Origin of the sequence: Nibrella saemangeumensis, from assembly GCF_039541915.1 — a bacterium.
GTDB classification, from domain to species: Bacteria; Bacteroidota; Bacteroidia; order Cytophagales; family Spirosomataceae; genus Nibrella; species Nibrella saemangeumensis.
In genome coordinates, this window is the sequence record NZ_BAABHD010000001.1 from 1 (window position 1) to 57,671 (window position 57,671).

51 protein-coding genes (1 of these 51 running past the window's edge) are annotated in these 57,671 nt (G+C 51.5%); 17 read left to right on the forward strand and 34 right to left on the reverse strand.

Translation table 11 applies throughout. The features are described 5' to 3' along the window. The 4 genes from ABD949_RS00005 to ABD949_RS00020 form a co-directional block, all read right to left on the reverse strand. Positions 1-264 (reverse strand): transposase (locus ABD949_RS00005; RefSeq protein WP_345239388.1); only part of this gene is annotated, 264 nt, incomplete at its 3' end. A 459-nt stretch (positions 265-723) separates the two neighbouring features. Further along, positions 724-948, reverse strand: coding sequence for a hypothetical protein (locus tag ABD949_RS00010; protein ID WP_345239390.1), 225 nt, complete (start codon positions 946-948; stop codon positions 724-726). Between the two features lie 100 nt (positions 949-1,048). Continuing rightward, entirely contained in the window at positions 1,049-1,834 is a 786-nt protein-coding gene (locus ABD949_RS00015) for an HNH endonuclease (RefSeq protein ID WP_345239392.1), read from the reverse strand. A gap of 114 nt (positions 1,835-1,948) precedes the next feature. Further along, positions 1,949-2,779: a CvfB family protein gene (locus ABD949_RS00020; RefSeq protein ID WP_345239393.1), complete on the reverse strand. Its 831-nt coding sequence runs from the start codon at positions 2,777-2,779 to the stop codon at positions 1,949-1,951. A 175-nt stretch (positions 2,780-2,954) separates the two neighbouring features. Here ABD949_RS00020 and ABD949_RS00025 point away from each other — a divergent pair, with 175 nt between their 5' ends. Then, on the forward strand, positions 2,955-4,160 hold the full coding sequence (locus tag ABD949_RS00025) for a hypothetical protein (protein ID WP_345239395.1): 1,206 nt from the start codon (positions 2,955-2,957) through the stop codon (positions 4,158-4,160). A 1-nt stretch (position 4,161) separates the two neighbouring features. Here ABD949_RS00025 and ABD949_RS00030 read toward each other — a convergent pair whose 3' ends face one another. Both ABD949_RS00030 and asnS read right to left on the reverse strand, forming a co-directional pair. Continuing rightward, positions 4,162-5,247 (reverse strand): complex I subunit 1/NuoH family protein, encoded by a 1,086-nt coding sequence (locus tag ABD949_RS00030; RefSeq protein ID WP_345239397.1) that lies wholly within the window; start codon positions 5,245-5,247, stop codon positions 4,162-4,164. A gap of 105 nt (positions 5,248-5,352) precedes the next feature. Then, positions 5,353-6,807, reverse strand: a complete 1,455-nt coding sequence (gene asnS / locus ABD949_RS00035; protein WP_345239399.1) for an asparagine--tRNA ligase — start codon at positions 6,805-6,807, stop codon at positions 5,353-5,355. Between the two features lie 144 nt (positions 6,808-6,951). On the opposite strand from asnS, the gene ABD949_RS00040 reads away from it, so the two are divergent. From ABD949_RS00040 to ABD949_RS00050, 3 genes are all read left to right on the forward strand, one after another. Continuing rightward, on the forward strand, positions 6,952-7,608 hold the full coding sequence (locus ABD949_RS00040) for an outer membrane beta-barrel protein (protein ID WP_345239401.1): 657 nt from the start codon (positions 6,952-6,954) through the stop codon (positions 7,606-7,608). A 374-nt stretch (positions 7,609-7,982) separates the two neighbouring features. Continuing rightward, complete coding sequence (locus ABD949_RS00045; RefSeq protein WP_345239402.1) at positions 7,983-10,436, forward strand: outer membrane beta-barrel protein; 2,454 nt, start codon at positions 7,983-7,985, stop codon at positions 10,434-10,436. Between the two features lie 240 nt (positions 10,437-10,676). Further along, positions 10,677-13,124, forward strand: a complete 2,448-nt coding sequence (locus tag ABD949_RS00050; protein WP_345239403.1) for an outer membrane beta-barrel protein — start codon at positions 10,677-10,679, stop codon at positions 13,122-13,124. A gap of 209 nt (positions 13,125-13,333) precedes the next feature. Here ABD949_RS00050 and ABD949_RS00055 read toward each other — a convergent pair whose 3' ends face one another. Beyond that, on the reverse strand, positions 13,334-14,521 hold the full coding sequence (locus ABD949_RS00055) for a phosphoglycerate kinase (RefSeq protein ID WP_345239404.1): 1,188 nt from the start codon (positions 14,519-14,521) through the stop codon (positions 13,334-13,336). 64 nt (positions 14,522-14,585) lie between these two features. Beyond that, positions 14,586-15,905: an acetylxylan esterase gene (locus ABD949_RS00060; RefSeq protein WP_345239406.1), complete on the reverse strand. Its 1,320-nt coding sequence runs from the start codon at positions 15,903-15,905 to the stop codon at positions 14,586-14,588. A gap of 480 nt (positions 15,906-16,385) precedes the next feature. On the opposite strand from ABD949_RS00060, the gene ABD949_RS00065 reads away from it, so the two are divergent. Beyond that, the gene (locus ABD949_RS00065) at positions 16,386-17,528 is read left to right on the forward strand and encodes a redoxin domain-containing protein (RefSeq protein WP_345239408.1); all 1,143 of its coding nucleotides are present in this window, start codon (positions 16,386-16,388) and stop codon (positions 17,526-17,528) included. On the opposite strand, the gene ABD949_RS00070 is transcribed toward ABD949_RS00065, so the two are convergent. Together ABD949_RS00070 and ABD949_RS00075 are read right to left on the reverse strand one after the other, a co-directional pair. Further along, entirely contained in the window at positions 17,525-18,718 is a 1,194-nt protein-coding gene (locus tag ABD949_RS00070; protein WP_345239411.1) for a hypothetical protein, read from the reverse strand. The two genes, ABD949_RS00065 and ABD949_RS00070, sit on opposite strands and share 4 nt — an antisense overlap. Further along, complete coding sequence (locus ABD949_RS00075) at positions 18,715-19,707, reverse strand: DUF2157 domain-containing protein (protein WP_345239413.1); 993 nt, start codon at positions 19,705-19,707, stop codon at positions 18,715-18,717. The genes ABD949_RS00070 and ABD949_RS00075 overlap by 4 nt, the downstream gene beginning before the upstream one ends. Before the next feature lie 147 nt (positions 19,708-19,854). On the opposite strand from ABD949_RS00075, the gene ABD949_RS00080 reads away from it, so the two are divergent. Continuing rightward, entirely contained in the window at positions 19,855-21,543 is a 1,689-nt protein-coding gene (locus ABD949_RS00080; RefSeq protein WP_345239415.1) for a VRR-NUC domain-containing protein, read from the forward strand. 6 nt (positions 21,544-21,549) lie between these two features. Here ABD949_RS00080 and ABD949_RS00085 read toward each other — a convergent pair whose 3' ends face one another. Continuing rightward, a complete protein-coding gene (locus tag ABD949_RS00085) occupies positions 21,550-22,287 on the reverse strand; it encodes a class I SAM-dependent methyltransferase (RefSeq protein WP_345239417.1) in 738 nt (245 codons plus the stop codon). 210 nt (positions 22,288-22,497) lie between these two features. On the opposite strand from ABD949_RS00085, the gene ABD949_RS00090 reads away from it, so the two are divergent. Then, positions 22,498-22,872, forward strand: coding sequence for a c-type cytochrome (locus tag ABD949_RS00090; RefSeq protein WP_345239419.1), 375 nt, complete (start codon positions 22,498-22,500; stop codon positions 22,870-22,872). Positions 22,873-23,023: 151 nt separating this feature from the next. Here ABD949_RS00090 and rlmB read toward each other — a convergent pair whose 3' ends face one another. The 4 genes from rlmB to ABD949_RS00110 form a co-directional block, all read right to left on the reverse strand. Continuing rightward, the gene (gene rlmB, locus ABD949_RS00095) at positions 23,024-23,818 is read right to left on the reverse strand and encodes a 23S rRNA (guanosine(2251)-2'-O)-methyltransferase RlmB (protein WP_425576710.1); all 795 of its coding nucleotides are present in this window, start codon (positions 23,816-23,818) and stop codon (positions 23,024-23,026) included. Continuing rightward, positions 23,791-25,080, reverse strand: coding sequence for a GWxTD domain-containing protein (locus ABD949_RS00100; protein WP_345239421.1), 1,290 nt, complete (start codon positions 25,078-25,080; stop codon positions 23,791-23,793). Before ABD949_RS00100 ends, rlmB begins: the two co-directional genes overlap by 28 nt. 201 nt (positions 25,081-25,281) lie before the next feature. Beyond that, a complete protein-coding gene (locus tag ABD949_RS00105; protein ID WP_345239423.1) occupies positions 25,282-26,025 on the reverse strand; it encodes a GLPGLI family protein in 744 nt (247 codons plus the stop codon). Between the two features lie 22 nt (positions 26,026-26,047). Continuing rightward, entirely contained in the window at positions 26,048-28,885 is a 2,838-nt protein-coding gene (locus tag ABD949_RS00110; RefSeq protein ID WP_345239425.1) for an outer membrane beta-barrel protein, read from the reverse strand. 328 nt (positions 28,886-29,213) lie between these two features. On the opposite strand from ABD949_RS00110, the gene ABD949_RS00115 reads away from it, so the two are divergent. After that, on the forward strand, positions 29,214-29,981 hold the full coding sequence (locus ABD949_RS00115; RefSeq protein WP_345239427.1) for a class I SAM-dependent methyltransferase: 768 nt from the start codon (positions 29,214-29,216) through the stop codon (positions 29,979-29,981). A gap of 23 nt (positions 29,982-30,004) precedes the next feature. On the opposite strand, the gene ABD949_RS00120 is transcribed toward ABD949_RS00115, so the two are convergent. Next, complete coding sequence (locus tag ABD949_RS00120; RefSeq protein ID WP_345239429.1) at positions 30,005-30,898, reverse strand: SDR family oxidoreductase; 894 nt, start codon at positions 30,896-30,898, stop codon at positions 30,005-30,007. 360 nt (positions 30,899-31,258) lie between these two features. Between ABD949_RS00120 and ABD949_RS00125 the strand changes: the two genes are divergently transcribed. After that, positions 31,259-32,107 carry a hypothetical protein gene (locus tag ABD949_RS00125; RefSeq protein WP_345239431.1) on the forward strand — a complete coding sequence of 283 codons (849 nt, stop codon included), beginning with the start codon at positions 31,259-31,261 and terminating at the stop codon, positions 32,105-32,107. An 81-nt stretch (positions 32,108-32,188) separates the two neighbouring features. Here the strand turns inward: ABD949_RS00125 and ABD949_RS00130 are convergent, their stop codons facing one another. Continuing rightward, positions 32,189-33,025 carry a crotonase/enoyl-CoA hydratase family protein gene (locus tag ABD949_RS00130; RefSeq protein WP_345239433.1) on the reverse strand — a complete coding sequence of 279 codons (837 nt, stop codon included), beginning with the start codon at positions 33,023-33,025 and terminating at the stop codon, positions 32,189-32,191. 113 nt (positions 33,026-33,138) lie between these two features. Here ABD949_RS00130 and ABD949_RS00135 point away from each other — a divergent pair, with 113 nt between their 5' ends. Continuing rightward, a complete protein-coding gene (locus ABD949_RS00135) occupies positions 33,139-34,257 on the forward strand; it encodes a trans-sulfuration enzyme family protein (RefSeq protein ID WP_345239435.1) in 1,119 nt (372 codons plus the stop codon). Between the two features lie 28 nt (positions 34,258-34,285). On the opposite strand, the gene ABD949_RS00140 is transcribed toward ABD949_RS00135, so the two are convergent. From ABD949_RS00140 to zwf, 4 genes are all read right to left on the reverse strand, one after another. Then, the gene (locus ABD949_RS00140; protein ID WP_345239437.1) at positions 34,286-35,146 is read right to left on the reverse strand and encodes an SDR family oxidoreductase; all 861 of its coding nucleotides are present in this window, start codon (positions 35,144-35,146) and stop codon (positions 34,286-34,288) included. An 84-nt stretch (positions 35,147-35,230) separates the two neighbouring features. Further along, positions 35,231-36,112: an SDR family NAD(P)-dependent oxidoreductase gene (locus ABD949_RS00145; protein WP_345239439.1), complete on the reverse strand. Its 882-nt coding sequence runs from the start codon at positions 36,110-36,112 to the stop codon at positions 35,231-35,233. A gap of 187 nt (positions 36,113-36,299) precedes the next feature. After that, positions 36,300-37,019: a 6-phosphogluconolactonase gene (gene pgl / locus ABD949_RS00150; RefSeq protein ID WP_345239441.1), complete on the reverse strand. Its 720-nt coding sequence runs from the start codon at positions 37,017-37,019 to the stop codon at positions 36,300-36,302. 38 nt (positions 37,020-37,057) lie between these two features. Next, positions 37,058-38,563, reverse strand: a complete 1,506-nt coding sequence (gene zwf / locus ABD949_RS00155) for a glucose-6-phosphate dehydrogenase (RefSeq protein WP_345239443.1) — start codon at positions 38,561-38,563, stop codon at positions 37,058-37,060. Between the two features lie 157 nt (positions 38,564-38,720). Here zwf and rpiB point away from each other — a divergent pair, with 157 nt between their 5' ends. Next, on the forward strand, positions 38,721-39,149 hold the full coding sequence (gene rpiB / locus ABD949_RS00160; protein ID WP_345239445.1) for a ribose 5-phosphate isomerase B: 429 nt from the start codon (positions 38,721-38,723) through the stop codon (positions 39,147-39,149). A gap of 36 nt (positions 39,150-39,185) precedes the next feature. Here rpiB and ABD949_RS00165 read toward each other — a convergent pair whose 3' ends face one another. Further along, positions 39,186-40,340, reverse strand: coding sequence for a cysteine desulfurase family protein (locus ABD949_RS00165; protein ID WP_345239447.1), 1,155 nt, complete (start codon positions 40,338-40,340; stop codon positions 39,186-39,188). 114 nt (positions 40,341-40,454) lie between these two features. Here ABD949_RS00165 and ABD949_RS00170 point away from each other — a divergent pair, with 114 nt between their 5' ends. Beyond that, a complete protein-coding gene (locus ABD949_RS00170) occupies positions 40,455-41,006 on the forward strand; it encodes a GNAT family N-acetyltransferase (RefSeq protein WP_345239449.1) in 552 nt (183 codons plus the stop codon). A 6-nt stretch (positions 41,007-41,012) separates the two neighbouring features. On the opposite strand, the gene ABD949_RS00175 is transcribed toward ABD949_RS00170, so the two are convergent. The 3 genes from ABD949_RS00175 to ABD949_RS00185 all read right to left on the reverse strand — a co-directional run bounded on the left by ABD949_RS00175 (position 41,013) and on the right by ABD949_RS00185 (position 45,146). Next, positions 41,013-41,531, reverse strand: a complete 519-nt coding sequence (locus ABD949_RS00175) for a TlpA family protein disulfide reductase (RefSeq protein WP_345239451.1) — start codon at positions 41,529-41,531, stop codon at positions 41,013-41,015. Then, on the reverse strand, positions 41,500-41,775 hold the full coding sequence (locus ABD949_RS00180; protein ID WP_345239453.1) for a hypothetical protein: 276 nt from the start codon (positions 41,773-41,775) through the stop codon (positions 41,500-41,502). The genes ABD949_RS00175 and ABD949_RS00180 overlap by 32 nt, the downstream gene beginning before the upstream one ends. A 131-nt stretch (positions 41,776-41,906) precedes the next feature. Further along, the gene (locus tag ABD949_RS00185; protein WP_345239455.1) at positions 41,907-45,146 is read right to left on the reverse strand and encodes a S41 family peptidase; all 3,240 of its coding nucleotides are present in this window, start codon (positions 45,144-45,146) and stop codon (positions 41,907-41,909) included. Between the two features lie 127 nt (positions 45,147-45,273). On the opposite strand from ABD949_RS00185, the gene ABD949_RS00190 reads away from it, so the two are divergent. Continuing rightward, positions 45,274-46,119: a DUF2490 domain-containing protein gene (locus ABD949_RS00190; protein ID WP_345239457.1), complete on the forward strand. Its 846-nt coding sequence runs from the start codon at positions 45,274-45,276 to the stop codon at positions 46,117-46,119. A gap of 100 nt (positions 46,120-46,219) precedes the next feature. Here ABD949_RS00190 and ABD949_RS00195 read toward each other — a convergent pair whose 3' ends face one another. The 4 genes from ABD949_RS00195 to ABD949_RS00210 form a co-directional block, all read right to left on the reverse strand. Beyond that, positions 46,220-47,632: a tetratricopeptide repeat protein gene (locus ABD949_RS00195; protein ID WP_345239459.1), complete on the reverse strand. Its 1,413-nt coding sequence runs from the start codon at positions 47,630-47,632 to the stop codon at positions 46,220-46,222. A 120-nt stretch (positions 47,633-47,752) separates the two neighbouring features. Then, the gene (locus ABD949_RS00200) at positions 47,753-48,766 is read right to left on the reverse strand and encodes an NAD-dependent epimerase/dehydratase family protein (protein ID WP_345239461.1); all 1,014 of its coding nucleotides are present in this window, start codon (positions 48,764-48,766) and stop codon (positions 47,753-47,755) included. Beyond that, positions 48,747-49,247 (reverse strand): hypothetical protein, encoded by a 501-nt coding sequence (locus tag ABD949_RS00205; RefSeq protein ID WP_345239463.1) that lies wholly within the window; start codon positions 49,245-49,247, stop codon positions 48,747-48,749. The genes ABD949_RS00200 and ABD949_RS00205 overlap by 20 nt, the downstream gene beginning before the upstream one ends. After that, the gene (locus ABD949_RS00210) at positions 49,240-50,346 is read right to left on the reverse strand and encodes an AAA family ATPase (protein WP_345239465.1); all 1,107 of its coding nucleotides are present in this window, start codon (positions 50,344-50,346) and stop codon (positions 49,240-49,242) included. Before ABD949_RS00210 ends, ABD949_RS00205 begins: the two co-directional genes overlap by 8 nt. Positions 50,347-50,396: 50 nt before the next feature. On the opposite strand from ABD949_RS00210, the gene metG reads away from it, so the two are divergent. Beyond that, on the forward strand, positions 50,397-52,460 hold the full coding sequence (gene metG, locus ABD949_RS00215) for a methionine--tRNA ligase (RefSeq protein ID WP_345239468.1): 2,064 nt from the start codon (positions 50,397-50,399) through the stop codon (positions 52,458-52,460). Positions 52,461-52,596: 136 nt separating this feature from the next. Further along, on the forward strand, positions 52,597-53,040 hold the full coding sequence (locus ABD949_RS00220) for a peptidylprolyl isomerase (RefSeq protein WP_345239470.1): 444 nt from the start codon (positions 52,597-52,599) through the stop codon (positions 53,038-53,040). Positions 53,041-53,270: 230 nt separating this feature from the next. On the opposite strand, the gene ABD949_RS00225 is transcribed toward ABD949_RS00220, so the two are convergent. The 3 genes from ABD949_RS00225 to ABD949_RS00235 all read right to left on the reverse strand — a co-directional run bounded on the left by ABD949_RS00225 (position 53,271) and on the right by ABD949_RS00235 (position 55,471). Further along, complete coding sequence (locus ABD949_RS00225; RefSeq protein WP_345239472.1) at positions 53,271-53,705, reverse strand: hypothetical protein; 435 nt, start codon at positions 53,703-53,705, stop codon at positions 53,271-53,273. Positions 53,706-53,945: 240 nt separating this feature from the next. Beyond that, the gene (gene pth, locus ABD949_RS00230) at positions 53,946-54,512 is read right to left on the reverse strand and encodes an aminoacyl-tRNA hydrolase (protein WP_345239474.1); all 567 of its coding nucleotides are present in this window, start codon (positions 54,510-54,512) and stop codon (positions 53,946-53,948) included. 92 nt (positions 54,513-54,604) lie between these two features. Further along, positions 54,605-55,471: an AraC family transcriptional regulator gene (locus ABD949_RS00235; RefSeq protein ID WP_345239476.1), complete on the reverse strand. Its 867-nt coding sequence runs from the start codon at positions 55,469-55,471 to the stop codon at positions 54,605-54,607. Positions 55,472-55,841: 370 nt separating this feature from the next. On the opposite strand from ABD949_RS00235, the gene ABD949_RS00240 reads away from it, so the two are divergent. Then, positions 55,842-56,396 carry an RNA polymerase sigma factor gene (locus ABD949_RS00240; RefSeq protein ID WP_345239478.1) on the forward strand — a complete coding sequence of 185 codons (555 nt, stop codon included), beginning with the start codon at positions 55,842-55,844 and terminating at the stop codon, positions 56,394-56,396. A 286-nt stretch (positions 56,397-56,682) separates the two neighbouring features. On the opposite strand, the gene ABD949_RS00245 is transcribed toward ABD949_RS00240, so the two are convergent. Next, a complete protein-coding gene (locus tag ABD949_RS00245; RefSeq protein ID WP_345239480.1) occupies positions 56,683-57,054 on the reverse strand; it encodes a helix-turn-helix domain-containing protein in 372 nt (123 codons plus the stop codon). A gap of 30 nt (positions 57,055-57,084) precedes the next feature. Then, positions 57,085-57,378: a type II toxin-antitoxin system HigB family toxin gene (locus ABD949_RS00250; protein ID WP_345239482.1), complete on the reverse strand. Its 294-nt coding sequence runs from the start codon at positions 57,376-57,378 to the stop codon at positions 57,085-57,087. Positions 57,379-57,609: 231 nt separating this feature from the next. On the opposite strand from ABD949_RS00250, the gene pyrR reads away from it, so the two are divergent. Beyond that, positions 57,610-57,671 carry the beginning of a bifunctional pyr operon transcriptional regulator/uracil phosphoribosyltransferase PyrR gene (gene pyrR, locus ABD949_RS00255; RefSeq protein WP_345239484.1) on the forward strand. 478 nt of this gene lie beyond the right edge of the window, so 62 of the gene's 540 nt are visible here — the first part of the coding sequence; its start codon is at positions 57,610-57,612; its stop codon lies off the right edge, out of view.

Sequence of the window (57,671 nt, forward strand, 5' to 3'; positions counted from 1 at the left end):
CGGTTCTATTTCCAGAGCCTGTTTGGCAATGATGCGTTTTAATCGTTCATTTTCCTCTTCTAGGGCTCGAAGCTGAGGCTCCACTCGGGGATAGGAATCCCGCAAGCCTTCCTTACCCTTGTTCAAATAGCGGTTTCGCCACTTTCGCAAGAGAGAAGGGGATAAATTATACTTGCGGCAAATCTCGGAGTGCCCATCGCGCAGGGACTCCTGAACGATAGAGTAGCGGTCTTCGGGGCTGAATGTTCGTCTAGTTTTGCTCATTGTTCNCTATCATGCCCTGGAGGCTCTGGCTGAATTTGCCCGCGCTTATCTGCCCAATGCGGAGACACGTCGCCAATGGCTGAGCCAAAGCCAGCACCAACTGCTCAACGATGGAGTAGGGCAGCTTCTGGAGCAGCTACAAAGTATACCTAACCTGAAAGGAGAGGCAGACCGGTTACGAGATAAGGTGGTGGGCTACTATGAGGCTAACCAGCATCGGATGGCCTATGGGAGTTATCGTCGAGAAGGATTGCTGATTGGTAGTGGACCCATGGAGGCTGCTCACCGGACCGTTGTTCAGTGTCGCATGAAGCGCAGTGGTCAGCGGTGGGTAAATCGAGGAGCACAGGCCTTGCTGACTCTGCGGGTAGTCGCCAAGAGTAAGTGCTGGAGCTTAGTCACCGATCAACTCAAAAAGTCTAACAGGTAGTTTTGAATTGCACCCAGTATCAAGCAGGATTATTCCGTTCTCCATTTGTTGATATCTTCTATGTTTTTAGCAATTTTTTCGAGCTGCTTTTTTGTAGCAACAGGCCCATTCAAAAGCAAGGTTTCCAAATCAACCGATTGTTCTTCTTTGATCTCTTTTTCAATTTCTGCTTTTAGTTGCTTCAGTTTACCTGCCGGTAGTGTCCTGACGATTTTGAGCAACTCGTCAAATCCTATATCTACTTGTACTCTCATAATATTGGCTAGTTATTGTGCAACAGATAAAAAAAATTTTCAGAGATTTTATTTGTAAAGCAGCTTTGGTGCAATACAATATTTATATTGGCAGCATTAGTCAACCTTTAAAGATGTTTTTCCTGTGGTATTCTAAATATTTTTTACCAAAAAGTTTTATTAAAGGTTGACTTAATTGCCTCCTACTTATAATTCGAAGTTTCTCTGCTAATGGACGTGACATAGCAGATGTATCCGACGTAATTATAACTTCCAAATCGTCAGTAAAAGAAATAAAACCTTTATCAAAAAGTGCATCGTATTCGTCGTAAAGGCAAATTCCGTTTGAAATATCACCTCGGAATTCCTTTCTGTGCGACCAAGGAATAACGTGACTCGCCGTAAGTAAAGACTGTTCCGTTATTCCTGACAGAGCGCACTTATAACCAAAGTTTTTCAAAACGCCCATTCTAAACTTGGATTGCCCTAGCCGAATATTTATTTCTGCTTTTGCATTCTCAATGAAAAAGTCGTTATCAAGCTCAGCTGTAGGAATAAGTAAAATTGGTTTTGCATAAAATTCAGAAATATCAATAGCAAGTTCTGAATTACTATGCATCATAAACTTATGGTTAAGAATTACTGCTGTCCACCGATCAGGGTACTTACCTGTTGTTTTATGCTCATCGACAAAAACATGTCTTACAATTTTAAAAGGAATACAGTAGTAATCATCTGCGTTCTGCTCATCCGTCCAAATTACAATATTAAATTTTTCACCAAAACTGGCAAACAGATAATCTATTACTGATTTTTGAAAACCACACCACTTATTTTCAGAGTTTGCTTTAAGTACGTAGTTATTTCCACCGTCCCGCCAGTTTTTTATATTTAATGCACGATTCATAATGTTGCTAACTTCTAGACGTATAAATCTTCTCTGAAGCAAAGTTTTGTATTTACCATAAATAAGCGGTAGTTATGAAGGTTATCCATTTAGGTCATAAGTACCCTCAGCAAGTCATGCCAAATATATTCCATCATCTTTAATGTTAATCCGCCGTTCCCGGTACAGCGTACCAATCGCTTTTTTGAACGTCTTCTTACTCATTTCAAACGTCTTGTAAATGGCTTCCGGGGCGCTGTCATCGTTCAGGGGCAGAAAACCATTATTGTCTTTGAGTGTGTCTAGAATGCGCTGGGCGTTCGGTTCGATGTTTTCGTAACCCTGCCGTTGCAGACTGAGGTCGATGCGGTTGTCTTCGCGGATGCGTTTGACGAAGCCCGTGAGCTTATCCCCTGGGGAGACGGGGCGGAACAGTTCGTTTTTGTAGAGCAGGCCCCGGTACTGGTTGTTGACGATGACATTAAGACCGAGGTCAGTATGTTCGTAAGCCAGTAAATCTACCTCCTGGCCCTCTTCCAGATCATCGGCCCGGTCTTCCAGAAAACGGTTGATCCGGCTGGAGGCCACCAGTCGGTCGGTATCGCGGTCGAGGTAACAATACACGACGTACCGACGCCCTACCTGCATGGGAATGCTCTGCTCTTTATGGGGCACAAACAGGTCCTTCTCCAATCCCCAGTCCAGAAAAGCGCCGACACTGGTAACAGACACTACGTCGAGCGCTCCGAACTCGTCGCGCTGAATGTACGGCTCCCGCGTGGTAGCCACCGGACGGTCTTCGGAGTCAGTATACACGAACACATCCATAAACTCACCTTCGCGGAGGTTTTCGGGCACGTACTTGTTGGGCAGCAGCACGTCGTTGCCGCGTTCGTCTTCCAGAAAAACGCCGACGCTGGTGTCGCGCACAGCCCGCAGGCGATTCATGGTTCCTATTCTGATCATGAGCAGGTTGGTAGTCGTACGGAAAACTGCAGGATAGGACGTTCTGTTTGTCTGCCCTGCAAGGAATGAAGTGTTTTACCCGCAAATGTACAGGTTACCGAAGAATAAAAGGCATAGTGTTCGCTATCGCTTTTGCCGTATCTTAACTTACAATTGAATGGATTGACCAAGCAATATGCCTCTCTCCGATAAGCACACGTCAGACTTTACTTCGTCGCGGCACGTACCAACTATGGCGGAGGTCGACCGCATTGCTGCGTTGACAACGCCGGTTTTGCGAAACCTGCAAATTACGCAATGCTACTTTCAGTTGTCGGCTGTGTTTGCCGCCCGCATTGGTGCAGGAGCCAACTGGTGTACGTTTGCCACCTGGGCCTCCAAACAGGCTGGGCAGACCATTCGTCGGGAAGATCTGCTGCGGGCGCTGGAAACCCTGCTGAAGACGAAACTGGAGATTGGACAGGCGGTATCCGTCATTGCCGCAATCGCTAAAGAATTAGGTGCTAAACCCTCCATAGAGTACATCCGGCAATCGGTCTGGATGAGCCTGGTTACGGCGGTAGTAGATGGGGCGGGCGATGCCGTCAGCCGGGGTAACAAAAAAGTGTTTGAGGAGATAGGGCGTGAGTTTGCCCGCTTTACTGCCACCTGCCTGAACGATTCGGGGTATGAGGCCGCCCGTATCAAGGCGTTCTGTCAATCGCTCCGGCCGGGCGACCCGCCGACGGGTCAGCGCTACCTGCGTCAGGCATTTACCCGCTATTACGAAGCGCTATTTGAGACCGATGCCAAAAAGCGGGCTGAGTTGATGCTGCTGGCTAATCTGGAGATCGGCTTTCACGAGCAAACCCGGCTGCAACCCGAAATCGCTGAGTCGCTGGACGCTGCCCAAATCGACCCGCAACAGGTGAAGAAGCGCCTGCTGGCCATTATTTTTCCCGATGGCGGCTATATGGATCAAATCAAGCTATTCTTCCTGGATTTGTTCCGGAAAACGGCGGTGTTGGATAAGACCATAGAATCGCTGGTATCGTTGGCGCGCCATCAGATCCGGGCCGCATTGACGGCTCACCTCATGACGCTCACCCTACCGCCTGACCGGCGCTTACGACTCGGACAAGACTTGATTGCCGTATTTCCCGATGCGCTGAAGGAGTTGGCCAATCCGGACCTGCGAACCTTGCTGGCGCACATCGACCCAACCCCCGACAGCCTGCGCGAAACCGGATCCATAGATTGGGCTGATTTGCCGGAGCGCCTGCATTTCATCGCCGACCTGTTCCGCTGCTATCACGAATCGGCAGACTTAATGGCGTCTGCCTTTACCGCCGAGCAGGTCGTAGCGATGAAGGCGGGGAAAGTGCCGGGAGGGAGGTTGTGATTTACCCCACCATCAACAATCGCCAAACCCCGGAGATGAGCAGCAGCGCGATGCTGATGGGGGTCAGCACTTTCCAGCAGAGAAACATGAGTTGGTCGACGCGAAGGCGGGGGAGTGTCCAGCGAACCCACATCTGCACCAGAATGGCGAAACCCGCTTTGGACAACAGCCAGAAAGCGCCGGTGATATTGCCCCAGACGGTGCCCGGTACCCCACTGGTCCAATCGGCCACACGAAGTGGACCAATGTTAGGCAGGGGTGTATTCCAGCTACCGAGGAAGAGAATAGCGCCCAGGAACGATACCAGCAGCATCATGCCGTACTCGGAGAGAAACAGCAGCGCCCAGCGCATACCGGAGTATTCGGTATGAAAACCAGCTACAATTTCCGACTCGCCCTCCGGCAGGTCAAAAGGAGCGCGGTTGGCTTCGGCCAGGGTAGCAATGAAAAAGATAACGTAGGCAATCAATAGGAAGGGGTTGCGGAGAATGTTCCAGCAGAAAATACCGCCCCACTCGGTCACGTTGACGCCCAGCGCCTTGATGCCGAACAGGTAATTGGCTTCGTAGGTGTAAATGCCCTGCTGAAAACTGATTTCCTGCAAATTCAGCGTCTGGCAAATCATCACCGCGCAGAGAATCGTCAGACCCAGCGGTATCTCGTACGAGACAATCTGCGCCACCGCCCGCATCGCGCCAAACAGCGAGTACTTGTTGTTGGAACTCCAGCCCGCCATGAGAATACCCACCACATCAATGGAGATAATCGCCATCAGGTAAAACACGCCTACGGCCGTAGCGGAACCCTGCAAATCGGGCGTCAGCGGAATCACCGCATACCCGGCAAAGATGGACGCGAAGATGATGGCCGGCGCCAGCAGAAACAGCCGGCGGTCGGCGGCCGCTGGAACAATGTCCTCCTTTTGCAGCAGTTTCAGCAAATCGGCAATCAACTGCAATAGACCATACTTTCCCACCTCCATCGGACCGAGCCGGTCCTGGATAAAGGCCGATACCTTGCGTTCGAGGTACACCCCGACCACCACATTACCGGTCACCATGGCGAGAAAGATGAGGAGAGCGAGCATGTTTTAGTTGGCAGTGTGCAGTAGGCAGTCTTCAATAAGCAGTTGGCAGAATAGGAACCATTACGTCGCTCTAAAATCTGCCTACTGAAGACTGCCTACTGCCTACTAGAATTCCGCTGATTTAGGCGTTCTCGGGAAGGGGATGACGTCGCGGATGTTGCCCATGCCGGTGACGAACAGCACCAGCCGCTCGAAGCCGAGGCCGAAGCCGGCATGGGGAGCCGAGCCGAACTTGCGGGTTTCCAGATACCACCAGAGTCCTTCGGGTTCGATGCCTATCTCGTGGATACGCGCCATCAGCTTGTCGAGGTCGTCTTCGCGTTGCGAGCCGCCGATGATTTCGCCAATGCCGGGGAACAGAACGTCCATCGCCCGGACAGTTGGACCGGGACTGGCCGACGACTCCTCATCCTGCTTCATATAGAACGCCTTGATTTCGCGGGGGTAGTTGGTCAGGATGACGGGTTTCTTGAAGTGCTTCTCCACCAGGTAGCGCTCGTGTTCCGATTGCAGGTCGATGCCCCATTTTACTTCAAACTGGAACTGACCTTTCTTTGCGGGTTTCGAGTTCACCAGAATGTCAATGGCTTCGGTGTAGGTGAGCCGCTGGAAATCGTTGTCGACCACAAAGCGGAGTTTTTCAAGCAGGCTCATGTCGCTTTGCTCTTCCTTCTTTTTGGTCTTTTCTTCCTCCTTCAGCCGGTTTTCCAGGAACGCCAGGTCATCAGCGCAGTTTTCCAGGGCGTAGCGAATGACGTATTTTACAAAGTCCTCCGCCAGATTCATGTTGTCTTCCAGTTCATAGAAGGCCATTTCCGGCTCAATCATCCAGAACTCAGCCAGGTGGCGGGTTGTATTCGAGTTTTCGGCGCGGAACGTGGGACCGAAGGTATAAATCTTACCCAATGCCAGGGCACCCAGTTCGCCTTCTAACTGTCCCGATACCGTCAGGTTGGCTTCACGGCCGAAGAAGTCTTCCGAGAAATTAATTTTTCCTTCTTCCGTGCGCGGCAGGTTGTCAAGATCCAGCGTGGTCACGCGGAACATCTCCCCGGCCCCTTCGGCATCGGATGCCGTTATGATGGGGGTATGGAGGTAGAAAAAGCCGTTGTCGTTGAAATATTTGTTAACCGCAAACGCCAGGGCGTGCCGGATGCGCAGAATCGCGCTGAACGTATTGGTACGCGGGCGCAGGTGAGCTATCTCCCGCAGGAACTCCAGCGAGTGGCGCTTAGGTTGTAATGGATACTTTTCCGGGTCGGCCGGACCGTAGATATGAATGTTGGCCGCTTTTACTTCCACGCTCTGCCCGGACCCCAGCGACTCTACCAATTGCCCGGTTATGGCTACGCAGGCACCGGTGGTGACCAGTTTGATTAGGTCTTCGCTGAACTGACCGGGTTCGGCTACCGCCTGAATATTATTGATGGTAGAGCCGTCGTTGAGGGCAATGAAGATGGCGTTTTTGCTTTCGCGCTTCGTACGGACCCAGCCTTTTACGGTGACCTCGTGGCCCGTAGTGGTCGATTGGAGTAGCTGCTTTATCGGTAAATAACTCATTCCAGACAGTAGACGCTTGGTTTTGGTGGGGCAAAGGTAAGGAACTCCCGCAAAAAATTTTTTCAATCTCCTGCAACCTGCCGGCCACCGGTTGCATCTACCGGTCAGAAAGTCACAAAGACAACCTTAAAATCTATCCACGCCATGTTTTCATTCCGTACCATTCTGATGGTAGCAGCTATTGCTTTGCCCATCCTGTCCAACGCCCAGTGCGGCAACTCGTCTCGTTCCGATTTCGGTATCTACCTCGGCTTCAACAATTACAACCAGTCGGCACCGGCCAATTACGAATTGAATACCGGCGGCTCGCGCTTTGTGGCGCTAGGCTGGCGTCGGAACCTAAGGCTGGTCAACGGCACCGGTGCCGCTCTTCGGCTCGGTATTGGTCCAGAGATTGCCTGGAACAACTTCATGTTTGAAAATAAGAATGTTCTCGCTGAGCGCAACAACCAGCTATTTGTTGAGCCGGCTTCCATTGACGTGAAGAAGTCAAAACTTACCGTTGCGCAACTGAATTTGCCGGTTCTGCTCAATTTATCATTCAAACCGTCCCGGTTGTCTATCGGGGTGGGTGCCTACGCCGGTGTGCGGGTCGACAGCTACACGAAGGTAAAGCCTGTGGTTGGTGACACCGAGCGAACCAAAGGGTCGTACAACCTCAACAACGTCCGCTGGGGCCTTATGACTGAGCTGGGCTGGAGCGGCCGGTCTAAATTATTTTTCCGCTACGAACCCACTACGCTGTTCCGCACGAATGAAGGCCCGGAGTTAAATGTCTGGGCTGTGGGCGTACGGTTGTAAAAATTTTCTGAAAAATAATCACAACCAGATGCAACGTGAGGCTACAGCTCCTACTCTTTACGGTAATTGGAGCTGTAATTCCGTTTGCATCCAGTCGATGAAGGGCTAAGCGAAAGCTAAAACCGCTCATCCGGTCGATCAGACCGCTTATGTAACAAAAGGTACTTTGCATTGCATACTACCGCAACTTTGCATTGAACCTAAAACAAAAGCGTAGTCTTACCGATCACCAAACTTGCCTGCACGCTCATCCGACGATTTACCGGGCTCGTCCCTTCAAATCGGCCTTTCGGCAAACAAAAATTTCGGGAGCGATAAAACAGGTGAAACTTTGGGTGTCTGAACTAAACAACGGAATTACTTCTATCCACGCCATGAGAACTTTTATAACCTCTGCCCTGATGATTTGCCTGACTTTGTCAGTAGCGTTTGCCCAGTCTCCGGTTAAGGGGAAAATTAGCGGAAAAGTCAACGACGCTGCGGGCAAGTCATTGGAATTTGTGACGATGATGCTGGTAAAGGCTAAAGACTCTACCCTGGTCAAAGGGGCTATCAGCGATGTCAACGGTGCTTACGAGTTCGAGGGTATTGCCGCCGGGCAGTACCGGGTGGCGGCTCAGCAAATGGGCTTTCGCAGGAGCTTCACTGACGCGTTTGAGGTGGATGCCGAACACACCACTATTCAGGTGCCGGCGCTCCAGATGAGCGAAGAATCAAAGAGCCTGACCGAGGTGAAGGTAGTGGCCAAGAAGCCTTTTATTGAGCAGCAGATTGACCGGACGGTGATGAACGTCGAGAACAGCATCGTATCGAGCGGCAGCAACGCCCTGGAAGTGCTGGAAAAAGCACCGGGCGTGACCATCGACCGGCAGAGCGACCAGTTGCAGTTAAAGGGTAAGTCGGGTGTAATTGTGATGATCGACGGGAAGCAAACCTACCTGTCATCACAGGAAGTAGCCAACCTGCTGAAGAACACGCCCAGCGACAACATTGAAAAAATTGAGATTATTACCAATCCTTCGTCCAAGTACGATGCCGCCGGTAACGTCGGTATCATCAACATCCGGATGAAGAAAAACCAGAATTTCGGTACCAACGGTACACTGACGGCTGGGGTAGGTTATGGCCGCTTCGAGAAATACAACTCGGCCTTAAACCTGAACCACCGTGAAGGCAAAATCAACGCCTTCGGTAACTACAGTTACTTCCACAACCGGCGATTCCAGGAGAATGAGATCAACCGGGTGATACCGTATAATGGTACCGTTACCTATTTCGACCAGAAGTCTTACCGGCCCAACAATTTTGACGGGCATAACTTCCGGGGCGGCATTGACTACTTCATCAGCAAGAAAAGTACAGTGGGTGTCTTGGCTACCGGCTTCATCAACGACTGGCAGCAGCCTAACGGTATCAATCATTCGGTGATGCGCAATGCCGACCGGGAGATAACCATGATGCCGACCACGAATGTAACGGTGAAGAACAAGTGGACGAACCTGACCGGTAACCTGAATTACAAATACGATTTCAACGGTAAAGGCCGCGAGCTGACCGCCGATATGGATTACTCCCGGTTCAACGGCGATTCGTACAACAACCTGGTAACCCGGTACGTAGATGCCAATAACCAGACCGTGAAGCCGACAGAGAACGTTAGGAACGATATGCCGTCCGCCATCGACATCTGGGCGTTCAAAGCCGACTACGTACACCCGACCAAAACGGGCAAGTTTGAAGCGGGCGTGAAGAGCAGCTATGTGCAGTCGGACAACGACCTGGTGTATCAGAACCTGATTGACAGCCGCTGGATTGTTGACGCCACCAAAAGCAACCGGTTCAAGTACACCGAAAATGTCAATGCGGCTTATGCCTCATTTGGTGGTAAGCTGAGCAAGAAAACGAGTATTCAGGCCGGTCTGCGGCTGGAGCAGACGCTGTCGCGGGGTAATTCGGTGACGCTGAATAAAATTGTGGACAGAAATTACCTGAACCTGTTTCCGACTTTGTTCGTATCCCGACAAATTGATACCAACAACGTTTTGAACCTTTCATACAGCAGACGGATCGATCGTCCCAATTATCAGAACCTGAATCCGTTTGTTTTCTATCTTGACCCGTACACGTATCAGCAGGGTAATCCGTACCTGAAACCACAGTTTACGAACTCGATCCAACTGACGCACGTGTATAAGGGAGCGTTCTCGACATCGCTGAGCTACAGCCGCACTAACGACGTGATCGTAAATGAGGTGCCGGGCCAGATTGCCGAGAAGAATATTACCTACGTAACGTCGGATAACCTCGCTACGCAGGATAACGTGAGCCTGACCCTGAGTTTCCCGGTACGGGTAAGCAAGTGGTGGAACATGCAGAACAATGTAACCGGTTACTATAATAAATTTCAGTCACCGTACCTGGGCGCACAGTATAATGTCGATTTTGTAGCCTTTAACCTGTATTCATCACACAACTTTGTACTGGGTAAAGGAATTTCGGCCGAACTGTCCGGATGGTATAACTCAGCGGGGGTATTTGGATTCTACCGCTACCAGCCGCAGGGAGCCTTCAGCATCGGTGTACAGAAATCAGTGCTGGACAAAAAAGGCACGCTGAAGCTGAACATCAACGACCCCTTCTGGCTGAATCAGTTTAAGGGCCGGGCCAACTACCAGGACATCAACTTTGCGGTGAACGCCCGCTGGGAGAGTCGCATCGTCCGGGCAACGTTTACCTACCGGTTTGGTAACCAGAATGTTAAAGCAGCCCGTCAGCGCAGTACCAGTACCGAAGCCGAGCGCAACCGTGCCGGTGGAGGTAACAACTAGAGATATTCATAGCAACGCTATATAAGAGCTTAGTTTAGTTTAGGTTAAGAAAACGCAGAAAGCCACTCCCATCTTGAGGGGTGGCTTTTTTGTTTGTATTCCCTCCCAAACCATTCATCCACTCCCTTTGACCGTTTATGTAAGAACAGGTACTTGGTTATGCAACCTACCTAACTTTGTCCTACTTAATCGCCTGATACGCACAACTTTTTTCTATCCACACCATACTTCTCTTCCGGCATGAAAACGTTTATTACCTCTGCTCTCTTCGTATGCCTGGTCCTGACTACAGCCTTCTCACAGGCACCGGTTAAAGGCAAAATCAACGGTAAAGTCGCCGATGCGACAGGCAAGTCACTGGAATTTGTGACGATGATGCTGGTGAAAGCCAAAGACTCGACGCTGGTCAAAGGCGGAATCACCGATGTAAACGGAGCTTATGAATTCGAGAACATTGCGGCTGGTCAGTACCGGGTAGCGGCTCAGCAGATGGGCTACGCCAAGACGTTTAGCGATGCGTTTGCGGTCGATCCTGAGCATACCGCCATCCAACTACCGGCGCTTCAGATGCTGGAGGCCTCCAAAAGTTTGGCCGAAGTGAAGGTAACGGCGAAGAAGCCCTTTATCGAGCAGCAGATTGACCGGACGGTGGTGAACGTCGAGAACAGCATTGTCGCCAGCGGCAATACGGCTCTTGAAGTACTGGAAAAAGCACCGGGCGTGACCATCGACCGGCAGAGCGAAGAAATCTCCCTCAAAGGGAAGTCGGGTGTGATTGTGATGATTGACGGCAAACAGACCTACCTGTCATCGCAGGAAGTGGCCAACCTGCTGAAGAATACGCCCAGCGACAACATTGAGAAGATTGAGATTATCACCAATCCATCATCTAAGTACGATGCCGCCGGTAACTCGGGTATCATCAACATCAAGATGAAGAAGAATAAGAACTTCGGCACAAACGGGACCTGGATTGGCGGCCTGGGCTATGGCCGGTTTGAAAAATACAACACCACGCTGAATCTGAACCACCGCGAAGGTAAAATCAACGCCTTTGGCAGCTATAGCTTTAACGGCCGCCGGTCATTTAACGAAACCACCATCAACCGGGCTATTCCGTTCGACGGTACCATTACGTACTTCGACCAGGTATCGTACCGGCCAATCAATTTTCAGGGACATAACCTTCGGGGCGGTATAGACTACTTCATTAATAAGAAAAGCACCATTGGAGTCCTGGCTACCGGCTTTATGAATGGCTTTGAAGCTGATGGACTTAACCATTCGGTACTGAGCAACGAAAACCGCGAGGTAACACTCCGGCCAACGACTAACGCCCTGGCCAAAAACAAGTGGATGAACCTGACGGGTAATCTGAACTATAAGTACGATTTCAACGGCAAAGGCCGCGAACTAACCGCCGATGTGGATTACTCGAAGTACGATGGCGAAGGCAACAATAACCTGACCACTACGTACCTGAAGGCCGACAACACGACCGACCGCCCGACCGAATACATCCGCAACAAGATGCCGTCGACCATCGACATCTGGGCGTTCAAAACTGACTATACGCACCCGACTAAAAAAGGTAAATTCGAGGCCGGTGTAAAGAGTAGCTTTGTGCAGTCAGATAATAACATGGTGTTCGAGAATCAACTGGATGGTCGCTGGATTATCGATGCCAACCGCACCAACCGCTTTAAGTATCTGGAGAACGTGAATGCGGCTTACGCCAGCTTCTCCAGTAAGCTGAACAAAAAGACGAGCATTCAGGCGGGCCTGCGGCTGGAGCAGACGCACTCACGAGGTAACTCGGTCACGCTGAACAAGGTAATTGACCGGAATTACGTAAACCTGTTCCCGACCCTGTTTGTGTCGCGGCAACTGGATACCAACAACGTGCTTAATGTCTCGTACAGCCGCCGGATTGACCGCCCGAACTACCAGGATCTGAACCCATTTATGTTCTTCCTGGACCCATACACCTATCAGGTTGGTAACCCGAACATTAAACCGCAGATGACGCATTCGCTGCAACTGACGCATACCTACAAAGGTTCTATTTCAACATCCGTAGGTTTTAGCCGCACCAACGACTTTATCATGCGCCAGGTGCCGGGCCAGATTGCCGAGCAGAACATCGCTTATATAACCACCGAGAACCTGGCGGTGCGGGACAACGCCAACCTGACCTTGAGCTTCCCGGTGACGGTACGCAAGTGGTGGACTATGCAGAATAATGTAACGGCTTTTTACAACCGCATCAACACGCCGTACCGGGGTGGTCAGTATAACGTGAGCTTCGTAGGCTACAACCTCTATTCATCCAGCAACTTCGTGCTGGGTAAAGGCTTTAGTGGTGAACTGGCGGCCTGGTACAACTCCGCCGGTGTGGATGGCTTCTTCCGCTACCAGCCGATGGGTGCCTTCAGCGTAGGTGTGCAAAAGCAGGTAATGAACAAGAAAGGTACACTGCGGGTGAACGTAAACGACCCATTCTGGCTGAACCGGTTCCGGGGCGAAACCAAGTACCAGGATATTAGCATGAAAGTGCAGTCGGTATTTGAAAGTCGTCAGGCCCGCGTAACCTTCACCTACCGTTTCGGCAACCAGAACGTAAAAGCCGCCCGCCAGCGCCGTTCCGCCACCGCCGATGAGCAGGGAAGGGTACAGTCGGGGAATTGAGAAACGTCTTGAACCAGGATTTTAAGGATTAACAGGATAAGGCTCCGCCTACAGCCAATCCAACAGAAAAGGCCCCACGTGGGGCCTTTTCTGTTTTGTTTTTGTCATCCCGACGCAGGAGGGATCTTGATGGTAAACCCAACGTACTGTTGAGAAAACGCCAAGATCCCTCCTGCGTCGGGATGACAAAAAGCGGGATGACAAAAACACTAGGCCAATGCCGCCACGCCCGGCAACGTCTTGCCTTCCATGTACTCCAGCAGGGCACCGCCACCGGTAGAGACGTAGCTCACGCGGTCGCCGTAGCCGGCCTGGTTGATGGCCGAGGCCGAGTCGCCACCGCCGATGAGGGAGAAGGCACCGTTCTCTTCAGTAGCCTTTACAACGGCTTCGGCAATGGCGTTGGTGCCGGTAGCAAAGTTTTCAAACTCAAATACACCCATCGGGCCGTTCCAAAGGATAGTCTTTGACTTTTCGATGACGTCGGTGAATTTCTTGATGGTTTCGGGACCGATATCGAGCCCTTCCCAGCCGTCGGGAATCTGGCCGGTTGCCACCACCTGCCTGTTCGCATCGTTGGAGAAGTCATCGGCAATGACGTTATCGACGGGCATAATGATGTTCACCCCTCTCTCTTTGGCTTTTTCGAGGATTTGGAGGGCCAGATCCTGCTTATCGGCTTCCAGCAGTGACTTGCCAATCTGGCCGCCCTGCGCCTTCGTGAAGGTATAGGTCATACCGCCCCCGATGATGAGGTTGTCTACTGTATCGAGCAGGCGTTCGATAATCAGAATTTTATCGGAAATCTTGGCCCCACCCATAATCGCCGTGAACGGCCGCTCCGCTTCTTCCAGAATCTTCTTGGCGTTGTCGAGTTCGGCCTGCATCACGTACCCGCAAACGCGGTCGTCGAAGAACTTACCCATCACGGCCGTAGAGGCATGGGCGCGGTGGGCCGTTCCGAAGGCATCATTCACCCACACATCACCCAGTTCAGCCAGTTTTTTGGCGAACTCTTCGTCCCCTTTTTCTTCCTGCTTATAGAAGCGCAGGTTTTCGAGCAGCAGGATTTCACCGGGTTGCAGTGATGCCGCCTGGTCTTTGGCGGATTGGCCAATGCAGTCGTCGGCAAACTTTACCTCCCGGCCAAATGTCTCTTTCAAGGTCGGCAGCAGGTGCTTCAATGAAAATTTTTCTTCGGGTCCGCCTTTCGGACGGCCCAGGTGCGACATCAGGATCGCCGAGCCGCCGTCGTTCAGGATTTTGGTGATGGTGGGAATGGTCGCTTTAATGCGCGTGTCGTCGGTGATGGTATAGTTTTCATCGAGGGGCACGTTAAAGTCCACCCGAACAAGGGCTTTTTTGCCGGCAAAATTGTAAGAGTCAACCGTTTTCATAGGGGAGTAGCAAATCTGTTTGCGCGGCAAAAATGGGGAAATATGTGGTAAGTGAGCAAAAAAATTACTTCTGCGCCACCGCCTTAAACTGCGCGAACAACCATGTATCAGCTTTTTCACCCTGCTCTGGATAGGTCCAGTGGCCAGTCTCCTGGGCAATGAACAGCGATTTAGGAGCACTAATGACGTTATAAGCCGCGTGCATGGAGGTAGGCGGGCAGGTCTCGTCGTTGTAGCCCCAGGAGTAGAAGCCGGGTACCTTTACGTGCCGGGCAAAGTTTACCACATCATAGTACTTCGACGTTTTTACCTTATCCGGCTTGTTGTTGAAGGCGGCATTGGCTTCCGAGAACATATGCGGCCAGCCACCCGCGCGGCCTTTCAGGTAGCCCGTCAGATCAGATAGGGCAGGGTAGTAGGCCACCAGCCACTTAATGCGGCTATCGAGTGCAGCTGTAATGATAGACAAAGCACCACCCTGGCTACCACCCATAACCGCCAGATTGCTGCCGTCATATTCGGGTAGGCTGTTGATGAAGTCAACAGCGCGAACGCAGCCCAGGTACACCCGCTTGTAGTAGTAGTTGTCGCGGTCGTCGAGGTTTTGAGCCCAGTAACCGGCTAATGGACCTTTTCCTAAATTGTCGTAGACTTCAGCCGGCATGGTTACGGGCACGCCATGAATACCAACCTGTAGGGTAATAGCGCCTTTTTCGGCACGGGCTACATCGCCCGAGTACGGCCGTACACCAGCTCCCGGTACGTGCAGGATAGCCGGGTATTTGCCGGCTGTTTTGGGCACACACAGGATGCCGTAGTAACGGGCACCTTCGCGCATGGTGTTGAAGTTAACGTGGTAGACATTCACTTTCTCGGTGCAGCGCTCCGGCATCAGCACCATGCGGGCATCCAGCGGGATTTTAGCGGCATCAGCCTTGGCTTTGTCCCAGAACGCGGTAAAATCGTCGGGCAGGTTTGTAGCAGGCTGAATGGCGTTGGCGTCGTAAGCCGCCGTGGCTAGACCTTTGTACTCTTTGCCCTCGACTTGTGCGTAAACTTCGCAGCGCAGAAAGCCGGGGGTATTCATGGTGCCGCCATCGATGGTGGCTTTGCCTTCTTTCAGCTTCAGCGTACCTGATTTGACCGGCTTCATCTTCTCCGGCATCACGGCGTACCGGACTTCAGCATTGGCGAGGCCAACATTAGCCTGGGTAACCTGAACAGTAAAGCGGGCCGGCTCCCCAACTTTGTATTCCCAGTTGGCGCGTTCGGGGGCTACTAAAACCTTAATGTACCGTTCGGCAGGTTGGGCAATCGCCTGCGGCAGCAGGGAGACAAAGAGCAAAAACAGGTAAAGGCGTAAGGATACAGGGGTGTGCTTCATATCCAGGAAAACAGGAGGTTAGAGGGTATTTTCTTTAGAAAGACGATTTCGGGAAATATTACTTACTCCGGTCAGTGGCTTTCTATTTCTTTTGAATGATTCTGACCGCATCATCCAGGGTAGTGGCCAGAATAGTTGCCTGCTGATTGACCAGCAAAATGAACCGAATTAAAGGATTGCCGGTGTGGTTCGCTGCTCGTCCGCCATTGTAACGCGATTCTTACCTGCCTTATATTGAGTTGGCCAAAAGTCTACTCGCGTCATAGACGCGCACCTCGCCTGTCTCGCGTTACAATCGCGGACGAGCAGTTGGAGATTGGCAGACAGGCCGTGTCTTCTTATTGGCTCAATTATATTTCCTAAATTGTATCGGAGAGCAACAATGGCAGGGTTGTTAATAGCGGAGTAGGACAGTACATGTAAATCGAACACCGCCTAGGCATGGACTTTAAAAAGTTTTATCTATATTCATAAAAAGGTATGGACTTAAATCGAGCCTCTTCAATCCTGTTCCTATGGCTGATCAATATAATTGGTTATGGTCAGTCGCTCCAAAACCCAGATCACGAACGCCAATTTACTATTATAGGCAGGATTGAAGGACTAAAGGATCAGACCAAATTATTCTTATTTGACTACGATACACAAAAAGATATTGATTCAACTTTTTCCAAGAACAATCAATTCGTGCTAAGAGGCAAGCGGATTGAGCCGAAACAACTTGCCATTTCTACTGCGCTTCCTGACTATCATGCTGTCGGTTTTTTCTGGGTGGATAATGATACGGTTCATTTATCCGGTACTTTGTTGCAATTCAAACAAGCGGTACTTAGCGGATCGAAAACTGAGGATGAGCATCGTCGCTATAAAGCCCTTTTAGTACCTTTTCATCAGAAAAGAGATAGTCTAACCGCTCTAAAGCGAAAGCTACAGTACAAAGATTCGGTAGCTAGGAGGGAAGTAGAAAATGGATTTATTGCTCTAGAAACTCAGACTCAAGCTATCAAAATTGAATTTATTAAGCAGAGCCCAGATTCCTATGTAAGTGCTGAGTTCCTTCGATTGTTTACTCTAACCAAAGACCTACCTAAGTCACAGATACAATCACTTTATTTGGGATTATCCAATCGGCTACAAAGATCCGCTATTGGGCAACGCATCAGAGAATATCTGGAATTAAGCCAGGATTTAGCTATTGGCAACCACTATATCGATTTTACTCAATTCGATTTAGCTGGGAATCCAGTGAAGGTATCTGATTATAAAGGTAAGTATGTGTTGCTTGAGTTTTGGGGTTCAGGTTGCGTTCCTTGTCGAGCTGAAAATCCGCAAATGGTCGAGCTTTATAAAAAATATCACCCACAAGAATTAGAAATTATTGGTATCTCATTAGATATCGATAAGGACAGATGGAGGAAAGCGGTCGAGCAAGACCAATTACCATGGCCCCAACTTTCTGATCTGAAAGGAGCCTATAACAAAGGCGTGTTAATTTATAACGTTCCCGCTATGCCATCTAACTTTTTAATTGATTCAAATGGTATAATCATTGGCCGTGATCTGAGACGAGAGAAGCTGAAAGATAAGTTAGCAGAACTCTTTAAAAAATTTCCATCACACTAATACTCCTTCCCAGCTCCGCCACCGCCGAAATCACCCCCGCCGTAGCTGAGGCCTTTGGGGGGCTGGGTAGAGGCTGCCGCCTGAATAGCGCCGACCGTTTCGGCATCCAGGAAAAACTCTTTGGGGGAGTCTTCGTCAGGGACATCGGTGAAGCCGTAGCGGGGCTCCCGCAGGTACCGGATGAGCGGTATGCTTATCAACACCAGAATTAATCCGCTTACGGTCAGGTGAACCGACCAGGGCAGTACGCCGATATAGTTGCGGGCGGTAGCGATCGCGCCCGCTGTGCCCAGACAGGCTAAGATCAGAAACATCCGGTTTTTGCGCGTGGTGCCGATAAACCCGTACAGCAACGGAATCCCAAACGTAAACAGCCAGAAAAGCCACGACAGTGCAATCTCGGACGCACCGCTAAACGCGCCCCGCAGGTTTAGGTCGGGTTTGAGCAAAAACGACAATACCTCCCGCACAAAGAAATAATTGCCGTTGATCAGCAACAGACTGAGCGTCATCCACTGCGCCAGATTCAGGGCATCGGACCAGTAGACATTTTTCTTTGACCGCAACGAAAGGTCCAGTCGCAACGCCAGCCAGTATAGCCCTGCCGAGAGCGCCATCATGACTAATGGGATAAGGAGGTCTGCTGAAGCGGTATCGTTGAGCAGGTCGAACACCAGCGTATATACGGCACTAATTAAACCAAACATCACAATCAGGTCGCCATAATACCAGACCACCGCAAACAGCACCGGCAGTGACACCAGGCAGCGTGACCATACCGGCGTTTCATCCGGTAGCCAGACATTCAGGCCAATAACCAGCAGGGCCGTCATGAAGGCGATCAAGGCATTATCGACCCCGTTGCGGAACATACCCTGCTTACGAATCAGGAACTCCACAAAAAAGCCGATGCCAATCCCCAGCAGAATATTAAATAATCCGGTAGCGAACGATTCCTGGAGTACATCCGACAGAATGAGCCCTAACAGGGCATACCCGCCACTGGCCGCTACAATGGAGAAGAGAAACAACCCAATCTCCACAAAAGCACTGGTATCCCTAAACTTGACCGGGTATGTCTCTTTAATAACCGCCAATTGGGAATCATTTACCAGTCCCTCCCGGTGCCAGCGCTGGGCCTGGTTGATAATCTCGCGGTTATAGATCCATTCTTCGTTGTATGCTTTCATGTTGTTACCAGGGTTCTTCGGTAATGGAGCAGATACATCACCAACCCGATACCCGTTAGCAAAAAATACAGGGTGCCTACGTAGTTGTTTGGTTCCATATAATGAAACAGGAGATAGGTGAATCCGATATAACCGTATATCGAGCTCATCAAGGCGTATAGAAACGCTTTCTCCCGACGTGAGCGGCCCCGACGGGCATAATTGTACCGGGCATAGCGATCGAACAGAAAACAGGCGGCTGCCAGCCCCAGCGCAAACATTATTCGCAGGTCGTCGAAGTTAAATACCCCTGCTACCAGGGCTAACAGCAACAGGTTACCGGCAATGGTCAGGTACGTAAAAGTAAAATGCCGCTTAATGAGCTGCCGTTCGAGAAACATGCCGGCCCCGATCAGCACCAGGCTGAGAATAATGGCCGAGAAGGTAATCTTCAGGTCGAAGAAGTTGCCTTTGAAATAAAGATTCAGCGGCCGGATGGTGACCCCAATCCAGGAAATCAGGGCAACCAGCGCCATGCTCAGCACCCCCCGGTGGTCGAATCGGTAGGCCAGGATCAGGAACAGCACCGCCGGGATGATGGTAACCAGCCCGTAGCGCTCGCCAAACAGGTTGTACTGGTATTGCAGGTAGCCTTCCAGCGTCAGAAACAGCAGACAGCCCAGAATGAGGGCGTAGTCCCCGAAGGGTGACTGGCTTTTGACGTGCCGGTTGCTCATCGGCGGCCGGTAATACCAGGCAAAGGCGAAGCAGAGCGCACACAGCACGCTCATGGTAATCACAACGGCGCTGTGGCTGATGCGGTCGATGTTGTCGTAAATCAGCAGACCGAAACCCATTGCAAAGAGGAGGATCCCCACGTATAAAATAGACCGTAACTCAAAATGCACCGAGAACGGCCGTTCATCCTCTATATCGGCAATAGCGGTTTGTTGCTCTCTCGTGAGTAGCCCTCGCTGACCCAGTTCATCGAGTATGGTTTTGGGACTCATGCTGCTTTGTCAAAAACGGTTGGACGAACAACCGGCCGTCTTCCGAACATCAATATACGTCCTGCTAATTGAGGTTTCCCTTGGGGACATATACCGTCATATTTTTGTTATATTCCTATAAGGAACGCTGTAGAACGCAATAGGTTTATGGTTGGGCGTCAGAAAATAGAATTACCCTCTAAATATTATCTCGGAAATTTTCGGTATCTGCTCGACTTTGTACAGCGGCTTTACGGCAGCCTGATGAACGAAGCGGAGTGGGATTTCGTCCGGCGCTTCGACGCGCTGACCGAAGATGCTCAATGTCTGTTTGTGCGGTTCAGCAATCGAAAAGGGACCTTCTTTCGGGTTAATAAACTAAGCTATAAGGAAATAGAGGAATTACCGGCTGCGTTAGGTGAACTGCTGTTGAGCGGCTTTGTAGAGCGGCTCTCGGCGCACCACGAGATTATGGGTGCCGAAGTCCTCAATACATTTACCAAACCCGAACTGCTGGAACTGCTGCCCCTTGAGCCGGAGGAACTGAAACCCCTTGCCAAGCAGAAAAAAGAGGATGTGGTACGCTACGCCCTGCACGAGCTGGATTTTGGTGAGGTTGTCACCAGCCTGACTACCCGTGAGACGGTGGTGCGGATGAATTTTGAGGCCGAGGTGATGATGCTGAAGTACCTGTTCTTCGGCAACCGTTCGTCGGATATGTCGGAGTTTGTGATTCGGGATTTGGGGATGGTGAATTTCGAGCGCTACGATGAGTCAAAACTGACGGCTCGTTTCCGTACCCGTAAGGAGGTAGAGGATAAACTCTTGATCTCGCTCACCAACGAAGAGTTTCGAGAGCTGAAAGATGCCGAAACGCCGGCGGAGGATATTTACAACTGGTTTCTGAACTGGAACGAAACCCGCCCGGAACTGACGGAGATTGCCATTCCCGGTTACCAAAAGCTGGTCGTCCGGGTAGGCGCCTTTCTGGAAAAGCAGAAGCTGCCGGAGCAGGCCTTGGCGGTTTACGAACTGTCGGACCGGGTACCGGCCCGCGAACGGCGCGTGCGCCTTCTGTTTCGCTACGGCATGATTGACGAAGCGCTGGCGCTTTGCGACGAAATTGCTGTCACCCCGCAGAATGCGGAGGAGAAGTTCTTCGCCAATGACTTCCGCGAAAAGATGCTGAGTGCGGGGGAGAAGAAGCGCAGCAAAAAATCGACTACCCGGTTTCTGTCCGATGCCGAGAGTGTGTCAATACCGGCGGCTTACCGCCACCATGTCGAAGCCGGCGTGATGGCCTATTACCTGGAAGAAGGGTACGATGCTGCCTTTACGGAAAATTATCCCTGGCGGGGCCTCTTTGGACTGGTGTTCTGGGATATTATTTACGATGCCAACGTGCAGGCCATCCATCACCCGTTGCAGCGCACGCCTTCGGACTTCTACCTGCCCGACTTCTACATGAAGCGGGAGGACCTGATTAAAAAGCGACTCAGCGAACTGGCTACTGCCGACGATTGGCGCATACACACCGAGCGGATATACAACGAGAAGCACGGCATCACCAACGTATTGGTCGACTGGAACGAAGAACTCCTTTCACTCGTCCACCGGCTTGTCGCCCTGCTCGAACCGGCGCAGTTGAGGCTAATTCTACTGGAAATGGCCCGCAGTCTCCGCGAGAATACCCGTGGTTTTCCGGATCTGCTGATCTGGCAGGAAGACGGCCAGTACGAATTCGTTGAAGTTAAATCTCCAACCGACCACCTGGGGGCCCAGCAATTGCACTGGCTACAGTACTTTCAGTCAATTGGCGTTAAGGGAAAGGTTGTGCGGGTGGTGTGGGAGGTGTAATGTACATTACAGCCGCCCCACCCGCAACACTACCGGAAACTTCACATCTTTCTCCTCTTCTCCCCATACTCCTGAAAGCTCTTCGGCCAGATACTTCACCGGGTCGTTTTGGTGCTGGCGGATGTAGTTCTGCACGGCGGACCAGGTGCGGAGGTAGTTCAGGAAACGTTCGGCGGTCCAGTGGCGGTGAATGGTGAACTGGCGCTGCTGGACGTCGGCAAACGGGAAAGGCAGGTTTACGTAGTTTTCGTCGATGTGGCGTCGCTGCGGGTCCCAGTAAGGGCCAACCCGGTTGCGGTAAAAATCCTGAATCAGGGCGTCAAGGCTAGCATCCACTAAGGCAACGCCGTACATCCATTCGGCAACGATAGCTCCCGGTTTGGCTACTCGTATGACCTCCTGGTGAAACGCTTCGACATCGAACCAGTGTAGCGCCTGCGCAACCGTAATCAGGTCGAAGTGCTGGTCAGGAAACGGGGTATGCTCGGCCGGCGTTACCTGGTAGCGGATGTTAGGGCGCTGAACGGCTTTGCTTAGTTGCGCCTGACTAATATCTGTGGCTTCTACCTCAGCAAAATAATCAGCCAGTATAACCGCCACCTGGCCGTTACCCGTTGCGCAGTCCCAGGCCCGCTGGCGGTTTGTGACAAACGACAACAGGTAGTTGTACAACTCAGCCGGATAATCGATCCGGTATTGCTGGTATAAATCGGCATGGCCCGAGAAGCGGTCGACTGGAGACATAAGGGTACGTGAGGAAGAACTCTAAAAAATCTGAAATTTTTTTATCCCTAATTAAACCCCCGGCAGGTTGTTCTGTCTAACAGGAGGCTGATGTTGCAAAAAGTTGTTATAAAATTGGCTGATACAGGTATTCAGTTTAATTTTGTTAGTCTCATTCAGCCTGTTTGAACGCTTTTGTTTCACTCTATTGCCTTTTAACTTAGTTTTCTAATGAAAAAAACGCTTGGAACTCTTCTGGCTACGGCTCTGCTGGCCGTGCTATCTTTTTCCGCCAAGGCGCAGACCAAAGTGCCGGATGACATTAATGCGCTGCTCAGCAAGCATACCTGCCTGGCCTGTCACAACGCAGATACCCGTCTGGTTGGCCCTGCCTACAAAGATGTAGCGAAGAAGAAATATACCAATCAGCAGATTGTTGACCTGATTTATAACCCGAAGCCGGAACACTGGCCAGGCTATCCGCCGATGGCTCCTATGAAGCAGGTGCCGAAGGAAGACGCGCTGAAGATCGCCGGATGGATTAACTCGTTGGCAGGTGGCCCGGCAAAAGCCCCGGCTAAGAAGCCAGCTGCCAAGAAGTCTTAGTAGGCAGATTTTAGTAGGCAATGAGCAGTTTGCAGTAGGCAGAATGCTCAATTGATACACAAATCAAAAAGCGCCTTATCTGTCGATTTGGCGCTTTTCCTTTTATTTTGCTCCCCTAACTCTGCCTACTGAGAACTGCCCACTGCCTGCCCTAAACACTCCGCTGCCGTACCACTTCGTAGAGCACAATGCCGGTTGCAACGGACACGTTCAGCGAACCGACTTCACCGAACATAGGAATTCGGATGTGGGTATCCACCAGTTTGAGTAGTTCGGGAGAAATACCGTCCTCCTCGGAACCCATCACAATGGCAATTGGCCCCGACAGATCAGCGGTATATATGTCGCGGAAGCTCTTTTCGGTACAGGCCACTACCTGTATGCCCGAATCTTTCAGGTAATTGATGGTACCGACCAGATCGTACTCCCGGCAAACAGCGATGTGGTTTAAGGCACCCGACGAGGTTTTCATCGCGTCGGCGTTGATCATCGCCGATCCCCGGCCGGGAATTACAATGGTTTGCACCCCCGCGCATTCGGCCGTGCGGGCAATGGCTCCAAAATTACGCACGTCGGTGATGCGGTCGAGCAAGAGGAAAAAGGGTGTTATTCCCTTTTCGTATACATCGGCAATGACGTTGGACAGCTTGACGTAATTGATTGCTGAGATAAAACAAATAACGCCCTGGTGATTCTTGCGCGTCAGCCGGTTCAGCTTCTCTACCGGCACCCGCTGAATGGTCACCCGGCGCTCGTAAGCCAGTTGCTGGATTTCCGGGTGGCTGAACCCCTTATCCATCAGCAGCCGGTCGATCTCCTGCCCCGATTTCAGGGTCTCCATCACCGACTGTACACCAAATACCATCTCATCCGGTTCCGGACGAAAGACTGGACGGGATCGGTTCCCCTCCGAACGATTTATTCGCGAATTGCCCCGGTTCTCCATGCTTCTACAATCGGGTACCAGATGGGTTGGTACTCTACGTACCGAACCAGTTCATAGTGGTCCTCGACAAATTGATTAGGTCTTTTGTTAAACGTAAAATTAATTTCTGAGACGTTGGCCCTTTTCGTGTATACCCACACCTCGCGATCGCGGCTGCGTTGTACACGGTCGGGTGGCCCCAAAACAATGTAAATCATGCCTTTGTCGGTCTTCCAGCCTTCCTTGTAGGTGGTAAACAGCTTATTGGCTTCTTCTACCCGGTTGTAATACGCCCGGATCGCCCGTCGGGCTACCTCTTCATTGCCCGACATCAGGCTTAACCAATAGCGGTCCAGCGCCTTTTTGGCGTCGGTGGCATTGTTCAGCTCGGTAATCTCCTGGCTGGTGCTCATGTAGAGCACCGGCTTAACGAGCTTCTCGGGCCGGGTGATACGCGGAAACCGCTTGTCGACCGCTACCAGGCCTAAGCCCGCAGCATCGGTGGTGTCTTCCACGAAGAAATAAAGCCCTTCTTCCGGTAACTGAATAGGCTGATTGGTCATTACCATCAAGGCCGTATCTACCGCCAGCGACCTGGGAGCCGGCCGGGACGAGGTATTCATGGGTGACTGGGCCGGGTCAAAGTCGTGCTTGTAGCGGAACAGGTAAAGTTGCTTGCTGGTTCCAGCTACATCCCGAATCACTACTGTATCGTTTACATTGACATAGTTTTTCAGTTGAGGTAACTGACCGTTAGGAGAATACAAAGAAAACCGGTCGCTCAGCTTCGTGGCTTTAAACCGGATCGGTATATCGTTCAGTGACTTCTTGCCGCTGGTGGTTTCCGAAATTTCGGTCAGCAATACGGCGTTGCTGGCATTTGTCGGCTTTTTTACGTCGAAGATCATCGTCAAATGATCGCCGTCGGGCACCACGGATTGTGCGTTGAGGGGCACATTGCCATACCCAAGCCGATCCCGGTTGTTGTAATCGGCGTACATGACGTAATTGACCAGGAAGTGGGAGCTTAAATCGTCAACAGTCAATGGCTCCCCACCGGGCCGACGGCCATACACATTCAGGAAAACACGGGCTCCCGTGGAGTCGATGCTCAGAAACTTACCTTTAATAGCGGTAATTGTGTACTCACCCGAAGACGCTGCCGACGCCATGGGGGCCGATGCCGTAGTGCGGGGTACGCTCGTTTGCGTTTGCTGCGTTTTCTTATTCGATGCGCAGGCCGAACACATCAGAAATATAGATAATAAGGGTAGTAAGCGCATAGACGATAAAGAATAAAAAGTCTTCAGGCAATCGTATGTATCAAAATTAAACGAAAAAAGCCGGTCGATTAGTTGACCGGCACACTATTTTTCTATTAATCAGGTACTAAGTAGTTGAATGATAGAATGATTGAGTGATAGAATGGTTGAATGGTCCGCACGCATTCATTCCATCATTCTATCACTCAACCATTCAACTATTTAGTACCGAATCGCCCAATACGGATTTCGCTGGGCTTTTATACTGTCGGCGATGTGGTCGGCAATCAGCTTTTTGTATTCCTTATCGCTGATCTTTTTACCCTTGGCTTTCGGCTTTGGCATCTCCTTGTCTATGGGTTTAAACTCGACTTTGGTTGCCGTAATCAGGGCGTCCCCGTCGTTGATGTCCAGTTCCAGGATTAATCCGGGTAAGCCAAAATACTGCTCCGGACCCGCCTGCACCGGAATATCCTGCGCAAACCAGGCGGTAATTTTCTGGTTCTTCAGCGAGTCTGTCGTTTCGGCGCTCATGCAGATGTGGCCCGCTACTTCTTTGATCTTGTTGGTGACTTTCCACCGGGGGGTACGCAGCGAATCGTCAATAACGTACGTCCGGCCAAGCATTTCCATGATTTCAAGCTTCTTTTCCTTGTCAAAATTTCGCTGGATGACAAATTCATCCTGGCGCCAAGAGTAGCGGCCGTCATCGGATGTAGCCTGATCGCTTTCGTAGGTATACAGGCTTTGCTCCGGGCTGAAGTAGAGTTTCATCTTTACTTTCCAGTCTTCGCGGCTTCCCCAGGTGAGCTTCATCCGGTCTTTTTCCTCCTGACTCAGAAATGTCATCCGTGAAAAAATCTTAACCCAGCTCTGCGACCGTTCGTACGTGACAACACCCGCTTCCTGAGCCTGAGCGGTGAGGTGGCAGGAGAGCACCGCCAGCAAAAAAACGAATTTCTTCATATTATTTAAGCATCGTTTGGTCTTAGAAAATAATCATCCCTCCCTGCCGGCGGGTGGTGGCTTTCACCCCGCGCATGTTGTAGGTGAAGTTGAGCATAAAGTACCGGGATAACGTCTGAACGCGTTCCTGCGATATAAAATTCTGGGAGGCCGATTGGGTAATACCCAGGTTACGCTTGAACACATCGTAGGCCGTAAGCCGGATTTCACCCCGCTTATTCTTGAAAATAACCTTGTATACCGACAGGTTCAGGATGGGTACTTTCTGGTCAAACCCAAACCGCTTGTTCTGGTAAATCCGGTAGTTAAAATTGCCGTTGAAGTAAATACCCGCCGGAAACAGGACGTTCATATCGGCATTGTAATTGTAGCTGTATATCCGCTGGTTCTGTAATGAACTGATGGAGTAACTGGTGTTGGTGACGCTCCAGTTACCATTGGTATATAGGGTGAATTTCTCACTTGGCGTATAATCCAGACGCAGACCCAGGTTATAGTTATTCGACCGTGTCTTGTTAAGAACGTTGTTGATATAGATTGGATTATTGCCAAAGTTGACGTTCGACCAGACGTTCAGGTTACTCTTTGTCTTTTTCAGCGGGAACCCGAAACTGACATACGACCCAACGGATTGGCCACCGTCGATGTTGATCGGCCGGGTGCGGGTAATCAGCAATGAATCGACCGTTTGATTGTATACAATCTGGTTGATGTTGTAATTGTAGTTGACGTTGATAAACACGTTGGTAAACGTAGCCGGATTAAACATGTTGTAGCCACCGCTTAGGCTGTGCGTAAGCTGCGGCAGCAGATTGGGATTACCTTCCTGAATGTACCGGGGATTGCTGTTGTCGACCACCGGCTGCAGGTCACGGGTCGACGGCTGGCGGATGTTGACGCTGTAGTTGGCCCGCAGGTACCGGTTGTTTTTCAGGTCGTAATTCATCGAAGCATTCGGCACTACCGTAAAGAAGGTACGGCCTACCGTAGTAGGAGCCGCTGAGGACGACTGATCGCGGGTAAACTGGCCCTCCTGGTGGAAATTCAGCGCGGCCCCGCCAAACGAGAAATTAAACCCTTTGTTGGTGTACCGGAAGCTGGAGCCCAGGCGGTTATAGGTAAAGTTGTTGACATAGTACCGGCTCAGGCTATCGTTGAAAACCTCGTTTGGATCGACGCGGTCAAACACATCACGGTCAACCTCGTCCCGGCGGAAGGAGAAATTGTAAAACGTCTCCCAGAAAACTTTTTTCGAGATGGGTTCCGTATACAAGGCGCTGGCCTTGAACTCACTGCGCAGGCTGTTGGTCTGGTTGATCTGGTTGATGGTCCGAATCGGATTGACCGGGTTGGTACCGTCGGTAACCAGCGTATTTTCTGAGCGCTGGTCTGCATCGCCATTGGTGTTATTGCGGTTATAGGCCGTACTTAACGAGAAATTACGCCCTTTCTTCTGGAACCGGTGGGTGAAAATGGCGGTAGTCTGGAGCGCAAAGGCATCGTAGTTGCTGCTGTTATTGATCCGGGACTGCCCGCTCAGCGTACTGCCTGTGCGCCGGAACTGCTCCAGACTGTTGAAGCTATCGTCGCCTTTATTGAACCGGCCGTTGCCAATTACAATCAGCGTGTTGGTGGAGTCGAGTTTTTGCTCAAACCGGAGGCTGCCCCGGTGAATACCGTTGAAGTTGATGCGGCTGCTGCCGATATCGGTCCGGAGCGAGCCGTTGGGCAGGAAGTTCTCGCGGGTCGATACTGCGTCGAGAGTCTGTTGCGTCTGGTTGTAGAAGTAGTTGGTGCTAAGCTTCGTTTTCTTGGTGTCGTAGTTGTAGTTGGCACCACCCGCGTAGTTTTTGGAGAAACCCCGGTTATCGCGCCCTCCACCGTTGACGGGTACCCCGAAACTGTCGTTATCATCACCAAAAAAGATATAGCCGCCGTTACTGAATCCAAAATCGCCCTGGTCCGACCAATTGAACGACTGGCTGCCCCGGAAGTCCTGATAATCGTCCCAGGACAGGCCGCTCTGGTTGGTATTGTTGCCAAAGCCGATGACGGAGAACTGTTCTTTGGAATTGAACTTGTTGTAGTTACCCCGGATTTGGGCCCGGGCATCGGTACCCACCCCGGCGGTAACTTTACCGAAACCGCCTTTTTTATGACTTTCTTTCAGTTCAAGGTTTACCGTTTTCTCTTTTACCCCATCGTCAACGCCGGTAATCTTCGCCTTTTCGGTCTTGTCGTTGAAGACCTGTACCTTCGAGATGGCTTCGGCGGGCAGGTTCTTGGTGGCCAGTTTCGGGTCGGTGCCAAAGAAGGTCTTACCGTCAACGGTTACGCGTTTTACGTCTTCTCCCTGCGCTTTAATGTTTCCTTCCTGGTCGACCTGCACACCGGGTAGCTTCCGCAGCAGTTCTTCCACCGTAGAGCCGGGCGGCACTTTAAACGAACTGGCGTTATACTCGATGGTATCGCCCCGGATGCTCAGCGGAGCTTTGGCTGTTCTCACAACCACCTCAAACAGCTCTTTGGTAATTGGCTTCAGTTCAATATTGCCCAGATCGGTAACGGCATCGTCGCTGGGCGTAAATTCTTTTTGGTAAGGCAGGTACCCGACATAAGAGATTTTCAGCAGGTAAGGCATTCGCTTGTTTCCCTTCAGTTCGAAGGTTCCTTTATCCGTCGACCGGCCGAAGTTGACCAGCGACGAATCTTTGGGCGTTAGCAGCATCACGGTAGCGCCTACCAGCGCGGTACTGCCTGAATCAACGACGGTGCCTTTCACCGAAAAGCGGGCTGTGGTTTGGGAATAAGCACTGCCCAGGCAGGCAATTACCAGTAACAAAGAGAGAAGTTGGCGCATAGAGGAAGGTTGGTTGGGAATTCTTCAAAAGATGAGGCAATTAACAAATTGTTGCACGCAATCCGATATCTTTTAACAAATATTAACTAACACTTTAGTTAACGGTAGGCGCAATGTGTTATTTACTGGTGAAAAATACGACCGGAATCCGTTCTGGGGCCGATCTGAAGGACAAGCGGTTGAAAAAGACCCTTGAGCGGCTCAATGGTGCTATGCGCTTATTTGCCGGCTAATTGCTAACTTTACCTATTGATTCAAAGGAGGAGGGGTTTCCATAAGAGCAGTGTGAAATATTATAGGAAAGCCTCTGGATAGATTTTCGTAGCGAATGTACAAAACCACAGAAATTACCTCAGCCGAGATTGCGTCGGATAATCCAGTTCACCAGCGCCTGTTGTTCCCCTATGTCGAAGCGGCCAAACTCGTGAGCGGCAATGTGTTGGAGATCGGCTGCGGCTGGGGGAGAGGCTTACAACTGCTGACGCAGGCGGCAGACCACTATACCGGTATCGATAAAAATACAGACCTGATTGCCTCGCTAAGTCAGGAGTACCCGCAGTCAACGTTTATTCAGGCCAATATTCCGCCACTGCTGGGCCTGGTCGACAATACCTTCGATTATATTGTCACATTCCAGGTAATCGAGCATATCGAGAACGACGACCTGTTTATCAGGGAAGCATACCGCGTACTGAAGCCGGGCGGCAAACTATTACTGACGACCGTCAACCGCACATTTTCCCTGACCCGCAATCCCTGGCACGTGCGGGAATATGTAGCCGACGAGCTGAAGCGGCTAATGCAGAAGTACTTCCCAACTGTTGAGACCAAAGGCGTTCACGGCAACGAGAAGGTAATGACCTACTACGAGCAGAATAAAAAATCGGTCGAGCGCATCACCCGGTTCGACATCTTCAACCTGCAATACCGCCTGCCGCGCTGGATGCTGCAGGTGCCTTACGATATCATGAACCGCTTCAACCGCAACCGACTGCTCCAGCAGGACGGTATCGCGGCCGAAATCAACTACACCGATTACCTCGTCAGCAACGATCCGGCGGGCAGTCTGGACTTCTTTTATATCGCGACGAAATAGAGGTTTCAGCGGCCCCGCTAAAACTATGACTTACTCGCCCGGTTCGCCTGCTTAATCGTTTGCTCGATCACATCCCACATCTCTGAGCTGACCTGTTCCAGGTGATTGAACTCACCGGCCATCAGGACTTCACCACCGTCAATAGTGATGCATTCGCCGGTGACGAAACCAGAGAAGTCGGATAGGAGGTAGGCTGCCAGATTGGCGAGTTCCTGGTGCTCACCCACGCGCTTCAGCGGGATGCGGCTGGTCGGGTCCATCAGCTTCATCAGTGGCTCGGGAAACAATCGGTCCCAGGCACCTTTGGTCGGAAATGGGCCGGGTGCAATGGCGTTGAGCCGGATGCCGTATTTACCCCATTCGGCCGCCAGCGATTTGGTCATAATCAGCGCTCCGCCCTTGGCTACGGCCGAGGGGACCACATAGCCTGAACCGGTTTGAGCGTAGGTGGTGGAGATGTTCAGGACCGTGCCCTTAATCTGGTTCTCAATCCAGTGTTTGCCCACGGCCAGCGTAAAGTAGTAGGTGCCCCGCAGCACAATATCGACAATCACATCAAAGGCTTTGTACGATAGCCGTTCGGTAGGGCTGATGAAGTTACCGGCCGAGTTATTCAGCAGGCCGTCAATGCGGCCAAAGCGGTTGACGGTTTCGGCAATGACGTTTTCGATCTCCTGCGGGTTACGCACATCGCAGGCCAGTGCCAGCACCTGACCCGAACCGTCGGACCGTCCGGTCTCGTCCATCAACTCCTTCGCGGCTTCGTCCAGCACATTCTGCCGACGGCTGCAAATGGTAACGTTGGCACCGAGTTGCAGAAAATACCGGCTCATAGACTTGCCGAGGCCCGTGCCTCCGCCGGTAACAATAATGGTCTTTCCCTGTAAGGCTCCCTCACGGAGCATGCCCTGGTTCATGGTCTGCTGATTATTGATATAAGTAAAGCGGGTAATATAGCCAAAATCTGAACTGTTCTGAACTCCGTGCTGAATACATCATTTATTAGTAGGTGGACTACCTGAGGTAGCGCGAAAGAGTTTTTAACGGCTACACAGAGTAAGTTCGTATAGGCACTATCTACCTATCTACGTAAATTACTTGGTGGTAACTACGTAGTAATGACCGTTCCCTAAAAAGAAAGTGCTTTTTGAGCATCTGGGCGCGTATACACTACTCAGTGCCGGTTCAAATAGGCTGTTTTATTGATTATTTATCAATTTTTCGTTGATATTTGGCTAGTTAATAACCTTTTTTTAAACCAAAACCAAACGTAAAGTATGAGAAACATAATCAGGCCGTTCAGGCTGGTAAGCCTGGCAACGTCCGCTTTTGCCTTTCTTCTCTTAACCAGTTGCGACTCTAAAGAATCGGGCCTTAACCCGGCTTCCCCCGCTTCCGGCAATCAAAACGCCCGCGCTGGAGCCGACAAAGTGGTGACGCATTACGGCCCGGCGGTACCGCTGGGCGGTGGCGTGGCACGTACGTTTGTCAGTGCCACCAAAGCAGGCCAATTATCGGAGGTTGGCATCGCAATATCCGAGAAAGTGCTGATCGCGCTGTTGAAAGACAAGGGAGAAATGTACATGAAAGTATTACAGTTCCCTAAACAATTCAACATTGCTCCATTCCAGCATGTCCTAATGGACTGGAACCCAGACGGTCATGAGCCTGAATTTCTTTATGGAGTGCCACACTTCGACTTTCATTTTTACATGATCCCCAGTCAGGATCGCGAAGCTATACCGGGCCTGCCGGGCGACATGATGGACCCTAATCCTCCGGCCCCTCAGTACCTGCCTGCGGGGTATATACAGACACCCGGACGAGTACCGGCGATGGGTACGCACTGGGTTGACCCGACTTCGCCGGAGTTTCAACAGCCAGGTGGCTTTACGCGCACGATGATTTATGGTAGTTACAATAGTGAAGTCATCTTCATTGAACCAATGATTACCCTCGACTATCTGCTGAATGGTGCTAAAGGAAATTTCGATATCAAACAGCCGGCTGCTTTCCCCCAAACCGGTGAATACCCGACTCAGTATTCCATTCGGTACGACAGCCAAAGCAAAGATTACATCATCTCTTTAATGAACTTTGCCCACCACACTGGTGGCGTGAATTAAGCGCGAACACCTGTTCAAGAGCCGTACGCCAGACTGGCGTACGGCTCTTTTGGTTTCCGGCAGGCATCTATAGGGGATCGATCAATAGCCTCTGCTGATCTTCTTGTTGAATTCGGCTTTGCGTTTCTCCAGCGTCTCATCCATGGTTTCGGTGGAGTCCTGAAACTGAAGCTGCGAGGAGTTCCAGACGGCTACGTACTGAAGGCCGTCTTCAATGGATTTACCGGCGCCGTAGTTTAAAACTTTTTTTATGCCCTGCACCGTTGTTTGCGGCAGGCCGGCAATCTGGCGGGCCATCTCGGTAGCTTTGTCAAAGAGTTCATGGGGAGAGGCATAGATATGATTCACCAGCCTGATTTTCTCGGCAAAGGCGGCATCAAAATCGTTGGCCGTAAAGGCTAACTCCCGCGTGTAGCCTTCACCAATAATCCTTGGCAACCATTGCAACCCTCCGAGATCCGGGATAATACCCAGTTTTGCCTCGCGAAGGCTGAAAGTAGCCTCCGAGGAGCAGAGCCGGATGTCGGCCGCCGAGATCAGGTTCAGCCCACCTCCAATGCACCAGCCGTGAATGGCGGCAATCACCGGCCTGGGCGACTCGTACAGCTTCTGAAAGCCAGACTGCATCTGCCGGATCATAGTCATCAATTCCAGGCGGTTATCGGCTGTCATAGATCCACTCAGCATGGTTTTTAGCCGGGGCATCATGGTGTTGAGGTCGAGCCCATAGCTGAAGTGCTTGCCGCTACCCCGCAACAGGATGCAACGGGCGTCGGTCATCGTGTTTATTTCGTCTACTGCACGGGGTAATTCGTCCCAGAACTCCGGGCCCATGGCGTTGCCTTTGCCCGGACCTAGCAGGGTTAGGGTGAGAACACCCTCGGCTAACTCAAGCGTTAACGATTGGTAAGAAGCCATAGTAATTGGTATGTCTGCATACGGATTGGGTTAAATGTAGAAAGTAGCTGGTTTTTTGCGAACTATTCGGCCAAGTTTTTTCGGGAAGCGGTATCTATACTTAGCTTAGGGGCATGAAACCCGAAACGCTTGCTATCCACAGCAGCCGCATGGCTGACCTGAACGCCGGGGCAGTTACGCCACCGCTTTACCTAACTACCACTTTTGAGCGAGAGGCCGACGGCTCCTTTGCCCACGGATACCTATACGCCCGTAATAATAATCCTAATCGAGACGCGCTGGAAAAAAGTATTGCTGCGATGGAAGGTGGGGTGCAGGCTATTGCGTTCAGCTCTGGTCAGGCAGCTACCATGACGGTATTCCAAACCCTGCGCCCCGGCGATCATGTAGTGGTGACGCAGGATTCCTACTATGGCACACCAGCGCTGCTGGAAGAATTGTTTCACCCCTGGGGGCTCACCTACACCCGCGTCGATATGAACGACCTGGACGCACTACGGGCATCCATTCACGAAAATACCCGCTTGGTCTGGATCGAGACACCCTCAAACCCACTACTCAAAATAACGGATATTCGAACGGTAGCCAGTATAGCCCATGAGGCCGGGGCTATTTGCATTTGCGACAATACGTGGGCAACGCCCGTGCTGCAACGGCCCCTCGACCTGGGTTGCGATGTAGTGATGCACTCCACCACCAAATACTTCGGCGGCCATAGCGATGTGCTCAGTGGCGCGCTGATCTTTAAAAAAGAAGACGAAATGTACCAGCGCGCCCGGCGGCTGCAATCCATCGGCGGAGCGGTACCGTCGCCGTTCGACTGCTGGATGGTGGTGCGGGGTATCAAAACCATGACCACCCGGGTACGGGCGCAGTCGGAAACGGCGCAGCAGGTGGCCGAATTCCTGGCAGGACACCCGGCCATTGAACAGGTACATTATCCGGGTCTGGAGAGCCATCAAAGCTACGCCATTGCTAAGGAGCAGATGACTTTGCCGGGTGCCATGCTATCTATTCAGGTGAAAGGCGGAGCCGAAGAAGCGACCCAACTGGCAGGCAGGCTACAGGTAATTACCAGAGCCACCAGCCTGGGCGGGGTGGAGACACTGATTGAGCACCGGGCATCTGTAGAAGGCCCCAACACCGTCACACCACAGAACCTGCTCCGCATTTCCATCGGCCTTGAGCACCCCGACGACCTGATTGCCGATCTGACCCAGGCGCTGGCATAATAGCTAATGAGAGCTTAAACAAGCCGCATCAGGCCGCGATAGATCGGGGATTCAAATGCGTTAGTTGCTCGCTCAGTTTCCAGAGTTCCTTCGCATAGAAGTCGCTGCGGGCTTCCTGACTCGGCGTTTTGGGCTTACACTTATCAAAATACAATCCTGTTACATTGGCCACTTCAGGCGATCCAGCCAGGTAAATGCTGGTTTCGGCCCCTTTCTCCGGTGAAATAAAGAAGGGCTTCATCAGTTTGAACATCAGCCCGGTCAGACTGGTGGCACCATTCGCAAAGTTGGAGTTAATGGCTCCCGGATGCAGACTGTTGGACGTAATGCCAAAATCCATGATCCGGTCGGCGAGTTCTTTGGCAAACAGGATGTTACAAAGTTTGGAGGCTCCGTAAGCCCCCATGCCCGAGAATGATTTTGGCTTAGCCAACTGGTCAAGCTTAAAGGCTTTGCTCCAGCGGTGGGCCTCTGAGGATACCGTAACGATGCGTGGATTGGTACCTTTCTTCAGCATATCCAATAGCATATTGGTCAGCAGGAACGGCCCTAAATGGTTGATGGCGAAGGTCAGTTCGATACCCTCGGGTGAGTATTGCTCTTTGTCGATGAGCAACCCGGCATTGTTTACCAGCACATCAAGTTTGTCGTAGCGGTCCGCTACTTCGCGTGCGGCCTGTATCACGGATTGCTGACTGGCCAGATCGCACCAGATCAGATCCACCCGGCCGGTTTTACTTACCGCTTTTATTTCTTTCCGGACAGGCCGGGAGGTGTCGAGATTCCGGCAAAGCATAAGGATGTCAAACCCCTTTTTGGCCAATTCCATAGCCGTAACCTTTCCGATACCGGAATTAGCACCGGTAATCAGGCAGAGACGTGAATTCATATAGTGTAATTGGGTAAATCGCAGAAGCTAAGTTTAGGAAATATAGGTGTTTTCCGTTTATGAAACCGGCAGGCAGCCAAACGATCAAACTATCTGAGCCTGCGGGATTGGCTGTTCAATGCCGGTGAGTTGTTCGCTCAACTGCCAAAGCTGTTGGCCCAGTTCCCGGTTCAAGGCTTTGTCGCTGGGCTCCAGTGGCTTACAGCGGGCAAAATATAGCCCGGTTACGTAATGCACCTCCGGTGAAGAGGCCAGGAATATATGAGTCTTCGCCATGGTTTCAGGTTCTGGCGCAAATAACTTAGCCACCGAAAAAGCCAGGTGCAGCAGCCCTTTGGCGTCGCCGTCCTCGGCAAAATTGCTGTCGACCAGCCAGGGGTGTAGCGCGTTGACGGTAATACCGTAGTCCATCAGCCGGTCGGCCAGCTCGAAATTGAACAGAAGCTTTGCCAGTTTGGAGTCGCTGTAGGCACCAATGGCACTGTAGTCGCTTTTGTCACGCTTAACGATGTTGTCCAGGTCAAACGGAGCCGCGTAGTGCAGTTCCGAGGCTACATTGATGATTCGCCCTTCCTCGCTTTTCTTCAGCAAATCCAGCAGCAGATGCGTCAGCAGGAAATGGCTGAGGTAGTTGGTCGCAAAGGTCAGTTCAATACCGCCGGGTGAGTACTGCAAATCGTTGACAACCCGGCCGGCATTGTTAATCAGCACATCAAGGTGATCGAAGCGCCGGTTTATCTCACCGGCCGCTTGCCTGACCGACTGCATATCACCGAGGTCGCACTGAACCAGGTATACATTGCGGGTTTTGCTGGCTGCCTGCACTTCCTGCTGAACACGATGGGCTTTTATCTCGTCCCGGCAGAGCATAATAATATCAAATCCTTTCCGGGCTAATTCAATGGCTGTCACTTTTCCAAGGCCGGAGTTAGCGCCGGTAATCAGGCACAAAGGGGGTCGCTGCATATCTTCTCATCTAAGTCCTACCCCTTAACTATCCGGGTGTGCAGCGGGTTTTGAGAAGAGGTAAATTCTTTAGCAGGCAGTATGCAGTTGGCAGATTGCAGTGAGCAGTTCTCAGTGGGCGGCAGGCAGACACGGTAAGCAATCTGCCAGTTCTATTTTCGGCTAACTGCCTACTGAGAACTGCCTGCTACAAACGCCCCGCAGCTGCTTCATCCACAAACCAAATCAGCTCACCGTTGGCGGGCTGAATACGCTGAGAAGGGTAAACGGCGGGTTGATACGTACCGTGGAGAACTTCTTTTAGCACGGTTGCTTTACCCTGCCCCGTCACTAAAAAGGCTACACAGGCGGACTGGTTGACTACCGGAGCGGTGAGCGTCAGCCGATACATATCCTGTGCGTTCAGGTGATAAGCAGATGTCCAGGCCTGGTCTTCAAACACTACCTCAGTACCTGGAAACAGGGAGAGGGTATGCCCATCATCCCCCATGCCGAGCAGGACGAGATCAAACGTACTGGTTTGCTTGTCGAAATAGTGGTGAAGCAGTTGGCCGTAGGCGGCAGCAGCCGCTTCCGGCTGTAGATCCGTCTGCCAGTGGTGGATTTTTGATTTCGGGATGGGTACATGATTCAGCAGGGCTTCGGAGGCCATGCGGGCGTTGTTGCGCTCATCAGTAAACGGTACATAGCGCTCATCGCCCCAGAAGATATGCAGGCGGTCCCAGGCAATAGTTTCCCGATATGGCGGTGTGGCCAGCAGTTCAAACAGCTTCTGGGGAGTGCTACCACCAGATAAGGCGATGGTGAAACGGTTCTGGCGCTCAAGCACCTCCCCAATATAGCTGACTAACCAGTCGGCAACGGCGCGGCTGAGTTCGGTGGGGTCTTTGTAGGTTTGGAGTTTCATGTGGTATGTTTTACCCCAACCCCCTGGGTTGGGGGTGTTTATTTCGGCAGCGTTACCCAATGATGGCCGTCCTGAGCAATGAGGGCTTCGGCATCTTCGGGACCCCAGGAGTCGGGGGCGTAGTTGGGAAAGTCGATGGGCGGGCGCTTCTCCCATGCTTCCAGAATAGGCATGATTACCTCCCAGGCCGCTTCAACCTGGTCGGCGCGCATGAACAGGGTGGCGTTACCGGCCATCACATCCAGCAGCAGCGTTTCGTAGGCTTCCGGCTCCTGTCCGTCGTAGGCATCCTTGTAGCTGAAGACCATATCGACCGGGTTGAGCGTCATCGATTGTCCCGGTCGCTTAGCCTGGAACCGCAGCCGAATGTCCATCTCTGGTTGAATACTAATAATCAGGCGGTTGGGTCGCCAGGTTTCGGCGGCCTCTGCCGGGAAGGCATAATGGGGGGCCGGTTTAAACTGAATGGTAATAACCGTGGTTTTTTCGTGCAGGTACTTGCCGGAGCGAACATAGAACGGTACATGCTGCCAGCGCCAGTTGTCAATAAACAGTTTCACGGCCGCGAAGGTATCTGTCGGTGAATTAGGTTTTACACCTTCTTCCTGCCGATAACCGTTTACCTCTTTGCCTTTCATCCAACCTGCGCCGTATTGACCCCGAACGGCATAATCACGCACCTCATCGGGCGGTATCCGGCGGATGGCTTTGAGTACATCGACCTTTTTGTTGCGGATCTCGTTGGCGTCGAACGAGACAGGGGCTTCCATGGCCACCATACAGAGCAGTTGCAGAATATGGTTCTGCACCATATCACGCAGGGCCCCGGCTTTTTCGTAGTAGCCGCCCCGGCCTTCTACCCCCACCGTCTCGGCAGCTGTAATCTGAACATATTCAATATAATTCCGATTCCAAAGCGGTTCAAACAGCGCATTAGCGAAACGCAGCGCCAGAATGTTCTGCACCGTTTCTTTGCCCAGGTAGTGGTCGATGCGGTAAATCTGCTCCTCTGTAAAGAGTTTGGTAAGGAGTTGATTCAGTTCCTGTGCACTCGTCAGATCATGCCCAAAAGGCTTTTCGATGACAATGCGTACGCACGGCCGATTGGCGCACATGGGTAACGTACCCAGTTTGGTAGCAATATCGGCGAATAGCTGTGGCGCTACCGCCAGGTAGAAAATGACATTAACCTTGTGGCTCCATTCCGCTTCTTTCTGCTGAACGTAATCGGGGATCTTCTGGTAGGAGGCCTCATCACCGGCGTCCATTTGCAGGTAAAAAACACTGTTGGCGAACTGATCCCAATCGCCGTTGGCCTGGTCCTTACGTCGCGAAAACTGTTGAATACCCTCCAGCAGCCGCTTCCGGTAGGTTACGTCGGAATACTCGCTGCGACCGATGCCCACAATGGCAAAGCGTTCGGGCAGGTAGTTATCGAGGTACAGATTGTAAAGGGCCGGGCTCAGTTTCCGGAAGTTGAGGTCGCCACTGCCGCCGAAGATAAACAAAATGGTGGGTGGGATTGGTTTGGTTGATGAGGCCATGGCAGAGAAGTCTGGTGTTGGTGCCCTAGGGCCCCGAAATATACCGACACCCTTCGTCTGGTGCAAGTCATTGAGGCTACGACTTCTGTTTACTGAGGGAATAGCCTACTTTTGGCGCACCACATCCTACCCGTTCACACACTAACGACCAACGCTTATGAAAATCGCCATCGGCTCCGACCACGCCGGATACCCATACAAAGAGAAAATTAAGCAATTCCTGATTGGCTTAGGCCATGATGTCACCGATTACGGTACCTTTTCGGAAGAGCCCGTCGACTACCCCGCCTTCATCCGCCCGGTAGCCGAAGCCGTGGCCCGTGGAGGAGCCGAGCGGGGCGTAGTACTTGGTGGTTCCGGAAATGGAGAGGCCATGACCGCCAATCGGGTAAAAGGCGTTCGCTGCGCCGTATGCTGGAATATAGAATCGGCCCGCCTGGCCAGGGAGCACAACGATGCCAACGTTATTTCCCTCGGCCAGCGTATGGTGTCTGAGGAAACAGCCCTGGAGATCATAAAAACATGGCTGGATACACCGTTTGAGGGCGGTCGGCACATTCAGCGGATACGGATGCTGGATACGTAGGCGTTTGTACGAACCACTGGGACGGGGGTTCGTAAATCAAGCCAGCTTCGCTTCTTTCTGGTAAACCCCCGCCAGCGTATCCACAGCAAAGTCAACCTCGTCGGCCGTATTGTATTTGCCGAAGGAGAAGCGGATGTTGCCCCGATCCGGGTCGATGCCGGGTAAAGCCGAGAGTACATGTGACCCTACGTTGGTGCCACTGGAGCAGGCACTGCCGCCGGAGGCTGAGATACCGGCAATGTCGAGGTTGAACAACAGCATGTCGCTGATGTCGGAGGCTGGCAGGCTCACGCTCAGCACGGTATACAGGCTATTCGACAGGTCGGCGGAGTTGCCGTTGAAGCGGACATCGTCAATCTTTTCGCGCAGGCGGTCAATCATGCGCTGTTTCAGGCCTTCGATATGCCGCCGGTGTTCGTCCATGTCGCGGTAGGCGATCTCCAGCGCTTTCGCCAATCCGACAATACCGTAAACGTTTTCGGTGCCACCTCGCATGTTTCGCTCCTGGGCACCCCCATAAATGAACGGGTGAATGCGATTGTTGGCGTTGACGTAGAGGAACCCTACTCCCTTCGGCCCGTGAAATTTATGCGCGGCACCGACGATGAAATCGGTTTTTAACTGCTGTAGGTTATGCCGAAAGTGCCCCATCGTTTGCACGGTATCACAATGGAAAATAGCATCGTACTGCTTACACAAGGTACCTACGGCATTCAGGTCGAGGAGGTTACCGATTTCGTTGTTGCCGTGCATGAGCGATACCAGTGAACGCGGATTATTGTGCAGCAACGTTTCCAGATGAGTCAGGTCGATGTCACCTTTCTCGTCGATGCGGACCAGGCTTAGTTGAATGGTACCCTGCTGTGCCATATGCTCCAGCGTGTGCAGCACGGCATGGTGTTCGATGGGCGAGGTAATGGCGTGCGTCAGGCCGTAGGTTTCAATGGCCGAGCGGATGGCGGTATTATCAGCTTCGGTGCCGCCGGAGGTAAAAAATAGTTCGGAGGGAGACGTATTCAGTAACGTCGCCACTGTTTTGCGGGCTTTTTCAATCGCCGACCGGACGATGCGGCCATGGCCATGAATGGAAGAAGGATTGCCGAAGTTCTCGGTCATCCAGGGGAGCATGGCCTCCAGCACATCCGGGTCGAGCCGGGTGGTGGCTGCATTATCAAGGTAAACGCGTTGCATAGGGCAAAGATAATAGGTTGCTGCGGAGAAACGTAACGACAGCAAGTCCTCACGAGTCTTCCGGCAAATCAAAAGTTATCCGATATTCACCTAATCAACGCCTTGTATGCCAAAATGATTCGCTACACCACCGCTGCTACCGACGATGATTTACAACAGATTCTGGCCCTCCAGCAGCAGAATCTCGCCAAAATAATTACCCCCGAACAGCAGCAGGAGCAGGGCTTTGTTACGGTCGTACACACCCTGCCCTTATTGCAGCAGATGAATGCAGCCGCCCCGCAGATCATCGCTAAAGATGGCGACCAACTGGCGGGCTATGCCCTGGTGATGCCAACTTCCTTTCGTTCTTTCATACCCGTGCTGCAACCTATGTTCGACCTGCTGGATACACTGGAGTACGACGGACAACTGGTGGGCAGCTATTCGTATTATGTGATGGGCCAAATCTGCGTAGTGGAAAAGTACCGTGGACAAGGCGTCTTCGATGGGTTGTATCAATACCATCGTGATCGCTTATCGGCCGACTTTGACCTGTGTGTAACGGAAGTAGCCACCCGCAATACCCGCTCCCTACGGGCACACCAGCGGGTCGGTTTTACATCCATTGCTGAGTACGAAGATGAAACCGACCGGTGGTGTGTCATTGTTTGGGACTGGCGGTGACTGAGTTTATTTCGTTACCTGTCTGAGGGAAGCTTTTAACGCTTCGTACTCTCCTCCTTCAATAAAAGCGGCTATTTTACCCGTCCGATCGATCACTAAAAAAGATGGACTGCGAGTGACCTGATATTTTTTGTGAAAGCCGTACGATTCCGGAACGGGAACAAATGGAACCGTATTACTGACCAGAAACGTCTTGACCTCCTGCTCCGTATTGTTTAGAACACCCAGCGATATCAGACCGGTTTCGGTCTGGAACGGCTGAAGCACTTGGGATAGGCCAGTCGCCTGTTTCTCACCCCAAAACGGCTTGTTCAGACTTATCCAGAAACTGAGTACCACTACATTCCCTTTCAGGTCGGTAGACCGGTACGTTTTACCGTCGATACCCTGCATGATAAACAATGGAATCTCTGCTCCAACCTGAGGTTTCTCGTTGGCTCCGAGACTTCTAAATATCCGGGTTTCTCGTTCTTCCGGCGTTGTCGGACGAAGCTTAAAGGTTGTTGCTTTCCCGTGACTCGTCATACACCGGCTCCAGATGATACCCGTTTGGGTTCTCTTTTAGGAGTTGAGTGTATTCCCGATACGGAATGCGCTTATCGGTAGCCTTATCGAATATGGGTGTGTTTTCATTCAATTCAAATGTAGAGGCAATACCACTCCGGTGAATCTGTGGGGAAGCGTCGGTGCGAATTATGGTTTGGGCGAAGCTATAGGAGGAGAGCAGACAGAGGACTATACTCGTAAAAACGTTGTTTAGAAAGGACATATGATAGTTATATATATAAATATGCCTGGTAAGTATACAAAGAAAAGTTAATAGGTTGCTTTCTGCAAGTTAATGGAATAAACAAAAGGGCGGCTCGTCAAAGCCGCCCTTTTAAGATTTCGCACTATCGCTTACTTCTTCTCCGCCACCAGCCCCTGAATTTCAGCCATCAGGACCCGAGCGGCTTCTTCCAACTGCTGGTCTTTGCCTTTGCTAACCAGTTCATAGTCATTCCAGATTTTGATATCGGGTTCGGTCTGCCAGTTTTCCAGGTATTTACCGTTCATGGCTTTTACGCCCAGGGGTGGCACACCCCAGCGGATGCTGTTGTCCTGCAGAGCCTCCCAGCCGGCAAACGTACAGGTACCCGGCACCGGCTGACCCACCAGCTTACCGAGTTTCACTTCCTGCACCGTAAAGGCGTAGCAGTGGCCGTCGGAGTAGTTGGCTTCGTTGGCCAGCGAAATGCTGGGTTTGGTCCAGCGGAAGTTGGGTTCGTAGCCGTTGGAGCGGGTATCGGTGGTGTAGTCCATGAACTTCTTACCCGACAGGAACATCGCCAGGTCGGCGACCAGGTCGCCACCGCCGTTGAAACGGGTATCGATCACAACGCCTTTCTTGTTAGCGAACTTACCCATAATTTCCTCGTAAGTGTTTCGGTACGCGCCGTCGTTCATGCCCGGAATATGGACATAGCCCAGCGTTCCGTTTGACAGTTTCTCCACCTCGTCCTGGTTACGTTTTACCCAGCGCTTGTACAGCAACTGGCTTTCTTCCCCCATCGAAACCGGCTTCACAATGATTTCCCGGCGAGTCGTACCATCAACAATCGTCAACAGCGTGTTCTTACCGGCCTTGCGGTTGAGGTACTGCGCCAAATCACGCTCCGGCGCAATGGGTTCGCCGTCGATGGATTCAATCACCATACCGGCCCGAACGTCCAGCCCGGCTTTGTCCAGCGGACCGTCTTTCACGACTTCCGCCACCCGCACGCCGTTGCCGGTGTAGGTAATATCGTAAAAAGCACCCAGTGATGCGGTAGCGTCCTGATTGGTAGCCGTTGGCGCGTAGCTGGAGCCGCTGTGGCTGACGTTCAGTTCGCCCAGCAATTCAGACAGCATTTCGGAGAACTCGTAGTTGGTGCCGATATGCGGCAGGTATTTCTCGTAGTCAGGTTTGTAGCTGTCCCAGTTGACACCGTGCATGGTGGCGGTGTAGAAGGTCTTCTTGGTGCGTCGCCAGACATGCTCGAACATAAACTGCCGTTCGGCGGCTACGTTGAGGTTCATGTCGCCGTTGATGCTGATGCTCTCCTGCTTGCCACTGGTGGGGTCGATTTTCTGGATGCGGCCGTCGGCGTTCAGGAAGATAGACTTTTGGTCTTTGTCCCAGACCAGGCTCCCGGCCGCGCCGTTCAGCGTCACCAGCATTTTAGTTTCTTTAGTGCGCAGGTTGGTAGTCCAGAGATTGAAGCCTTTTTCGAAGCGGGCGAGGTAGTACAGGTTCTCGCCGTCTTTGCTGATGAGCGCATCGGCCAGCGACGAAGAGTGAATCGTCAGTTTGGCCCGGCGGGTAGTCAGGCCATCCCAGTCAATGGCAACGGCGGTATCTTTTTTGGCGGTCTTTCCCTTAGTGGTATCGGCTTTGGTGGTTTTCTCTTCCAGTTCTTTGGCGAGGGCAGCTTCTTCTTTGCTCAGCTTGAACTTATCCCAGGCGGTTTGGGTGAAAAACATAGCGTATACATCGGCCTGCGAACCGCCACTTTGCGCGACGGCTTTCAAGCCATCCCGGTTGCTGAACCATAGCATGGCTTTGCCGCCCATGACCCACTTGGGCCGGAAATCCTGGAAGCCGCTTTCGCTCAGGTTCGTTACCTTGCCTTTGCCATCGGCCGGCACCAGACCAATTTCACCGGCGGCAATACCCGGCACGCTGTAATCGAACAGAAGCCATTTGCCGTCCGGGCTCCACTGAAAATACTGGTCGTTGTCACCCATGGAGAACAGCTCTTTATCCGTTAGAATGGTGCGGGTCTGCTTCGTGACCAGGTTCAGAATCTTCAAGGTCATCCGGTCTTCAATAAAAGCTACTTCTTTGCCGTCGGGTGAATAGGCGGGCTGGTAGTTCTCCTTTTCGTTGGTGATGAGCGGAGTTTCTTTCAGCACCGTGGAGGCATAGAAATACGGCTCTTCGGAACGGCTCCGGCGGGTTTCGTAAATCTTCCAGGAATTGCCCCGCTCAGACGAGTACAGCAGCACTTTTCCATCCGGCGAGAAGCTGACGCTGCGCTCCTGTTCGGGTGTGTTGGTGATGCGTTTGGTTAGACCTCCCTCTACGGAGCTGACAAATACTTCACCCCGGAAGATGTAGGCCACCTCTTTTCCGTTGGGCGAAACAGCCATATCGCGTACCCCACCGGCAATGGGCAGCACCCGCTCGTTGTTGCTGCGGGCGTCGGCGACAATGGTAACGGCTACCTTCTGCGGCTTGGCGTTGACCTTCAGGGTATACAGTTCGCCATCGTAGCTGAAGCAGAGCGTACCGTCATTGGCCTGGCTCAGAAACCGCACCGGGTGTTTTTTGAACGAGGTGAGCGCTTCCGGTTTGGCCGGGTTATCCAGCGACAGTTTATGCACATTGAATGAGCCGTTGGTTTCGCTCAGGTACACCAGGCTTTTGTCGTTGTCGGCAAAAATCGGGTTACGGTCTTCACCGTTGAAGCTGGTGATTTTGGTATGCTTACCGGTCTTAACATCGTACGTCCAGATGTCGCGGGCAATGGATGAGGTATGATGCTTGCGCCAGGGGTTTTCACCGCCTTTTTTGTCGTGATACACCAGCCGGGAGCCGTCACGGTTGAACTTCACTTCTTCGGCCGGTGTCGTTAGCAACTGCTCTGACTTACCGCCGTTGACCGCCACCTTGTATAACTCCGGCTGCGAGCCGGTCGGGAACTGCCGGTTGGTTGCTAAATCCTGACGCGCTGCACCAAAGACCACGCTCTTGCCGTCTGGTGTGAAGTCGTACGGATACTCGTTGGTCGAGTGAAAGGTTAAGCGCCGGGCTTCACCTCCATCAACGGAGATAATAAACACGTCAAAATTGCCGTAGCGGTCCGAGGTAAAGGCAATGGACTTGCCGTCGCGGGACCAAACCGGCATGAAGTCGTGGGCTTCGTGGAAGGTCAGTGGCGTGGCACTGCCGCCCGTAGCGGAGACTTTCCAGAGGTCACCTTTGTAAGTAAAGACGATGGTCTTGCCGTCCGGCGACACAGCCGGGTAGCGGAGCCAGGAGGGCGTCTGCGCCCAAAGCGGGAGCGAGCACCCGATACCGGCCACCAGAAGAAGCAGACGGGTAAAAAGATTGCGCATGAAGTGGTTAAATTAAGTACAAGCGGCCAACCTGGAGAAGATATAAACCCAGGTAACTAACAAAGTTACAGTGATTGGTTGAAAACTCTTTCACTCAAGGCGGGTTTTACTTTTCAGCATTCACACTATGGTAAAAGTCTGTCTTAGTCTGATTTTAGTATTATTTTCGGGTACCGTTTGGGCGCAGACCGGAGCGTATACAAACGTAGCCGAAAACCGCCAGATGCTCTGGACGGAGGTAAACCTGGTGTACAAAACCAAAGGCCCGTGGAGTTTTCAGATTGACCATCAGTACCGGCGGCAGGCGGCTGATGTCGGTACCCGCGACTGGAATATCGTCCGCTATCCACTGTTGCAGGTTTTTCGCCCCTGGATTGCCTATGAGGTGAGCGAATCGGTAAAGCTATCCTTATCGCCGGTCGGTTTGTGGTGGAACTGGCAGCGGGAATTGGAAGATCCTTCGACAAAGTTTTTCCAGGAAATCCGGATTATTCCGCAGCTACAGATTACCCGGCCGGTGGGTGATGGTCAGCTTATCCAGCGGTATCGCACGGAGTTACGCTGGCCCTCGGCACTGGATACCGTTTCGCGCTCGTACCTCTTTCTGGCCGATGGTGAGCCCGAGCTGGTGCTGGCCGACCGGTTCGACGTGCGGGTGCGGGCAATGGCTCGCTGGCTAAATCCCATCTTTCAGCGCACGCCCGATGAGAAGCGCTGGTACTCCCATCTGAGTGTAGAACCCATGGTCGTGGTCTCCGACAAATCCATCAGTTTCAACCAGAACCGGTCATTACTGGCATTGGGCAGGTACCTGAATAAGTCTATCCGGGTAGAGCTAGGCTATCTAAATCAGTTTAGCATCAATAAACGCGCAGCCGAGCAGGTCCGGACCTTTCGGTTCAACAATGCGCTGCATGTCTACCTCTACGCCGAAAATGCCACGCAGTGGTTTGAGCGGAAGAGGGACCGCTAAGCGACTGTACGAACCACCGGGACGGGGGTTCGTACATAGGCCATAAATAACAAAGCCACCCTCATGTGCAGAAGGTGGCTTTGTTTGCGTGGTACTAAATCTATTCAGATTCAGGTTTACGGTATTGCTGAATAATTTTGTAGAGCGCCTTCTGCTTTTCCAGTTCCGGGAAAAACTCGAACAGCTGCACGTGCGCATCGTAGTTCAGCGTCAGGGCCGCTTCCAGGTTCAGCAGGGCCTCACGATAATAACCGGCATGGATGAGGTAAACCGCAGCCCGGTAATACAAATCGGCTTCTTTAGGCATTTCATCAATACCCATCTGGATGATCTCGTTCGCCCGAAGGTAATTGCCTTGGTCAAACGGCACCAGCGACCAGATCAGGTACGAATCCGGATTGGCCGGGTCAACCTCAGCCGCTTTCTCAAACGCTTCGACACTTGACATCACATTGCCGATCTTGTACTCCGTTTCGGCAATGGCCAGCCAGTATTCGCCATTCTGTTCGTTCAGCTTAACCGCTTTCCGCAGGAACGGCAGCGCTTCGTACCATTTACCCAGCTCGCTCAGGCACACACCCAGGCCATACCAGGCTTCGTCCCACAGCCCATCTACCCGGATGGCTTCCCGGTAGCGAACAATAGCCTCCTGCAACTTATCCTGTTTTTCCAGGCTGGCCCCCAGGTGGCACAGCGTTTCGGCCGTGGGTTCCTCGTGCTTCAGCGTATCGATATAGGCCTGCTCGGCTTTTTCAAACTGGCCTAAATTCATGTAGGTATTGCCCAGGTTGAAATACGCCGACGCAAAATCGTCTTTTATAATCGTAGCGTAATCGTAGGCCTCGGCGGCTTCGGCAAAGCGGGCCAGCTTGCTGTAGGCAATACCGATGTTGTACCAGGCATTGTACGAATACGGGTCCCGGTCGATCAACTGCTGGTAGTACGACAGACTGTTTTCCAGTTCGCCGGTTATGTCCAGGCAGAACGCCAGTTCATACAGCGCATTTTCGTTGTTGATGTTGAGATGAATCGATTTTTTATAACAGTCAATGGCCTCGTCAAATTTTCCCCAGTTCTGGTAACTCTGACCAATCTGAAAATAGATGTCATCCTTATCTTCCGTGCGGTCGAGCATTTCCTCCAGCACCTGTACCGACTCTTCAAACCGGCCCGCCATGTTCAGGATAGTCCCCTGCATGTATTGAATATCCAGATCGGTGGGGCTGAACAGATTGGCACGGTCGAGCAGTTCGAGGGCTTCTTCAAATTTGCTGTTGTTGGCCAGAATCTGGGCCTTGTCGAGCATAAGTTCCAGTGAGTACGGGAAGTTGCCGAGTCCGGCTTCACAGGCTTTCAGGGCCTTGTCGAGGTCGCCTTCGCCGAGATAGTGTTCCACTATCTGCTCATAGACATCCAGGTCAAAAAACTGATTTTCTTTCCGGTCGAGCATCTGCTCAAAACGCCGAAGCGAATCTTTGATATCGCCTTCTCTTTCCTCAAACTCTTGCTCCATGTGAGTACCTCAACGGGTTAAGTAGTGCCTTCGGATAGGGGCCGCACCACGGGCGCGGGCTATCTTGTCACAAGAAAAATACTGATAAAAACCGAAAACGCAAACGCCCAACCCGATTTTTTACGACCCCTTTAAGGCAGTCGCCACCCGCCGGAGCGTCTCGTCGAGTGGTCGGTAATGAAAGTCAAGCATTTGCATGAGCTTCCGGTTGTCGAAGCGGTACGACTGGCTGGCCGACCGGGCCGTCTCCTTCGTAATAAGCGGAGGCTTGCCCGTAAACCACGACCGTACTGCTTCTAGTCTCCATAATATATTAGCCACTGCCGGCGACACTCGCACCCTCGGCGGGCGCTTACCCATGGCGGTGGCCATCTGTTCCAGTAATTCTTTATACGGCAGCGTGCCGGCGTTCAGAATGAACCGGCCGTTCACGATTTCCGTTTGCATCAATTCGTAAACGGCGTCGGCTACATCTTTTACATCAACGAAATTAATGGTGCCGTCCGTGTAAAACGGCTTCTCGTCGTAGACGTATTTAAACAACTGCACGCTGCTGCGGGTCCAGTCACCTTCGCCCAACACCACAGAAGGATTCACCATCACAACATTCAGGCCCTCAGCAACCCCGCGCCAGACTTCCAACTCAGCGCGGTACTTGGTCTGGGCATAAAACGAGTTGTGCGGTGATTCTTCCCATTTCTGGTTCTCATTAATAACAATGGATTGCCCCGGTATAATTCCCTTAGGGCTGGGTCGTCCGAGCGCGGCCACCGAACTAATGTAGCCTAACTTGCGGATACCAGCTTGCAGGCAGACATTGACCACATTGGCCGTACCCTCCACATTTATTTTCTCCATGCGCGGCCGGTCTTTGGGCACAAACGAGACGATGGCAGCCGCGTGAATCACAGCCATGCCCGGCCGGATAGCGGCTTGCAGAGAGGGAATATCGGTAATGTCACCCTCATGCCAGGTGATGCGGTCGGCCACATCGGTCAGTAAGCCGTATCCACTGGCGGGGCGGTACAGTGCTTCGACCGCCCGCCCTGCGGCCAGGTATCGCCGGGCAATGTGGCTGCCGATAAAGCCGGTAGCGCCGGTAATGAAAACCGTATCAGGTAGTGATGAAGTCATTCAGGATGCGTTCAAGAGTGAGAAAGCCGGGAGCCTGGCTAGTATAAAGGTCACTTAGCAGCCGCAGATAGTCAGGCTCCGTTTCAATGTCTCTGCGCTTCAGGCGTAACCCAAAATTCCGGATAGCGGGTTCAAAGCCATAGTCGGAAATAGAGATACCTACCTGGCCGGCGTTCCAGAGCAGGAAAGTTTCAATCGCTTTGTCGATAATAATGAGGTACTGGTTTGAGCCGGGCCTATGCCTGAAGCAGATTTTATTTTCCTCCGCTACTGTTTTAAATAAGTCCAGGTAACGTGGTTTGTGTTTGTCATTATCGACAATGCCGATTAGGGTAGTATCCACTTTCTGCACCTGCTGTAAGGCTTTCGATACTTCGTTGATACCCGCAGCGTGTTCGATAATCCGGCTGTCAGGGACAAAGAACGTGATTAAGGCCGTATCTGCGTGACATTCCGGGTATAGGCGGACGTGTTCAGGCATTCGGCTCAAACTTATCAAGGTTGAAAAAGATGTTGGTACTGTAATCGAGAATATCACGAAGCTCTTCCTCCGTCAGCGCCCGGACATGTGTCTCGTAATCTTTGTAGTAGGTAATAAAGACGTTGAGGTCACTGTAGTTCATTTTCTCGATGAACGGGTGCAGCATGTATGGACTGTGCGTAGAGATAAAGTACTGATTATTCTCATCGTAAATCATGCGGTACGCCAGTTCCTGCGTATACGGCGGAAAGGAATGTACCTCGGGTTCCTCGAAAATGATAACGGAGTCTTTATTGGACTCAATGGCAGTGATGTAAAAAATGAACCGCCGGAAAGTATCAGCTATGCTGAAGTAAGGGTATTGCTTGGCGACGTGGCCTTCCCGTCTCTGAAGAACAAAGCGTTGTTCGCGGTCTATTAATACAAATTCTAGGTTCTGTTCTTTGAAAAGAGATGCAACTTCCTCCCAAAGGTTCTTATTTTTGTTTATAACGGCGTATAGATTATAACCGTGATGGGGAAGCAGGTACTTACTAAAACTTGCTTTGAAGTTACTTATATTTAAGAAATCGTATTTTTTAATCTGACTGGACCGATATATTTCAAAATCAGTCTTTTCTTCAGCCTCTTCTGTTTCTAGAGACCCGGCAATGAATGCTTTTCCTTTGCTTGTTAATGAGAAGTTTCTGTAGTAGGTGACTTCCGTATTCTTCTTGATAAGTGCAAACTTGTCATCATTGCTGTCTTCCTCAATATTAGACCTTTGCAACACTGTATTTATCTGATTGGAAAAAACATTGATAGGGTTAGTTGGGTCACTATCATAAAATAAATCTCTTAACTCCTCATACCTTACTGCTCCGCTTAAATATTTCTCGTGATTAAGACTGGCCCCCAACAACGCTAACCCCTCCAGAATATTCGACTTCCCCACATTCGGCTTGCCGATGAATACATTGACCCGCTTGCAGTCGACGCGAAGGTCTTTAATGGACTTAAAGTTTTTGATGTCAACCCACTGAAGGAAATTATTGGTGCTTTCCATGGTCCTGTATGAACGAGCGGGCGTGCGGCCCGTGCAGCCTGTTTGCGTAAACATAACAACGTTCAGACTTGAATTACTAATTTTGCGCAAAATTCACTGACGGCATGTCCTTAGAAAATCCACAGCGTTATACGGTCACGGCGGCCCTGATCTACGCCAACGGACCTATTCATATCGGTCACCTGGCCGGGTGCTACCTGCCGGCTGACATCTACGTGCGCTACCTCCGCAGTACCGGCAAGGATGTGGCCTTCATCAGCGGTACCGACGAGCATGGTGTACCCATTACCATCAAAGCCAAAAAAGACGGTGTCACCCCACAGGAGGTGGTCGATAAATACTACGTCCAGATAAAAAAGGCGTTCGAAGAATTTGGTATTTCGTTCGACATCTATTCACGAACCTCAAATTCCATTCACCACGAAACGTCACAGGGGATTTTCCTGAAGCTCTACAACGACGGCAATTTCGTGGAGGAGGTATCAGAGCAGTATTTTGATGAGGTGGCGCAGCAGTTTCTGGCCGACCGCTACATCATCGGTACCTGCCCGGTCTGCGGCAACGAAAACGCCTACGGTGACCAGTGCGAGCGCTGCGGCTCCGCCCTGAGCCCGACCGAACTGAAAAATCCCCGCTCTACCTTGTCAGGCTCTCAGCCGGTGCTCCGGCCAACCAAAAACTGGTATCTGCCACTCGACCGGATGCAGCCGGAGATTGAGGAGTACGTCAACAGCCATTCCGAGTGGAAAACCAACGTATTCGGTCAGTGCCAGTCGTGGCTGAAGGAAGGCCTGCGCCCACGCGCCATGACCCGCGACCTGGAATGGGGCGTGAAGGTCCCGCTGCCGGATACCGAAGGCAAAGTGCTGTACGTCTGGTTCGATGCGCCTATCGGCTATATCTCCATGACCAAAGAGTGGGCTACTGAGCAGGGCCGCGACTGGGAACTGTACTGGCGCGACCAGCATACTAAACTGGTTCACTTCATCGGCAAGGATAACATCGTTTTCCACTGCATCATCTTCCCGGCTATGCTCATGGCGGAGGGAAGCTATATCCTGGCCGACAACGTGCCCGCCAACGAGTTCATGAACCTTGAAGGCGACAAGATTTCGACCTCCCGCAACTGGGCCGTCTGGTTGCACGAGTACCTGGAGGAGTTGCCCGGAAAACAGGATGTGCTCCGGTACGCGCTGGCCGCCAACGCCCCCGAAACCAAAGACAGTGAGTTTACCTGGAAGGATTTTCAGGCGCGCAACAACAACGAGCTGGTCGCTATTTTTGGCAACTTCGTCAACCGGGCGGTGGTGCTAACCCAGAAGTTCTGCGACGGCAAAGTACCGGGAACCTGCGAGCCGAATGAGTACGACCGGCAGGTGCTGGATGAACTGGCCCTGTTCCCCGACCGCATCGGGCAGGCCATTGAGCAGTACCGCTTCCGGGAAGCCTTATCGCAACTGATGGATCTGGCGCGGCTGGGTAACAAGTATCTGGCCGATACGCAGCCCTGGCAGGTGATTAAAACCGAGCCGAACGGTCCGGCGCTCCGGCGGGTAAATACCATCATGAACATTGCCCTGCAGATTACGGCGAATCTGGCCATTGTCTGTGAGCCCTTCCTGCCGTTTACGGCCGACAAGCTGCGCCAGCAACTAAACATGGAGAAGATGACCTGGATTAACGCCGGTCGCGCCGATTTGCTGCCGGACGGACACGAACTGGGCAAGGGAGAGCTGTTATTCGCCAAACTGGAAGACGACGTTATCAACCAGCAAATTCAAAAACTACACGACGCCAAACGCATGAACGAACTGGCCACTAAGACTGTACCGGCCCCTAAATCGGAGATTACCTACGACGATTTTGCCAAAATGGACATCCGCATCGGCACCATTCTCGAAGCCGAGCGGGTGCCCAAAAGTGACAAACTCCTGAAGCTGAAAGTCGATGACGGAATCGAACAGCGGCAAATTCTGAGTGGTATCGCCAAACATTTTGCGCCGGAAGACATTATTGGTAAGCAGGTAACCTTCCTGGCCAACCTGGCTCCCCGTAAAATGATGGGCCTGGAATCGCAGGGCATGATCCTGATGGCCGAAGACCGTGACGGCAGTCTCTCCCTCCTCACGCCCGACAAGCAGGTCTGGAACGGGGGGACGGTGAGCTAAAAATTGAATGATTGAGTTGTTGAATGATTGAATTACAATAGACCAGACTCCTGTTGGTATTCAATCATTCAACAATCGCCCCTAAAGCGAGACACCAACCATTCAATAATTCAATCATTCAACAATTGAAGATTTTATGAAAGCACAGATGCGTACCGAGAAAGGTACAATGACCATTGAGTTTTACGATCAGGACGCGCCGAAGACCGTCGAGAATTTTCTGAACCTCGCCAAGTCAGGTTATTACAATGGCGTGACGTTTCACCGGGTAATCCCGAACTTTGTGGTGCAGGGGGGAGACCCCACCGGAACAGGTGCCGGCGGACCGGGCTACACCATTCCCTGTGAGCTGGACGGCGGTAACCAATACCATGACCGGGGTGTGCTGTCGATGGCGCACCGGGGCCGGAACACCGGCGGCTCGCAGTTCTTCATCTGTCTGAGCCGGGAGAACACCAAGCACCTCGACCGGAATCATACCTGCTTCGGCAAGGTAGTAGAAGGCATTGAGGTGATTGACCAGATTCGGCAGGGCGATAAGATTCTTGATGTAACCGTGCTGGAAGACCAGCAGGCGTAAGCAAAAACGACGTATATTGGAGCCGTATCGCAGGGAATCAGGCGGTACGGCTTTTTTGTATTTATTCAGGAACAGGTGTAGATACCTATAAAAAAGATAAAGCCTCCCGATCGTTGCGAGAGGCTTTATACTGACTATTCCTAAACCCTTAACCTTTTCTACATGAAAAACTAACTTTAACCCTTTTCTGTTCCTGAGAACTTAGCTTTTTTTAAGAATTTTAATTTCTCTTAAAGCTCAAGTTCGGCTTGCTGGCTGGCCTCAACACTCCACAGGAAATTTATAATCCGTGTGGTGTAATCGGCCTGATTGTACCAGCGGCTGGCTTCGGCACCTTTCTGCTTCGCCAGTTGCTTATTTACTTGAGACGCAGCCGCGTTGAATTGGTCACGGGCTTCTGTCTTTAAGTTAAGCAGCGCTACCGGATTTTGGTTATATAACTCGACAATACTGTAAAAGTTTTGCCAGTCGCTTTTCCGGACCGACCGGCCGATCCGCTGCTCAACGTAGGTAGCTAATTGCTTTTCTGAACCGTTGATCAGCAATGCGCTTGCCGGCTTGTTGGCAGCCGGGCTATCATCAAGTATGGTGGTAGCCGCGTTTGCCTTACTAGTCACCAACCCTAATCCAAGAACCAGTGATGCAAAGATAACACGCGTTTTCATAGTTTTGTTCTATTTTGTTTACAATGATAGAACGCCCTATGAGGAGAATAAGTTTGGTTTTAGCTGGTGCCGTATAGGGGTGCTTTAGAATTTTATTTTAAATTTTCTCTTGAGGGAACGGTATTTTGCTTCCTGTGGTGCTGTGAAGAGTAATATTAGCAAATAATATTTTGAACTAACACTCATTGATTTGTAAAAAATATTTTCACTCGCTTCTGAAAAATTCTTTGTTTGGTTATATTATTGGTTGAAAATATTCATTGTCTGTTGTATGCCGATAGTACAAAAACTGATGGCCGCGTCGCCCGCCCGGTCCAGAACGTCCGATAATTGCTCAAATTCTTCCTCGGGAAACTGCCCCAGCACAAAGTCTACCTGCCTTCCTTTGCTGAATTGACTGCCAATCCCGAAGCGTAGCCGGGCGTATTCCTGCGAGTTCAGCACCTCATCAATATGGCGCAGACCGTTATGACCACCCGGCGAGCCTTTGGCCCGTAACCTAAGCTTACCAAACGGCAGGTCTTTATCGTCGGTAATAACCAGCAGGTTCTCAACCGGAATGTTTTCCTGCTTCAGGTAGTACAAAACGGCCCGGCCGCTTAGGTTCATGTAGGTGGTTGGCTTAATCATGTATATCTGTTTGCCTTTGTGCCGCCACTCGGCCGTATAGGCGAGTCGCTGCATCGAGAAACTGAAACCATGTTGAGCCGCCAGGCGATCGAGGACCATGAAACCGGCATTGTGGCGGGTGAGGGCGTATTCGGGACCAATGTTGCCCAGACCGGCAACCAGAAACTTTGAACTCATTCCGTTTAACCTGTGAATGTTCTGCAATCAGGCCGCAAAGTTGAGAATTTATACGGCTATTCGCTACACCCTGGCAGAAAACAGGTGTAGCCTTAACTCCTATGCTGCTGCTGGTACTTCAACGGACTCAGCCCCGTATGCTCCTTAAAATACTTATTGAAGTTTGAGAAATTATTGAACCCGCTCTCGTAACATACCTGGGCAATACTTAGCTTTCCTTCCAGCAGCAGCCGGCAGGCATGACCGATGCGGAGTTCGAGCAGAAACTGCGAATACGTTTTGCGGGTGCGCGATTTAAAATAGCGGCAGAAGGAATTCGGACTCACGTTGGCCACTTCAGCAATCTCTTCCAGCGAAATCTTCCGCTGGAAATTGGCAATGGAGTAGGCATAGATGCGGTTGATCTGGTCGGCTTCGGCCTCGGAGATGCGGGCAAACTGGCTGCTGCTGGAGAGGACCGTTACGTCACTGGATAAGGCAATGGTCTGAAGCGTAGTGAGTAGCAGCAGGATGCGTTCCGAGCCGGGTGCCGTCAGTAACCGGGCCAGCAGGTCCTGCACCCGGTGCTGCGTGGTACCTGTTACCCGGATGCCTGCTTTCGCTTTGTCAAGCAGTGTTCTGATCGGCCTGTTTTCGGGCAGATAAAGAAAGCGTTCACCCCAGAAATTTTCCTGGAAATGAACCACCGTCGCCGTCGACCACATATCCGGTTGGCCGGCAAAATACCGGTCTTCACTTCGCCAGTAGTGGGGTAGATTTGACCCTACCAGCAGCACATCCCCATCCTGAAAGTTCTGAATGCTGTCGCCGATAAGCTGCGTTCCGGTGCCGGTTTCTATGTGAATCAGTTCAATCTCAGGGTGATAGTGCCAACGGTTATAAAAATACGGCATCTTATCCTGGCGGACGCTAAACGAGTAGTCAATTCCTATCGGGACTTTCAGTAATTGCGGTTTCATACCATTTAATTGGCACAGTTGATGACGCGTCTACGCTAATATTGCCAAAATATATTAAAAATATGCCAATCTACTAACATACATAAAGAGTAACCGGCTGTTGCTTTGCAATACCGTACCCACTGTTCTTTTGCCAATAAAATATTGTAATCTGTGAAGGTAATTGACGATTCCGAACCCACCATTTACCATGATAGTCGCTTGTGCATGGGTTGACTTACCCGGCAGGTACCACTTTCCTGATGAGTGTTTCATTATAGGGTTTAAGCGGGTAAAGGTCCTCCGCACCGCGGAGGACCTTATTTGAGACGGGATGCAGTACGAAAGGACCAGAGAAAAGCAAACGTAATCCTGATACTTGAAAACGTATATGACAGCAGTTGAATACCAGCTTTGGATGGATTTTCTGGAAGGCAGTGAAGCGGCTTTTGGCCGGTTGTACCAGCGGTATTATAAAGAACTGTATCGCTACGGGAAGACGCTGGAAGTTGACGAGGAATTGGTAAAAGACGCTATTCAGGATTTGTTTATCAATCTGCATCAATACCGGTCGGGGCTGAAGCCGGTAACTTCCGTCAAATTTTACCTGATGGGTTCGCTCCGGCACAAGCTGCAGAGCTATTTCAGGCAGTCGAAGCGGAACGAAGAAACCTGGCATGGCCTGTTGCACCTGAATGCCTCCACCGAACTATCGGCCGAGGACCGGCTCGTTGATGCCGAACGGCACGGTACCCTGCACCATAAATTATCGGAAGCGGTTGATAAATTACCCAGCCGGCAGCGGGAGGTGATCCGGATGAAGTTCTACGAAGGCCAGCCGCCCCAGTATATCGAGCAGACAATGAACATCCGGTACCAGACCGTAGCCAACCTCTCCAGCCGTGCCCTCAAACGCCTGAACACAGAACTGAGCAGTTATTTGTAGGAGTCACCTCACTTTGGGTGACGCTTTAGAGACATGACGGGTAAAAAACGGTTTACTGCCGACTGACCAATAATAGTGCTGTATAATGGAAGTGATACTAATCGCTCTGGTCATCAGCACGTCATAAAAACAATTGAGCAACTTTTAGTCTATTGCTATGTGGGCTTTTGAGAAGCATGCATTATAAAATCCCTCCTCACTTATAGCGATGGCGTCTCTGATTGTATCAGTACACTGGAATCCGGGCTTAATTTGTTCTTTGTCAGGCTCTCCGACGTGGAGGAATTCAGGCTGTTTTTAAAATAAACTCAGCGCGTATTCGCAGGTTCTCATGCAGGCGCTTGGCCAGGTCCATATTGACCCTTCGCTTGCCGGACATCACCTCCGACAGCCGGGTTTCGGTAATACCCAGCAGCCGGGCCACGTCCTTCTGCTTTAGCTTCTCCTGGAACATACGGAGCCGGATCATTTCCGGCAGAGTCTCCGGCTCAACTGGCATAGGGTAATGAATATCCTCGTATTTCTCCACCAGTAGAGACAGGCGCTGGAGCTCTGCCGTCTCAGTGATGCTGAGACGGTCAAAGCCCTTGCTTAGCAATTCCTCAATGGCCTCGGCGGCCAGTTGGTACTCTTCGTTTGTGTCTACGGTTAAAATCATAGCATTCGCTCTGGCTATGTACTTCCTGTTTCAAATCGTGGAAGCATCAATCTTGTCGTACTCGGCATGGGTTCCGACGAACCGGATATAGACCATGTGAATCCGGAAATGAATCATGGCCACGATTCGGTACTGATTTCCTTTAACGTTAAAGACGTACCGGTCATTACCTACGTAATCAACAGAATTGAAGGTTTGTTTAATGTCACTGAACGAATGCCAGTAGGTGGCTGTGGTCTTTAGATACCACTCGTTCAGTGCGTCGTTGGCTTGTGCATTACTCACTGCGAAGAGGTGGAGCGCCTTTTTCGAAATTACCCTCATTTTTGTTTGGGGGTTTTTTAATACTTGTCAGTGTAAGCATGGATGTTTTTGTGTCGTAAAACAAATATAATAATAGTTCTGAAAAGTGTAAGATAGTTACGGAAAATAAAATTAATTGGTTCAATCTATTAGTGACTTCCTGGTTCAGCACTTCGCCTTTACTATATCTACCCGCTAAAAATCTGTCCGCTGCTAACGGTTCTCTAGTACCTGAATCTGTATATTTAGGCCATGAATCAGAAGCGCCTAATCCTGAGCAGTCCGCTGCTGGAGATCGTTATCAGCCGGCTTTG

Bases quoted from the DNA above. Each gene is read 5' to 3' on its own strand.
- ABD949_RS00235 (WP_345239476.1), bottom strand. From the start codon at position 55,471: ATGAAACCGCAATTACTGAAAGTCCCGATAGGAATTGACTACTCGTTT.
- ABD949_RS00060 (WP_345239406.1), bottom strand. From the start codon at position 15,905: ATGAAGCACACCCCTGTATCCTTACGCCTTTACCTGTTTTTGCTCTTT.
- ABD949_RS00065 (WP_345239408.1), top strand. From the start codon at position 16,386: ATGGACTTAAATCGAGCCTCTTCAATCCTGTTCCTATGGCTGATCAAT.
- ABD949_RS00080 (WP_345239415.1), top strand. From the start codon at position 19,855: ATGGTTGGGCGTCAGAAAATAGAATTACCCTCTAAATATTATCTCGGA.
- ABD949_RS00240 (WP_345239478.1), top strand. From the start codon at position 55,842: ATGACAGCAGTTGAATACCAGCTTTGGATGGATTTTCTGGAAGGCAGT.
- ABD949_RS00195 (WP_345239459.1), bottom strand. From the start codon at position 47,632: ATGGAGCAAGAGTTTGAGGAAAGAGAAGGCGATATCAAAGATTCGCTT.
- ABD949_RS00120 (WP_345239429.1), bottom strand. From the start codon at position 30,898: ATGAACCAGGGCATGCTCCGTGAGGGAGCCTTACAGGGAAAGACCATT.
- ABD949_RS00185 (WP_345239455.1), bottom strand. From the start codon at position 45,146: ATGCGCAATCTTTTTACCCGTCTGCTTCTTCTGGTGGCCGGTATCGGG.
- ABD949_RS00130 (WP_345239433.1), bottom strand. From the start codon at position 33,025: ATGGCTTCTTACCAATCGTTAACGCTTGAGTTAGCCGAGGGTGTTCTC.
- rpiB (WP_345239445.1), top strand. From the start codon at position 38,721: ATGAAAATCGCCATCGGCTCCGACCACGCCGGATACCCATACAAAGAG.
- ABD949_RS00110 (WP_345239425.1), bottom strand. From the start codon at position 28,885: ATGCGCCAACTTCTCTCTTTGTTACTGGTAATTGCCTGCCTGGGCAGT.
- ABD949_RS00115 (WP_345239427.1), top strand. From the start codon at position 29,214: ATGTACAAAACCACAGAAATTACCTCAGCCGAGATTGCGTCGGATAAT.
- ABD949_RS00170 (WP_345239449.1), top strand. From the start codon at position 40,455: ATGATTCGCTACACCACCGCTGCTACCGACGATGATTTACAACAGATT.
- ABD949_RS00100 (WP_345239421.1), bottom strand. From the start codon at position 25,080: ATGCGCTTACTACCCTTATTATCTATATTTCTGATGTGTTCGGCCTGC.
- ABD949_RS00225 (WP_345239472.1), bottom strand. From the start codon at position 53,705: ATGAAAACGCGTGTTATCTTTGCATCACTGGTTCTTGGATTAGGGTTG.
- ABD949_RS00040 (WP_345239401.1), top strand. From the start codon at position 6,952: ATGTTTTCATTCCGTACCATTCTGATGGTAGCAGCTATTGCTTTGCCC.
- zwf (WP_345239443.1), bottom strand. From the start codon at position 38,563: ATGGCCTCATCAACCAAACCAATCCCACCCACCATTTTGTTTATCTTC.
- rlmB (WP_425576710.1), bottom strand. From the start codon at position 23,818: ATGGAGAACCGGGGCAATTCGCGAATAAATCGTTCGGAGGGGAACCGA.
- ABD949_RS00175 (WP_345239451.1), bottom strand. From the start codon at position 41,531: ATGACGAGTCACGGGAAAGCAACAACCTTTAAGCTTCGTCCGACAACG.
- ABD949_RS00085 (WP_345239417.1), bottom strand. From the start codon at position 22,287: ATGTCTCCAGTCGACCGCTTCTCGGGCCATGCCGATTTATACCAGCAA.
- ABD949_RS00205 (WP_345239463.1), bottom strand. From the start codon at position 49,247: ATGCCTGAACACGTCCGCCTATACCCGGAATGTCACGCAGATACGGCC.
- ABD949_RS00020 (WP_345239393.1), bottom strand. From the start codon at position 2,779: ATGATCAGAATAGGAACCATGAATCGCCTGCGGGCTGTGCGCGACACC.
- ABD949_RS00245 (WP_345239480.1), bottom strand. From the start codon at position 57,054: ATGATTTTAACCGTAGACACAAACGAAGAGTACCAACTGGCCGCCGAG.
- ABD949_RS00250 (WP_345239482.1), bottom strand. From the start codon at position 57,378: ATGAGGGTAATTTCGAAAAAGGCGCTCCACCTCTTCGCAGTGAGTAAT.
- ABD949_RS00135 (WP_345239435.1), top strand. From the start codon at position 33,139: ATGAAACCCGAAACGCTTGCTATCCACAGCAGCCGCATGGCTGACCTG.
- ABD949_RS00220 (WP_345239470.1), top strand. From the start codon at position 52,597: ATGAAAGCACAGATGCGTACCGAGAAAGGTACAATGACCATTGAGTTT.
- metG (WP_345239468.1), top strand. From the start codon at position 50,397: ATGTCCTTAGAAAATCCACAGCGTTATACGGTCACGGCGGCCCTGATC.
- ABD949_RS00010 (WP_345239390.1), bottom strand. From the start codon at position 948: ATGAGAGTACAAGTAGATATAGGATTTGACGAGTTGCTCAAAATCGTC.
- ABD949_RS00105 (WP_345239423.1), bottom strand. From the start codon at position 26,025: ATGAAGAAATTCGTTTTTTTGCTGGCGGTGCTCTCCTGCCACCTCACC.
- ABD949_RS00165 (WP_345239447.1), bottom strand. From the start codon at position 40,340: ATGCAACGCGTTTACCTTGATAATGCAGCCACCACCCGGCTCGACCCG.
- ABD949_RS00200 (WP_345239461.1), bottom strand. From the start codon at position 48,766: ATGACTTCATCACTACCTGATACGGTTTTCATTACCGGCGCTACCGGC.
- ABD949_RS00145 (WP_345239439.1), bottom strand. From the start codon at position 36,112: ATGCAGCGACCCCCTTTGTGCCTGATTACCGGCGCTAACTCCGGCCTT.
- pth (WP_345239474.1), bottom strand. From the start codon at position 54,512: ATGAGTTCAAAGTTTCTGGTTGCCGGTCTGGGCAACATTGGTCCCGAA.
- ABD949_RS00190 (WP_345239457.1), top strand. From the start codon at position 45,274: ATGGTAAAAGTCTGTCTTAGTCTGATTTTAGTATTATTTTCGGGTACC.
- ABD949_RS00070 (WP_345239411.1), bottom strand. From the start codon at position 18,718: ATGAAAGCATACAACGAAGAATGGATCTATAACCGCGAGATTATCAAC.
- ABD949_RS00140 (WP_345239437.1), bottom strand. From the start codon at position 35,146: ATGAATTCACGTCTCTGCCTGATTACCGGTGCTAATTCCGGTATCGGA.
- ABD949_RS00030 (WP_345239397.1), bottom strand. From the start codon at position 5,247: ATGCTCGCTCTCCTCATCTTTCTCGCCATGGTGACCGGTAATGTGGTG.
- ABD949_RS00210 (WP_345239465.1), bottom strand. From the start codon at position 50,346: ATGTTTACGCAAACAGGCTGCACGGGCCGCACGCCCGCTCGTTCATAC.
- ABD949_RS00055 (WP_345239404.1), bottom strand. From the start codon at position 14,521: ATGAAAACGGTTGACTCTTACAATTTTGCCGGCAAAAAAGCCCTTGTT.
- asnS (WP_345239399.1), bottom strand. From the start codon at position 6,807: ATGAGTTATTTACCGATAAAGCAGCTACTCCAATCGACCACTACGGGC.
- ABD949_RS00125 (WP_345239431.1), top strand. From the start codon at position 31,259: ATGAGAAACATAATCAGGCCGTTCAGGCTGGTAAGCCTGGCAACGTCC.
- ABD949_RS00075 (WP_345239413.1), bottom strand. From the start codon at position 19,707: ATGAGTCCCAAAACCATACTCGATGAACTGGGTCAGCGAGGGCTACTC.
- pgl (WP_345239441.1), bottom strand. From the start codon at position 37,019: ATGAAACTCCAAACCTACAAAGACCCCACCGAACTCAGCCGCGCCGTT.
- ABD949_RS00050 (WP_345239403.1), top strand. From the start codon at position 10,677: ATGAAAACGTTTATTACCTCTGCTCTCTTCGTATGCCTGGTCCTGACT.
- ABD949_RS00015 (WP_345239392.1), bottom strand. From the start codon at position 1,834: ATGAATCGTGCATTAAATATAAAAAACTGGCGGGACGGTGGAAATAAC.
- ABD949_RS00180 (WP_345239453.1), bottom strand. From the start codon at position 41,775: ATGTCCTTTCTAAACAACGTTTTTACGAGTATAGTCCTCTGTCTGCTC.
- ABD949_RS00025 (WP_345239395.1), top strand. From the start codon at position 2,955: ATGCCTCTCTCCGATAAGCACACGTCAGACTTTACTTCGTCGCGGCAC.
- ABD949_RS00090 (WP_345239419.1), top strand. From the start codon at position 22,498: ATGAAAAAAACGCTTGGAACTCTTCTGGCTACGGCTCTGCTGGCCGTG.
- ABD949_RS00045 (WP_345239402.1), top strand. From the start codon at position 7,983: ATGAGAACTTTTATAACCTCTGCCCTGATGATTTGCCTGACTTTGTCA.